This is a genomic window from Acinetobacter soli, assembly GCF_000760595.1.
GTDB classification, from domain to species: domain Bacteria; phylum Pseudomonadota; class Gammaproteobacteria; order Pseudomonadales; family Moraxellaceae; genus Acinetobacter; species Acinetobacter soli.
On sequence record NZ_BBNM01000001.1, the window covers coordinates 173015 to 230685 of the forward strand.

Below are 57671 nucleotides of genomic sequence, written 5' to 3' on the forward strand. Positions count from 1 at the left end.
TGTTGCGGCATTGCTTGTATTTTTGGCTTATGCGCTGTGGCAAATGCCTCATTCTTGGGCCATTGCGATTTATCGATTTGATGACTACAAAAATGCTGGGATTCCCATTCTTCCTGTTGCACGTAGCGTCTTTCGAACCAAAGTGGAATGTTTAATTTACATTGTACTTTTTGCGGCGGTTCTAAATGGGCTGTACTGTTTTGGCTATACCAATATTTTCTTCCTGATCACCTTTAATGCACTCAGTGCATACTGGTTATATTTGTCGATTATTGGTTTCAAGGCAGAAAATGATCAACTCTGGGCAAAGCGTTTGTTTCTCTTTTCTGTAATTTTGATTACGTTATTGAGCTTAAGCTTTAGTTTTAGTTATCAGTCCCCTGCTCCAAATCTTCCTCTCTTTTAATAAGAGAGGATTATTTTATATATCATCAGAAATAAATCACGTCGTTTTTGCTAATTCATTTGTTTTCAATACCGTTATTCTTTATAATCTAGCCTCGCTATTTTGCGACATGGCTTTTTAAGCTATGACTCCTTGCTTCTGACCACAATATGGTTAGGGGCTGTTTAAACCGTAAGGAGCTGACAATGCGTCACTACGAAATCGTACTCTTGGTACATCCAGACCAAAGCGATCAAGTTGTGGGTATGGTTGAACGCTATATCTCACAAATTAAAGAAGCTGAAGGTCAAATTCACCGTCTAGAAGATTGGGGCCGTCGTCAATTGGCTTACCCAATTAACAAGATTCATAAAGCACACTACATTCTAATGAATGTTGAATGTGGTCAAACGACTCTTGATGAGCTTGAAGAATTGTTCCGTTATAACGATGCAATTATTCGTAACATCATTATCCGTCGTGAAAACGCAATCACTGAAGAATCTTTACTTGCTAAAAGTGCTGAAGAAAAACGTGCGCGTAAAGCTCAACGTGAAGAAGCACAACAAGCTCAAGAATCTGCTGAAGCTTAAGGAGAACATCAATGGCACGTTTTTACCGTCGTCGCAAGTTCTGCCGCTTTACAGCTGAGAATGTTGCGTACATCGACTACAAAGATATCGACACTTTAAAACAGTACATCACTGAAAACGGCAAGATCGTTCCTAGCCGTATCACTGGTACTAAAGCTCGTTATCAACGTCAACTCGCGCTTGCGATCAAACAAGCTCGTTACTTGGCTTTGATTCCGTACACTGACAACCATAAGTGAGGTGAGCTGTGGACGTTATCTTATTACAACGCATTAAAAACCTAGGTAAACTTGGTGACAAAGTATCAGTTAAAGCTGGTTATGGCCGTAACTTCTTGATCCCTCAGGGTAAAGCTGTTGCTGCAACCGAAGCAAATACTGCTGCTTTTGAAGCTCGTCGTGCTGAACTTGAAAAACAAGAAGCTGAAGTTTTGTCTTCTGCTCAAGCACGTGCTGATCAATTGAACGAAGTTAACATCGTAATCACTGCGAAAGCTGGTGACGAAGGTAAACTATTCGGTTCAATCGGTACTCGTGATATTGCAGACGCATTAACAAATGCTGGTCTTGCAGTTGACCGTGCTGAAGTACGCCTACCAAACGGTGCGCTTCGTCACACTGGTGAATTCAACATCGCAATCCAATTGCACCATGATGTTGTTGCAGAAGTTCTCGTTACAATCGTATCTGAGTAATTTTTGCTTCACAAAAAAAGCATGCTTTTTAGCATGCTTTTTTTATTATTAAAATGATGAATTTATACACGATGATTTATAGACGGTAATAACGATGAAAAAGAAAAATCGAATTGTTGCTCTTATTCTTGCCATGTTCTTTGGAATTCTAGGCCTAGATCGCTTCTATCTTGGAAAAAAACTGAGTGGTTTTTTAAAATTAATTACGCTAGGTGGGCTGGGGTTTTGGTGGTTTATCGACTTCACTCTACTGCTGATCGATGCATTTCTTTATTCTCTTGGGAAAGATACTGGATTTGTCAAAGATGCAGCTCATAATAATCTTCGTTATGGGCTTTCGCTTTATCGATTAAAACATGGCAAGTTTGAAAAAGACTGGTTTGCCAAGCCTTAAATTTTATTTTACTCAAAATAAACATGAAGAGATTGAATATCTCATCTCTTCATGAATGATCGAATAGAAATCACCTTCAATCATCTTTTCCCCTTAATACCACTGCACAATCTACCTCAGTGTTTTGTGTGCTTATCATCAAAGTGTTGATTGAATAGACTATTGTACTGCTTACACAATTTTCAATGAATTTATTTGTCCTGTTCCGCTGCATTTGCATTAAGATAGGCACTTGGTTTTTGGTTCATCTTTTTATTAGGTCTTGCTATGTCACAGGCGAATGCCAATTTTACAAAAAATTCTCCAAACACAGAGAGTAAAGTGAGTGACTCAGGTCAGTTAAAAGAATTTCGTACCCCACCGCATAATTTAGCTATTGAACAAGCTGTTTTGGCAGCCTTAATGACCGTTGCCGAATCTTTTGAACAAGTGGGTGACTTACTCAAAGAAAATGATTTTTATGCGACACGCCATAAATATATCTATCGTGCTATTGAAAAATTAGCCCTTGAGAACTCTCCGTACGATGCTGTATTGGTCAATGACTGGTTACTCAAACAAAATCTACTCGATGCCATTGGCGGTGAAGAATATTTAATGCAACTAATGGCAGATTCGCCATCGAGTTTTTACAATCTTGAAACCTATGCCAATAAAATTAAAGAGTTTTCAACACTTCGAAGCATGATCAAGGTCAGCAGTGACATTTTACAAAATGCCTATGACACCAAAGGTCGCCCGGTCAGCGAAATTTTGGATTTAGCTGAAACCAATATTTTTTCGCTGGCCGAACAGCACAATAACAACAAAAAAGATGCAGGCCCAAAATCGATTAGCTCGGTAACCGCAGATGTCATCACCAAACTCGATGAACTATCGAAACTTGATGGCAATATTACCGGGCTATCTACTGGTTTTCTTGAGCTTGATAATAAAACTTACGGAATGCAGTCTGGCGATATGATTATCGTGGCCGCACGTCCATCAATGGGTAAAACTACCTTTGCCATGAATTTGGTCGAAAGTGTACTTTTCAACTGTAATTTACCTGCGTTGGTATTTTCGATGGAAATGCCCGCAGATTCGATTGCCATGCGTCTGATTTCATCTTATGGCAAAGTGCATCAAGGGCATTTACGTTCGGGCAAGCTCGACGGCGATGAATGGTCGAAGGTCACAGGTACAATTTTACAACTTCAAGAAAAGCATTTGTACATCGATGACTCCTCTGCACTTCCACCCACAGAAGTTCGTGCACGGGCTCGACGTATTGCCAAACAACATGGTGGCAAACTCGGCTGTATCATGATCGACTATTTGCAGCTCATGAAAGTTCCGGGCATGGGTGACAACCGTGTAGGTGAGATTGGTGAAATTTCGCGAAGTTTAAAAGCACTTGCCAAAGAGATGGAATGTCCTGTGATTGCACTATCTCAGCTCAACCGTAGTTTAGAAAATAGACCCAATAAACGTCCGGTCATGTCTGATTTGCGTGAATCGGGTGCGATTGAGCAGGATGCCGACTTAATCATGTTTATTTATCGTGATGAAGTCTATAACAAAGAATCTAAAGAAGCAGGCACAGCCGAAATTATCATTGGTAAGCAACGTAACGGCCCAATTGGTACTGTGCGATTGGCTTTTGAGGGACAGTACACACGTTTTAGTAATCTCTCGCCAGAGTATTACAGCCAATACGATGACGAAGAGTAAGTTAGATTTGCAAGGGAGTAATCAGGGTGCGTCAAGCGACAGTCTACATCGACCAAACAGCACTTCAGCATAATTTTAATCGTGTTAAAGCGCTGGCACCAAATGCCAAGGTGGTGAGTATGGTCAAGGCCAATGCTTATGGGCATGGTGTCAAAGACTGTTTAGATGCCTTAAATGCTACAGATTCATTTGGGGTGGCGTGCTTGAGTGAAGCCTTAGAAATCCGACAAGCTGGCTATCAACACCCTGTGACACTGATAGAAGGCGTGTTTTCAGAACAAGAAATGCCTGTTGTACTTCAGCACCGATTCGAATGCGTGGTTCATCATGCTGAGCAGTTAAACTGGCTGCTTGCTCACAAAACACAATATAACGCGCAAGGACTTAAGGTCTGGGTCAAACTCAATAGCGGCATGAACCGCTTGGGTTTTAAACCAGAAGTGATTGTAGATGTAATTAAATTACTACAATCTGAAGGTTTTCACTGTGTTTTAACTATGCATTTTGCCAATGCAGATGAGCCTGATCATCCTATGAATCGGCAGCAGATCGACACCCTGCTGAGCATTCAATCTCAATGTGCACCTATTGAGCTCTCGTGCTGTAATTCAGCCGCGATCTATAACTGGCCAGAGTTGCATTTTGATTATGTCCGCCCAGGTATTATGCTTTATGGTGCAAGCCCATTTGCAGATCGAAGTATAGAAGAATTAGGCCTGAAACCGGTGATGCGTTTAACTGCCAGTGTGATGGCAATTAATCATCTTAATACGGGTGATCGTGTTGGTTACGGTTCACTATTTACTGCGCCCCATGCAATGGACATTGCCATCGTTTCGATTGGCTATGGTGATGGCTACCCGCGTGCCTTTATTGAACAAAATTATGTTTCAATAAATGGCCAATTAAAGCCACTGATTGGTCGCGTGAGTATGGATATGCTGGCTATTGATATCACAGATGAACAGATTGAACTTGGAGCAGAAGTCGAATTGTGGGGCGAAAAACGCTTGGTCGATGATGTAGCTAAAGCCAATGGAACGATCGGCTATGAACTGCTGTGTCGTCTTACGCAACGTCCACAGCGTCAAAAAATTTAAATTGAGCTGACTGCATTTATCTGGAATAAATTTAAGTCTTTATTCCAGATAGTCTTCTTCAGGTTTAGGAATTTCATGTAGACCACGGCGCAAAGTCTCAGACCATTGTCGGCTGATCTTTTGAAAATACTCATCTTGTTGAGTGATTCGTTTCCCTCGTGGCATTTTCAATGTATCCGCACGATAAACCAGCAAGTCGAGTGGCATACCCACAGATACATTTGATCTGAGCGTCGAGTCAAACGAAATTAAGCTACAGCGTACAGCTTCATCGAGTGGCATATCGTAGGTAAGCGCACGGTCTAGAATCGGCTTACCATATTTACTTTCCCCAATTTGAAAAAATGGCGTATCTTTAGTGGCACAGATAAAATTCCCTTGAGGATAAATATGATATAACTGCATTTCAGTATTACCAATTTGTCCGCCTACCAACAAGTTACAATAATAATTACTTTGTTCTTGGGTATCATCGGTCACATCTGCAATGATTTTACGTAAAGTACGCCCAACATGCTGCGCCACCTCAAACATGGTATTGAGCGTATAAATATTTGGCTCTTCTTGCAACGTTAACTGATTACGCAAATGTCCAATCACCGCCTGAGTCGTTGCTAAATTTCCGGCAGTTTGAATCGCAATAATACGATCCCCTTCTTTACCAAAAGTATAAAGTTTGCGAAAAACCGAGATTTGATCCACACCTGCATTTGTTCGTGTATCACTGATAAACACCAAACCATCTTTTAAACGTAATGCACAACAATAGGTCATATATTCCACTTCCATCTAACACGCCAACACTTGCACCGTTGATATCATCTTTTCAATACCCCCCTTTTCACGAATCCCCCGTACAGGAGCGGCATCAAAATAATCACGTCCTATTGCAACATAAATTAACGTGTTTGGCTCAAAAATCTGATTACTGACATCGAAACAATGCCATTTTTCGTCAAGATACACTTCCGCCCATGCATGGCTGGCCAAGTGCGGCGAATTATTATCATACAAATAACCAGAAATATAGCGCGCAGGTAATCCAAGCGCCCTGCACATTGCCACCATAATGTGGGCATGATCCTGACACACACCATTTTTTAACTCAAACGCATGCTCAGCAGTGGTTTGCACTGTTGTCGATTCAGGCAAATACGAGACGTGACTTAAGATACGTTCACTCAAAACACGCAAACTATTGAGCGTTTTATTACTCATAATAGACATCGCAAAGTCCAGCATCTCAACCGAGCATTGTGTCGCAGGTGTATGTTGCAAAAACAATTCCACAGGTAGGTGCAGTGCATGGTTTACACTACTTTGAGGAGACAACTCAATTATACCCTGCGCCATAATGGTGAGATTCAGATAATTAAAACGTTGCGACGAAGTCATCCAAATATTATCAAAGATATCGCGCTGAACATCATGTACACCTGGGACACTAATGTCCCAGTTATGTACAGTTTGATGCGCTGAACTTTGGGGAACCATCTTGATATACTGGATACTGTTACACGCCATTTCACTGTAATGGTAATGCGTTTGATGGTTCACCATTAACTTCATGCAGTTCCCTCAAACATTAACTGCAATTGATCGCCAAAGTGATAAAGTGACATGGTGTCTGGAGACTGCTTCAATGAAATCCAAGCATCATCAAGTGCAGTCCATCCCAATTCATTTAATAGCCCTACAATCACATCGATTTCATTTAATACCGATGATGGGTCTTGTTTAAACCGTATCAGACTGTCTAGCAGTTCAAGCTTTTGACCCAAACTAAAAAACAAAAAGACATCCTCAGATTCAGACTCCAGCAGCTCATTACATTCCGAAACAACATCGCATATATAACCCGGCTGACTACTGGCATTTTTCACTAGTTGAATCATTTCAGCGTATGTATTAGCACTCAATACTGCGCGCAGTTCATGAATATTATCGCGTGCCACTGCAAACTGGCTCATTAATGAAAATTGCTGTTCAGGGTCAAGTGCCAAGGTGTTGAGTGATGCAGCATCATAAGCTGGCAAACAAAACGCATGACTAAAATCAATTGCCTTTTGATCGTCCGTAAAAGGGAGTTTATTGCAAAAGTACTGGATGCGCGTTAAATAGCGCCCTAACCAAAAAATATTATTCGCGTTTGAACTAAGTAAAATCATAAAGTTCCTTCCTGATTTAGTTAGGAATGCAGTGCATCAACAACCCACGTATCTTTAATTCCGCCACCCTGTGAAGAATTAACCACAAGAGAGCCTTCTTTCATGGCAACTCGGGTTAAACCACCAGGAACAATTTCAGTGCGATCAGGTGAAGTCAGTACAAATGGTCGTAAATCTATATGACGTTCAGCAATACCATCCTGAGTTAATGTCGGAGCAACCGATAGATCGAGTGTAGGTTGAGCAATATATAAATGCGGATGCGCAAGGATTTTTTTTCTAAATTCGGAAATTTCAGCAGATTCAGCTTTTGGCCCAATCAACATTCCGTATCCTCCCGAGCCCTGAGCCTCTTTAACCACCAGACGCTCAAGATTACCAAGTACATAGTCTAGATGTTCATCCAGGCGGCACTGGTAAGTCGGGACATTCTTTAAGATTGGAGTTTCATTCAGATAGAATTTAATCATGTCATCGACATACGGATAAACCGATTTGTCATCGGCCACACCCGTTCCCGGTGCATTGGCAATCACCACACGATTTTTTAAATATGCAGACATCAAACCTGGTACACCTAAGCTACTGTCAGGTCTAAATGTAAGCGGATCTAAAAATGCATCATCGATACGACGATAAATCACATCGACACGTTGACGACCACGTATCGTCTTGACATAAACCGTATCGTTTTCAACATACAAATCGCGACTAGTGACTAAAGGAACGTCCATTTCTCGGGCGAGAAAGGCATGTTCATAGTAAGCACTATTGAATCGACCCGGTGTCAATATCACAATTAAAGGATTATCCACATGTGCATTTTCGGCCAGAATCGCCTTGAGCACTGTTGGATATTGTTCGATTTCATGTAGCTTGTTTGCAACACAAAGTTCTGGCATCAGTTTTTTACTGATTTTTCTGCTTTCCAGCATATATGAAACACCAGAAGGTGTACGTAGATTATCTTCTAAAACAAAAAACTCACCTTTTCCATCTCGAATAATATCGATACCGCTAATTTGTGAATAAACCTGCCCTTTTAAACTATGGTTCAGCATATGTGGCTGAAAAGCTTCGTGGGTCATAATTTGTGTATGCGGTACAATACCTTCTTTGAGTATATTTTGATGGTGATAAATATCGTCTAAAAATAAATTAAGTGCCTTAACTCGCTGTTCACAACCTGTAGAAATTTTTTCCCATTGTTTTGTTTCAATAATTCGTGGAATAAGATCAAATGGGATAGTTCGCTCTGTTCCTTCCTGATCGCCATAAACCGTAAACGTAATTCCTTCATACAAAAAGTGCTGCTTCGCATGATTATTTAACTGTTTTAACTCCTCCAATGAATGAGTCGATAGCCATTGTTCAATTTTTTTTGATGCTTCTCCGTTAGACGTTACATCATCCAGCATCTCGTTAAAAAACTTAGATTTAAGTTGATCAAAAAGATTTGTGCTTACGCTAAGCTGGTTCAGAAACGAAGGCTGGGTTGATAAAACGTTGGTCAATTTTTCTTTCATATAATGCTCACTTATCGTATGCAAGTCTTTCTCTTCTTCTAACATACAGACCTCGCCTTTCTCGTTTACTTATTTTATGACTAGCAAATATGATGCCATTTCGCTGTCTCTTTGTGTTTCTTGTCTTACATAATGAACCGAGTTGTGATGTATTTCATCTATAAACCTGTATCAAAATATAGGCAATATTGTTCTTACATTCTTGCCAAACCAAAATAGTTTTTTTAAGGTGTAGGTAATTAAAGTATTTTGTTTGATTTAGTCGCTTATGTCTTCACAAGAAAAAGAAACATCGAATAGCCTCTTTCGCCAGTGGCACATCTTATCACGACTCTCGACCGGAAAATGGATGGGCACACGTGAATTGCAAGAAATTTTAGAGCGTGAAGGCATTGAAATCAGTTTGCGTACCATACAGCGAGATTTAAACCAGATTGCACAACGATTTCCAATCGAAAGCAATAAAACCGTTCCTCAGGGATGGCGCTGGCGAGCAGATGCACCGCTACAAAGTTTACCGCACATGACCAGCTCTCAGGCAGTTACGTTTATGATGGTGGAACAGCATCTCAAACATTTACTTCCACCCAGTTTGATCGACGAAATGAACCCATGGTTTGATCTGGCACGTCGAAGCCTGTCTACTCAAAATAACGTCAGACAATGGATCAATCGCGTTCGGATTGTACCTGCTAGCCAACCTCTGATTCCACCCACTGTCGACAAGCAGGCTCAGCAGGCAATTTACGAAGGTTTATTGCAAGACAAGCAAATCGAATGTATTTACACACCACGCAATATTCAGGCAGATGAAAAAACCTATATTTTAAATCCACTTGCATTGGTTCAAAAAGGTGCAATTATTTATTTGATCTGTACTCGTCATGGTAAAAGTGAAGTGCAAACCTTTGCCTTGCACCGTTTTAAATCAGCAACTGTACTGAATTCGCGCGCTTTGCACCCCGTCGATTTCGATATCGATGACTACATTGAGTCGGGTGCCCTTGGTTTCCGTTTTGATTACAGTAAACCGACCGAGATGATCCAGCTCAAACTCACCGTTAATGAAAGTACGGCGCAGAGCTTTTACGAAAGCCAGCTTACCAAAGAACAGCATATTCAGATGATCGATGAAAATCTGTATGAAGTGAGCGCTGAAGTGCCGTTTACATCACAATTGGTATGGTGGCTCAGAAGTTTTGGTAAAAAACTCATTCATATTGAACCAGCCGAACTTCATCAAGCCGTCAATGAAATAGAAGAATAAAAAAAAGAGAGCAACTATGCTCTCTTGAAAATCGTTTTTATTGCTGTTCTTAGTTTTGCGCTGTCAGTTTTTATTGTACAGAACTTGCCACATGAAGCCCCGTTCTTAAGTGTGACACCCGTAATACGTGTTAAGCCATACATGAAAAACAGCATGCAAGGTCATAACCGTTGTAACGAATGGATTTCATGGTCATAAACATTACCTCTCGCTTTAGAATGTAAAGCCACTATAGAAAAAATTTGATCAGATGAAAAATAAGAAAAAACGCACAGAATATGCATTTAAATGTTTAACAGTATTTCTGCTTTCGTCTTTACGTTCATAAAAAAAGCCCAATCAAAATTGGGCTTTTTGTTCAGCATAAGGCTTAAACTATGCTGTTTTCTTTAATTGCGCATTTTTACGGATAGTAATCATAATGAGCTGAACGGCTGCAGGAGTTACACCCGGAATGCGATGTGCTTGAGCTAGCGTATCAGGACGAACGGTTTTGAGCTTCTGCGTAATTTCTCTTGATAAACCAGATACAGCGTCATAATCAAAATCGGTTGGAATTTTTGTTTCTTCAAGACGCTTGAGCTGTGCGACATCTTCGTGCTGACGATTGATATAGCCTTCATACTTGACTGCAATCTCAATTTGCTCACCCACATGTACAGCAACATCTGAACCTGTAAGCTCAGCAATTTGGGTAAAGTTAATATTTGGGCGTTTAAGCAAATCGATTGCACTGCACTCTTTACTTAAGTCAGCACCAGTCATTTCGACAAACTTTTTACCCATTGGGTTGTTTGGTGCAGCCCAAAGGTGCGCCAAGCGTGCCGTTTCAGTTTCAACTGCTTCCATTTTTTCACAGTAAGCTGCCCAGCGGGTATCATCGACCAATCCAAGTTCACGTCCGATCGGGGTCAAACGCTGATCTGCATTATCTTCACGTAGCATTAAGCGATACTCGGCACGTGAGGTAAACATACGGTAGGGTTCTTTCGTACCCAAGGTAATTAAGTCATCGACCAACACACCCATATATGCTTCATCACGTTTAGGCGTCCATTGTTCCTGATCCCATGCACGACGTGCTGCATTTAGACCCGCCAATAGACCCTGCGCACCAGCTTCTTCATAACCGGTTGTGCCATTGATCTGACCTGCAAAGTACAAGTTCTGGATCGCTTTAGTTTCTAGAGTAAATTTTAATGCTTGCGGATTAAAATAATCGTATTCAATGGCATAGCCTGGACGCAAAATATGGGCATTTTCCATCCCGCGAATTGAACGGACCAATTCAAACTGAACATCAAACGGCAATGATGTTGAAATCCCGTTCGGATAAAGTTCGTGCGTATCTAACCCTTCAGGCTCCAAAAATACCTGATGTGAATCTTTATCGGCAAAACGATGAATCTTGTCTTCAATAGATGGGCAATAACGTGGGCCAACCCCTTCAATCACGCCCGTATACATTGGTGAACGATCCAGTCCACCACGGATAATGTCATGAGTTTTTTCGTTGGTGTGCGTGATATAGCAGCTTACCTGCTCTGGATGCATGGATACATCACCCATAAACGACATCACAGGAGATGGAAAATCACCTGGCTGAGCCGTCATGACAGAAAAATCAACCGAGCGTGCATCAATACGTGGTGGCGTACCTGTTTTAAGACGTCCCACCGGAAGTTTTAACTCACGTAAACGATCAGCCAAAGCAATAGAAGGCGGATCACCGGCACGACCACCGCTCGACTTTTCTAAGCCAATATGAATCACACCGCCCAAAAACGTACCTGTGGTCAAAACCACTGTTTTGGCGTCAAAACGAATGCCCATCTGGGTGACAACACCTTTGACGGTATCACCTTCTACAATCAGATCATCGGCTGCTTGCTGAAAAATATCTAGATTTGGCTGGTTTTCAAGTGAATCACGAATAGCCGCTTTATAGCGTACACGGTCTGCCTGTGCACGCGTTGCACGAACGGCTGCACCCTTTCTTGAGTTGAGAATTCGAAATTGAATCCCCCCTTTATCTGCTGCCAGCGCCATAGCACCACCCAAGGCATCAATTTCGCGAACCAAATGCGATTTACCAATACCACCAATGGCCGGATTACAGCTCATCTGCCCTAAAGTCTCAATGTTGTGAGTCAAGAGCAAAGTCTGTCGTCCCATACGTGCAGCAGCCAATGCCGCCTCGGTACCTGCGTGCCCGCCACCGATCACGATAACATCATAAACTTTAGGATAATGCATGGCAAAAAAATCACCAGAAAAAAAAGACGGAACATTATAGCAAAGTTCACCCTAGGATCATGCATGTTATTACAAAATTATTGATACAAAATTCATAGTCGCACACAGGTTTTGACAATTTGTTTCAGTATTAAAATAGAAAGCAATAGACTTTTTTAAAATCAATTTTAGAATAAAAAATGTACCACCACTTATGAATCACTTTCAAAATCAAATTTATATAATAGGTATGCAAAATGAAAAACATCATGTTAAAAACTTTTTCTGTGGCAATTGTCAGCTTAGCAGCAATGAGTATGGCAAATGCTGAAATGACCAAAGCAGAAACCAATGCTCAGATAAAAGCGTGTATGAAGAAAAAGCAAGGTGACTGGGCCTCTTATGGCTACAAAGGTGTCACATTCAATGGCACCTGTCAGCCAAACGCCGATGGCAAACTGCAATTCAAAGCACCTGCACCATAACCCAAACGATTCAAATTATTTCGCCCAGTAAAAACACAGGTTTTAATAACCTGTGTTTTTGTATGTATCAATGATCTATGAAATAACATAAAAGTCACGACAGAATTAAAACAACAGCTCATTCAGGATTTAAAAAATGGATTTAGGTATTATTACGGTATTCCTCCCCATTGCGCTTGCCATTATCATGGCTGGGCTGGGTCTGGAACTTCGCCCTCAGGATTTCACACGCGTTGCTAAGCACCCTAAGGCAGTTTTACTGGCATTAGTATGTCAATTGGTCATTCTGGTTGGAATTGCTTTTTTCATCTGCAAACTGTTAAGCCTTTCACCCCTCCTTGCCGTTGGCTTAATGTTGCTCGCCGCATCACCGGGTGGGCCCACTGCAAATTTATTCAGTTATTTATATCAAGGTGATATTGCACTCAATATTACGCTCACTGCAATCAACTCGGTCATCGCCGCGTTTACCTTACCCTTTATTGTCAATCTTGCAATTCAACACTTTATTAATGACGGTCAGCAACTCGGATTACAGTTTAGTAAAGTGATTCAAGTGTTTTTAATCATCTTGGTTCCAGTCTGCTTGGGCATGATTATACGGCATACTTTGCCTCGTCTGGCAGACCGCTTGCATAAGCCCGTACGCACCTTTGCTGTGGTCTTTTTGGTGTTTATTATTTTGGCAGCCCTTACCAGAGAGCGACACAATATTATGGAGTACATTACTCAAGTCGGACTGGCAACTGCACTTTTTTGTTTTGCAAGCCTGTTTATTGGTTACTTTGTACCACGCTACTTCGGTATTAATAGTACGCAAGCGCGCGCCTGTGCGTTTGAGATCGGGATTCATAACAGTACATTGGCCATGACCATTGCGCTCACGATTTTATCGAGTACCACCATCGCCATGCCAGCCGCTATTTACTCAATCTTTATGTACATTTTTGCTGCCCTCTTCGGCAGTATGTTGAAGCGTTATTCACCCATAACGACTGAAAATAAGATGGCTATAAAAACCGAGTAAAGCGCCATAAATACGGATAAATCGTATGGCTTAAGAAATTAATGTTCTGGCTTTGCATTTATCCGTTACAATACCGCTTTAGAAGAAAATTTAGGTCTCATTCCCGTGAAGTGGTTACAAATACACATTACTGTCGATCAAGAACACGTTGATTTCACTGAAACATTGCTTTTGTCACTCGGAGCAGTCAGTGTCACTTTAGATGATGCAGAAGATCAGGCATTACTTGAACCGCTTCCAGGCGAAACACCGCTTTGGAATAAAGTGATTGTGACTGGAATTTATCAAGAAGATGAGCAAGATCCAATCGATGTTGCCAAACTTGAAGCGTTTTTAAGTGCGCAATTGCCTAATGCACCAATGCGTCATGAACAACTTGAAGATCAAGTCTGGGAACGCGCATGGATGGATTACTATGATCCGATCCAAATTAGCGAGAAGTTCTGGATTGTACCTGAGTGGCTAGAAGCACCCGATGCAGATGCAGTCAATATTAAGCTTGATCCGGGCCTAGCTTTTGGAACCGGTAATCATGCCAGTACATTCTTATGCCTGCAATGGTTGGGGCAAACCGATCTAAAAGACAAGACGGTGATTGATTTTGGTTGTGGTTCAGGCATTTTAGCCGTTGCAGCGCTTCTATTGGGTGCTAAAAAGGTATATGCCACCGATATCGATCCGCAAGCGGTACTTGCAACCAAGCAAAATGCCGAACTCAATGGCGTACTTGATCGTCTGTATGTAGGTTTGCCTGAAGAGTTCGATGCAGAATTTAAATCAAAAGAATCTCAAGCTGATGTATTAGTGGCAAACATTTTGGCTAGTCCACTCATGATGCTGGCACCAGAATTTGCAACGCTACTAAAACCCGAAGGCGAATTTGCACTTGCAGGCGTGATTGAAGAACAGGTTGAAGATGTCTCTGCCGTTTACACGCAGTATTTTGATATCTTGCAAATCGAGAAACGCGAAGAAAACTGGTGTCGTATTTCTGGAAAACGCCACGCGTAAGCTTTAGACGAGGCTGGTCTATACATGAGCGCCAAACAAACCCGCTGCCCTCAGTGCAAAACGATTTACCACGTAACGCAAAAGCAGCTTACGCTGGCTCAGGGTATGGTTTGTTGCGCAAAGTGTAATTTCACTTTTAATGCCATCACACATTTGTATGCACCAGCAACGCTGGTTGATAAATTTGATGAGCTGCATCATGTTACATCCGCCATACAGCATGACAGTGAAAAACCCAATGTGCTTGAAATTTTTCAGCAGAAAATTGAAAACTCCAATATTGACTTATTAACCTATCTCAACAATTTAAAATATTTTCAAAGTATAGACAGCTTAAATTCTCCATTGTTGTATTTATCGAGTGACCGTGACAACTTGCGTCAGCAGCAAATAAAACAACGGAAAAGTAAACACTGGAAATACTATCTAATCTGGTGTGTGATTAACTTAATTTTATTTGGCTTATTATTGTTGCAGATTGTATGGTTTAATCCAGAGCTTGCGGCACATTATGAAATCTTGCGTCAACTACGCGCCTTATTTTAATTGCTGGTTTCTTTAAAGACTCAGTCCGCTTGCCGACAGCATGTCGGGTGATGACTCATTTACCTGCCTCTATGCATCATATTTCATCAATTCACCTGTTCAAACGTGATGCTTATACAATGACTTAATAAATTCGAAGACGATAATGACACTTTTTATATCGAGTTTATTCAATATAAAAAATCATATCAGCTTAAGTACGATTAAATAAATCTATCCAAACCCAATATTTTAATTAGAATTTACGATTGGCAAATTTTAAAATCGTTTTATTCGCTCTAAGTTAGGTTTTATAAGGCCTAGATATTCAAAAAAAATACAAAAAATTTAAAAAAAAATGCAGTTAATTTGCTCACTTTTGTTTAGACAATGGTATGATACGCGCCACGAAAGCTTAGCCCTACATCGTCCTCGCGATTTACTCACAATAATCATTATTGTCATGCGTGCTTTATCAGAAGATAGTGCGTAGCGTGGCTTTTTTGTTTTTTAAATCGCAGCGGTAACAAATATTAAATTATTGTTACGCTTATTTTTCATACAAATGTGAGGAGTTGTGGCAAGCTAATTGTTTCCAAGTTTTAGAACCACTGTTTTAGGATCTAAAACGGGGTTCAGTAATTTTTAGACCACTTTTATATACTGCTTTACCCAAGCGGTATTTGATTTTCGGATTAACTCGCATGAATAGCAAATCTCCTATTTTTACTGCACAATCTGATGTTGCTCTACGCATCCATGTGGATCGCGCAGTTCGCCATTACTTTGCACAACTGCAAGGTGAGCAACCATCACAAGTTTACGACATGGTGCTGGCAGAAATGGAGAAACCTCTTTTATCTGTTGTTCTAGAATATACGCGTGGTAACCAAACCCGCGCTGCTGAAATTTTAGGGCTCAATCGTGGGACTTTACGTAAAAAGTTAAAAGCTCACGGTTTGATGAGTGAATAATTGATAAAATGCTCACGTTCTCGTGGGCATTTTTTATGCCTATTTGTTTTAATCTGTTTGACTTAAACCGTTGACTTTATCATGACTATTAAACGCGCTTTGATTTCTGTTTCTGACAAAACAGGAATTGTTGAATTTGCTCAGAATCTTGCGAAACTTGGGGTAGAGCTTTTATCTACTGGTGGAACTTACAAGCTACTCAAAGACAATAACATTGCTGTAGTTGAAGTTTCAGAACACACTGGCTTTCCAGAAATGATGGATGGCCGTGTAAAAACACTTCACCCCAAAATTCATGGTGGTATTTTGGCTCGTCGTGGTCTGGACGAAGCCGTAATGCAAGAACACAACATCGATCCGATTGATCTTGTTGTGGTCAACCTCTACCCGTTTGCTGCAACCGTGGCGAAGCCAAACTGTTCTCTTGCAGATGCAATTGAGAATATTGATATTGGCGGCCCAACAATGGTTCGCGCTGCAGCAAAAAATCACGCGTCTGTTGGCATCGTGGTCAATGCCAGCGACTACGCGACAGTGATTGCAGAACTTGAGCAAAGCGGCACATTATCATACGAAACACGTTTTGATCTTGCAGTTAAAGCATTTGAACACACCGCTCAATACGACGGTATGATCGCGTCTTACCTTGGCGCACGTGTGGGTAAAGAAGAAGGTCAGGCAGATTCATTTGCACGTACCTTTAATACACAGCTTCAAAAAGCGCAAGACTTACGTTACGGTGAAAACCCGCATCAGTCAGCTGCATTTTATATCGACCCGCAAGCCACCGAAGCGTCTGTTTCTACGTCGAAGCAACTTCAGGGTAAAGAGCTTTCTTACAACAATATCGCCGATACAGACGCTGCACTTGAATGTGTTAAGTCATTTGCAAAGCCTGCCTGTGTGATTGTTAAACATGCTAACCCATGTGGCGTAGCCGTATCTTTAGATGGCATTAAAGCTGCTTACGATTTGGCATATGCAACCGATACAGAATCTGCATTTGGTGGCATCATTGCTTTTAACCGCGAGCTTGATGTTGAAACAGCAAAAGCGATTGTAGAGCGTCAATTTGTTGAAGTAATTATTGCACCTAGTATTGCTGATGGTGTACTTGAGGTTACCGGTGCGAAGAAAAATGTTCGCGTATTGGTATGTGGCGAACTTCCAGCAATTGATGAACGTGCAGCACAACTCGACTACAAGCGTGTAAATGGCGGCCTACTGGTACAAGATCAAGATCTTGGCATGATCAAGGCAGCCGACCTTAAAGTAGTAACTGAGCGCGCACCAACAGAACAGGAAATCGATGATCTGATTTTTGCTTGGAAAGTTGCCAAGTATGTGAAATCAAATGCGATCGTGTATGCAAAAGGCCGTCAAACCATTGGTATTGGTGCAGGTCAGATGAGCCGTGTCAACTCTGCACGTATTGCGGCAATTAAAGCAGAACATGCAGGCCTTGTGGTTGAAGGCGCTGTGATGGCATCGGATGCATTCTTCCCATTCCGTGACGGCATCGATAATGCAGCAAAAGCTGGAATTAAGTGTATTATTCAACCTGGCGGTTCAATGCGTGATGAAGAAGTTATTGCTGCTGCAAACGAACATGGTATTGCCATGGTCTTTACAGGTATGCGCCACTTCCGCCACTAATTAAAACTCATTTAAAGCATAAGAAACTTTCCGGTTCTTTATCTTGACTTACCCTCTCCATGTGAGAGGGTCTTGTACTCAAGCAGCAAGGTAAAGTGAAGGATTTGGTTCTCGACTCATGGAGTATGAACCCAATGAATATTCTCGTTCTCGGTAGCGGTGGTCGTGAGCATGCGTTGGCATGGAAGATCGCTCAAGATCCGCAAGTCACTCAAGTGTTTGTTGCACCCGGTAATGCAGGCACTGCAACCGAAGACAAATGCAAAAATGTTGAACTGGATATTTTAAATAACCCAGCCATCATTGCGTTTGCAAAGGACAATCAGGTTGAGTTGATTATTGTTGGTCCAGAAGCACCATTGGTCAATGGCGTGGTCAATGCATGCCGTGAAGCTGGTTTAAAAATTTGGGGCCCAACACAATATGCCGCACAGCTTGAAGGCTCTAAGGCGTTTGCCAAAGACTTCCTGAAAAAGCATCAGATTCCAACAGCATTTTATGATGTGTTTACTGAAGTAGATGCTGCAAAAGCATATGTAACGCAGCACGGCGCGCCGATTGTGATTAAAGCTGACGGTCTTGCAGCCGGCAAAGGCGTGATCGTCGCGATGACCAATGAGGAAGCCTTTGCAGCCATTGATGACATGCTGGCAGGCAATAAATTTGGTGATGCGGGTTCACGTGTCGTGATTGAAGAGTTTCTCGCAGGCGAAGAAGCTAGTTTCATTTGTATGATCGACGGTCAAAATATTTTACCAATGGCCACTTCTCAAGATCATAAGCGCATTTTTGAAGGTGATCATGGACCTAATACCGGTGGTATGGGTGCGTATTCCCCTGCGCCTGTGGTTACTCCAGACGTGTTTGATCGTGTCATGAAAGACATTATGCGACCAACGGTTGATGGTATGGCCAAAGACGGTCATGTTTATACTGGTTTCTTATATGCTGGCCTCATGATTGATGAGCAAGGTCAACCACGTGTGATTGAGTTCAACTGCCGCTTTGGCGACCCTGAAACTCAGCCAATCATGATGCGCCTTAAATCATCATTGGTGGATCTTGTGCAAGCAGGTCTTGAGGGTCAGTTGCCAAGTGAAGCCGAGTGGGACGAGCGTAAATCGATTGGTATCGTGCTTGCAGCAGAAGGTTACCCTGAAACTGTACGTAAAGGCGATGTGATTTCAGGTCTTGGCCAGTCGCCAGAAGATACTAAAATCTTTCATGCTGGTACAGACACGACAGCCGATGGTCATATCATCACTGCGGGTGGACGCGTATTGTGCGTAACTGCGCTTGGCGATACCGTACTTGAAGCACAAATCAATGCGCTTGAGGTATGCGGTCAGGTGACTTTTGCAGGCATGCAATATCGTAGCGATATTGGATACCGCGCGATTGCACGCGAACAAGCCTGATTTTAATACTCAAAAAACGCGCATTTTTGCGCGTTTTTTTATTGTTATGATGCCTCTCAGGCTAATAACTCTTTTCAGAAAAACTCATATATATTTTTGTTTATATTGTTTTGCGTTCTGATCAAAAAACACTATACTCGCCTACTTTTAAGATTAACTGACTTTATTGCGTTTAACGTTGGATTGGGATGACTGTCATCTACACATCATCATGTACACACAGTATGATATCCGGACGATATTAAAACGCTGTAACTGGGAAAAACCTGATGAAAAAAGTATTGAGTGTTGTTCTTACCTCAAGCATATTGCTTGCGGCTGGTTGTAGCAAAAAAGAGCCTGAGCAAGGCAATGCAGCTGCTGCAGATCAGACTAAAAAAATCGTGCTGGCGTCTACAGGTTCTGATACCGACGTTTGGAAATTTATTGCGACACTACCTGAAACCAAACAAGCAGGTATTAATCTTGAAGTGAAAAACTTCACTGACTACGTGGCAATGAACAAAGCGACGGCAAACAAAGAAATCGATGTCAATGCATTCCAGTCTTATAACTACATGGTCGCTTACAACACCGAAAGCAAAGATAAAGTTGCACCTGTTTCGACAACTTATATCGAACCAATGGGACTTTATTCTGACAAATACAAAAAAATTGATCAGTTCCCAGCAAAAGCAACCATTGCAATTCCAAACGATGCTGCAAATGAAGCACGTGCACTTTCATTGTTGCAAACTGCTGGTTTAATCAAATTAAAAGCAGACTTTAACCCAATTCAGGGCACAACCAACGACGTCATTGAAAATCCGAAACAGATTCAGCTTAAAACCATTCCAATGGCAACAGCTGTTCGTGTAAAAAGCGATGTTGACGGAATTGTGCTAGGCAACACTTTAGCTATGGAAGGCGGCTTGAACGTTCTTAAAGATGCCGTATTTTATGAGCCAGCAGATCAGTCGACTAAACTGTATGTCAACCTTTTGGTGACTGCTGAAGGACGTCAAAACGATCCTGTATTGCAAAAATTAGGTACGCTTTACCATACAGAAGCAGTGAAAAAATTCATTGATGAGAAGTTTGGTGGTACGAAGGTGGATGTTAATAAGCCGATTAGCTACCTTACTGAATCAAAATAGTAATATAATGGTGTAATTGAAACAGGCAAGGTCGACTTGCCTGTTTTTTCTTTTATGTATAGTTTCTGACGACATGATCCAATTTAAAAACATTTCTAAACACTACGAGCTGAAAGGCCAAACGATTCGCGCACTGGATCAGATTAATCTGGATATTCCGGCAGGCAGTATCTTTGGCATTATTGGCTATAGTGGTGCAGGTAAAAGTACCTTAATTCGTTTGATTAATTTGCTCGAACGCCCAACACAGGGACAGGTCATTATCAATCAAAAAGATTTTACCGCCCTGAATGCAGCATCATTACGTCAGGAACGTGCAAATATAGGTATGATCTTTCAGCATTTTAATTTATTGCAAACCAAAACTGTGGCTGCAAATATTGAAATGCCAATGAAACTCTTGGGTTATAGCAAAGCCGAGCGCGAAAAACGTTTGATGGAGCTACTTGAGTTCATCGATCTGGCACATAAAAAAGATGCCTTTCCAGATGAGCTATCGGGTGGTCAAAAACAACGTGTCGGTATTGCACGTGCGCTAGCCAATCACCCTAAAATTTTACTTTGTGACGAAGCCACCTCCGCGCTCGATCCACAGACCACCAAATCCGTACTGGCATTGCTCAAAAAGATCAATCAGGAGCAAGGCATCACAATTGTGATGGTCACTCACGAAATGGACGTGATTGAATCTATTTGTGACCATGTGGCTGTAATGGAATCTGGTCATGTGATTGAAACCGGGCCGACCGTGGAAATTTTCAGCCGTCCACAGCACCCAACGACAAAAACCTTTATCCAGACCGTGTTGCAACAACATTTACCGGTCAATATTTTAAATAAGCTCGAACATCAGCATCATCACAGTATTTATCGACTACAGTTTTTAGGCAAATCAGCCCAAGAACCTGTGATTCAATCGATGATCAAGCAGTTTGATATCAGTCTGAATATCTTGTTTGCCAATATGACCGAAATTGATGGCACGGTGATTGGGCAGATGTTTGTTCAATTACTTGGTGACGACACCCTTATCCAGCAAGCGATCGAGTTTTTAGAGCGTCATGGTGTCAGTGTCAATCAAAGTGGAGAACAAGTATGAGAGACGTAATTGTGCAATGGCTGACCGAATTGACACAACCGTTCTGGAACAGTTCACTTTCGATTGATCAGTTTGTCACAGCGCTTCAAGAAACCTTTCACATGGTGTGCTTCTCGCTGCTGTTTGGTGGCATCTGGGGATTTATCCAAGGAATTGTGCTGTTGGTGACACGACCAAACGGTATTTTACCTAACCGATTTATTTATCACTTGCTCAATCCAATTGTAAACGCCCTGCGCTCACTGCCATTTATCATTTTGTTGATTGCCGTGATTCCTTTGACTAAATTCTTAGTGGGAAGTTCAATTGGAACATGGGCCGCAATTGTCCCGTTGACCATTTATATTGGTCCTTATATGGGCCGATTGATTGAAACCTCCTTGCTTGAAGTCAACGAAGGTATTATTGAGTCTGCGCAAGCCATGGGCGCCTCTCCGTTTCAAATCATTTTCAAGTTTATTTTGCCAGAAGCACGTAGCTCACTCATTTTAAACTTAACCACAGCCACCATTAGTCTAATTGGTGCAACGGCAATGGCCGGTGCAGTAGGTGCTGGCGGAATTGGTGACCTGGCGATTTCATACGGTTACCAACGCTTCGATACCAGTGTGGTAATTCTTACGGTCATCATCTTATTATTGCTGGTGCAGTTTATTCAAATGCTGGGCGACTGGCTCTCTAAACTTCGCTAGATTGCTGCCCTCTCCGGAGGGTTTTTTTATATCTGAAGCTGTATTTTTTCGTATCTACTGGTGCTGCACTACGCAGATCGTGATTAAATAAAAACAGTACATACCATTTGATCAGGTTATCCGTCATGCGTTATCAAATTGATTATATTGATGTAAAAAACAGCCTTAAAAATTATATCTGGATTATTCAAGACACCCATACTTCAGAAATTGTGGTGATCGATCCAACAGAAGCAAAGCCTGTTCAGGACTACTGCCAATTACATCAGCTCAAGCTTGCGCAAATCTGGCTAACACATTGGCATAAAGATCATATTGGCGGTGTGCCAGACTTGATCGAAGGTACCCAAATTCCTGTATTTGGCCCGCGTGAAGAGCTCAGTAAAATTCATTTGATTTCAAATGCACTACAACATGATGATCAATTCAAGTTTCATGACCTACATGTAGAAGTTGTTGCAACGCCTGGTCATACCTTAGGGCATATTGTCTATTTTGTTGAAGCATTACGTAGTGTATTTTGCGGTGATACCTTGTTTGCGATGGGCTGTGGACGTGTGTTTGAAGGCACCTTTGAACAGATGTATCATTCACTTAACAGACTTGCTGCACTGCCAACAGATACCCAAGTGTATTGTACCCATGAATACACCTTGTCTAATGCCGAATTTGCCCTGACCATCGAACCCGACAATCTTGCACTACAAGAGCGTTATGAACAGGTAAAGCAGTTGCGAGAACAAAATATCATCACCTTACCATCCAGTATTGAAATTGAACTGGCGACCAATCCATTTTTACGTACCGAAAGCGTTGAAGAGTTTGCTCGAATTCGTACGCTTAAAGATAATTTTTGACACACTACGACTAAAGTTACATATTTATTTACAACTCATCATAAACACAATATGTAACTTTTAAAAAACGGATTATTTTAAATATTATCTTTAAATTCAATAGATTAAGATAAAAACTAAGACTTAAAACCAATTTATTGAGTCAATTTAAATGATCTACTGCTGATTAAATAAACAATATTAATCAGTTGAAAAATATTTAAACAGTTTAGCCCTTTAAAAACTTAATCAAAACCCTTATTAATTTAGATATCAGCGTTACATGAGAAGGAATTTTGAAGTGAAGAAAGTTGTTAAAGCAAAAAATTTAATTGCATTTCGTATTTGGTTAGAAAAGTTAGGTTATTCGGTTAAAAACCTAGCCGATGGCAAAGGTTTTACATTTAGCTTTAAAAAGGAATATGGGCTAGTGACTTGTGATTTATCGGGTAACTCTTTGGCAGTTCAGCTCGGTGAAGAGTTCGAGGATCATCTAAAAGCGTAAATGACAGATGTGTTGATTCTATAAATTTTTTCTAATCATTTTATAGTTTTGAAGAATTCTAAGCTCCATATGCCGTAACGCGCACATGGGGCTTTCTTGTTTTATATGTGTTTTATCTATAATTGTGCTGAATATATGCTGAGAATATACTAAGGGATCTCTTGTATTATTTATTAGCATGGTGTATAAAAAATACTCAATACAATAAATTACAATATAAAGGTGGGGGCACATGAGAACATTAGAATTTGCTTTAGTTTCATCTACCGTATTTACGTTGATTATTATGGTTTATTTGTTTGGGCAACTGGCTTACAAATAATCCGCTATAAAGCTGAAAACGAACGATTAAAAAACCGATCATAAATGATCGGTTTTTTAATTTGATTCAATATGCTGTTAATGCATTGGCGGTCTATTTTTATTGAGTCATCAATCCCATAAAAATCGCGATAAAAATCATTAGCCCTACCCAGCGATTGTGTCGAAATGCCCAGAAGCACCATTGTGGATCTTTGGTTCTGGTTTTGGTCCATTGATAAATAAAATCGGCAGCGACAATCAGCAATCCAATGATGCCCCACGGAAAAAGTAGGTCTTTCATGAATAATGCCAGACCAATCAACACCAAACTACTGATCTGTAATAAAGAAATAATGACGATATCGTATCGACCAAATAAAATCGCGGTCGATTTCACACCAATTTTCAGATCATATTCGCGATCGGTAATTGCATATTGTGTATCGTAGGCAACCGTCCATGCCAAATTACCAAAATACAATAACCAACAAACCAGATCAGGTGTTTGGCCTGCAGCAGTGTAAGCCATCGGAATAGACCACGAAAAGGCTGCTCCTAAAAACACTTGCGGTAAGTGTGTATAGCGCTTCATAAAAGGATAAATGAACGCGAGAAACAATGCGCCAAACGACCAGTAAAACGTATTTAATGGCAAAAACAGCAATAGGCAGGCACTTGCAGCGACCAAAAATAAAAACACCCAAATGGCTTCTATCGGCTGAATCACACCCGTTGCCAGCGGACGCGTTTTGGTTCTGGCCACGTGTCCATCTACTTTACGGTCGGCAAAATCATTAATTGCACAGCCTGCTGCGCGCATAAACAATACACCTAAAGACATTAAAAGCAGGATTTTTAAATTGGGTACCCCTGCACTTGCAATCCATAGTGCCCACATGGTGGGCCAAAATACCAGCTCAGTCCCAATAGGCTTATCAAAACGGCACAGATAATAATATGCTGTAAGTCGTTCTCGCCAGGTGATCGATTGTACGGATGCCATATCTATCCTTAAATGCGATGATGTTGTAAGTACGCTTCAAATGAAGGCAGAAAAGTTTCTTGGACAATAAATTTGCAACCGTGCCACGTATAACAGCTTTGCCGAGTCCAGCCCTCATTTAAACGTATGATCCGCCGCTCACACTGAGGCGTGGTTCGCTGAAATAAAAATCGGCCGATCGGTTGTTTACCAATATGTTTAAAAATACGGGCTTTTTTTTGCAAGCTTAAAATGGGGAATATACTTTTGGCCTGAACCCATGGCTGTGCTTCACATCCATAGAGTAAGCTTTCACGCACCCAAGCAATATGTGCCGCTGGCATTTTCATCCATTGACTGTCTATACGAGACATCTGCCGATAACGCTCCGATATAGGTTTCACTGAAAAGGCACCATGTGCAAGATCGGTCAATTGCTGGGTCAGTGAGCCTGATGCACATAACCATTTTTTTAATTCTGGCGTTAAATCATCATTGTATCTCTGATTTAATTGGTTTTTCTGCATGTGCAATCCACTACATTCACAAACTATAGTGTAACCGAAATCGGGCAAAGTTAAATGCTTTGAGCAAGGGTGCGATTCGGCTTTGTTGTTCTATGTTTATTAATTCTTTTTCATTGTCGCTATTTTGAGTTATCATAGATGCCGTTTAGTGATTAGACCGATTATGGTTAGGCATGATGAACGATAAATTAAAATTTATTCTGCTCTACGGTGGTATTTTCTGGGGCAGTGGCTTTACTTTTCTGACGCTGATTCATCGTTATATTTTTATTGATCAAACTTTACCTGAAGCAAGCCTGATCGGCCTGTATATCAGCTTGTGCTTTGTGGCAGGTTTGATCTGGGGTATCTGCGTATATCGCGGTATTGAAAAAAGCATTTCTTAATACGTATAAACGAATTCATTTGGATTATTGATAACTCAACAAATCGCCAATAAAAAAGCCTGCAACTTGCAGGCTTTTTTATATGAGACGTATTACAAGCTGTAGTACATATCAAATTCAACTGGGTGAGTGGTCGTGTTAAGACGACGTACATCTTCAGTTTTAAGTTCGATATATGCATCAAGCATTTCTTTAGTAAACACGCCGCCTTTTAACAAGAACTCATGGTCAGCTTGAAGCGCTTCAAGTGCCATATCTAGGCTGTGTGCAACTGTAGGAATTTTTGCTTCTTCTTCAGGAGGAAGATCGTACAAGTTCTTATCAGCAGCTTCGCCCGGATGGATCTTGTTTTGAATACCGTCGATACCCGCCATCAACAATGCAGCGAAACCGAGGTACGGGTTCATCATTGGATCTGGGAAACGTGCTTCGATACGCTTGCCTTTCGGACTAGAAACGTAAGGAATACGGATAGAAGCAGAACGGTTACGCGCTGAGTAAGCAAGCATAATCGGTGCTTCATAGTGTGGAACCAAACGCTTATAAGAGTTTGTAGATGGGTTTGTGATTGCATTCAAAGCACGCGCATGCTTGATGATACCACCGATGAAGTACAACGCCATTTCTGAAAGGCCTGCATATTCATCACCAGCAAACAAGTTCTTGCCATCTTTAGAGATTGACATGTGAACGTGCATACCAGAACCGTTATCGCCAACCATTGGTTTAGGCATAAAGGTTGCAGTTTTAGCGTATTGGTGCGCAACGTTGTGAACAGCATATTTAAACTGTTGTACTTCGTCTGCTTTACGAACCATAGTGTTGAAGCTTACACCAATTTCTAACTGGCAAGATGCAACTTCGTGGTGGTGTACTTCTACACGACCAGGCCCCATGATTTCTTCGATTTTGTTACACATCTCAGCACGCATATCATGCGAAGAATCTACTGGAGGAACTGGGAAGTAACCGCCTTTTACACGTGGACGGTGGCCAGAGTTACCAGACTCGTAATCTTTACCAGTTGACCATGCAGCTTCTTCAGCAATCAATGTATGGCGCGCGCCAGACATATCGATTTCCCATTTTACTTCGTCAAAAACGAAGAATTCAGGTTCTGGGCCAAAGAATGCAGTATCACCGATACCAGTTGATTTTAAATATTCTTCTGCACGACGAGCAATCGAACGTGGATCACGCTCGTAACCTTGACCAGTAGATGGCTCAATAACGTCACAAGTTACAACAACAGTTGGTTCGGCAAAGAACGGATCGATAAAACCAGTTTCTGCATCTGGACGTAAGATCATGTCTGATGCTTCAATGCCTTTCCAACCTGCAATTGAAGAACCGTCGAACATTTTACCGTCTTCAAATGTATCTTCATCAATTGAATCAGCTGGGTAAGTAACGTGCTGCTCTTTCCCTTTTGTATCCGTAAAGCGAAAATCGACCCATTTTGCGCCACTTTCTTGTATGAGTTTAAGGACCTTGTTCGCCATGCTCATTTTGCTCCAATGAAGTATTATTGCACTTGTGAAGTGCGTGTTAGTCGTTGGCAGTTATTAAGCAAATCTCGTACCAACTTTAAAAAACACATCTAATTGTTTGAATTTTAATTCAAATTAGATACGCGTCCAGCTACCTGTTTGAACCATTATACTGTTTGTGTTTTGAATTGCACCATATTCAAACATTTTTGAGGCATGCTTTTCACAAAACCCACAAATAGCATCAAAATAGTGCAATTTTAAATAATTGGCTTAATCCAGTGCATAATTTGCGCGATGTAGTGGTGATGTCGATGCACTTTTTATACACTACGCCAGATTTATTCAATAATTTTGACATCATGACCCGCAGCAAAGCCAATTTTATCGGTATTACCTCTATCATGATCTGGGCATGTATGGTCAGTGGCGTGAAAATGATCACTGAACAGTTGGGTGCTATTTTGGGTGTTGCACTAATTTATAGCATCAGTGCGTTGTGCGTGGCGTTTATAGATAGGAAATACTTGTGGCAAACATTGCCTCGACGTTACCTGCTAATCTGTGGCAGTTGCTTCGTACTTTATGAAGTTTTATTTTTGTGCTCAATCGGTTTATCCAAAACACGTGAGGAAGCGCTTATTCTGGCCATGATCAATTATTTATGGCCATGTTTCACCTTGTTTTTGTCCTATCTACTCGGACAGCTCAACTTTAAAGCGCCAGCCTTTGCCGGTTTGATCCTTTCTATTTTAGGGCTGCTCTTGATTGTCAATCCGAGCATTGTTTCGGCTGAGGGCTTCATTCAAACACTTTCAAATAATCCACTGGCTTATACACTGGCCTTTTGTGGCGCAATTTTATGGTCCTTATATTGTGTTTTCACGCCACGTTATGCCCAAGGTAAAAATGGAATCGCCTTATTTTTTTGCCTGACCAGTGTGGCCTTATGGCTGTTATTTTGCCTGAGTGATCAAGCATGGCAAACGCCAAGTTTAAGCATGGGCCTCATGATTATTGTGGTTGGCGCTTTGGTTGGAATTGCTTATAAAAACTGGAATCAGAGCTTACAGTTTGGAAATATCCAATTGTTGTTATTGGCTTCTTATTTTACGCCTATTTTGTCGAGTTTAATGAGCAGTCTTATCTTGCATACCTTACCTAGCTGGAGCTTCTGGCTCGGAACGCTCGGTGTTAGCTTCGGTGCAATGTTAAGTTGGAAGTTTAGTACACCTTTGAGAAAAGTTTAATCAATTTCATAAGATAAAGATATATTATTGATTTACCTTAAATTATTTCAATTTATCCATAGGTATTCACTTGATTGAATAAATACATTGTGGAATGATAATCTTAAAATTTCTTAGCAATGGAATAAAAAAAATGAAAGTAGCATTGATCAGTGCATTTTTGATGTTGATTTACAGTACTGTCAGTTTTGCCAACCTGAGCGATAAAATGATCGCAGAATGTCAATTTGACTATGATGATTTTAATTTTTGTAGCAAAGAAAATATTGAGAAATATAAACATGCTCTTGCGACAAAACAACCTAATTTTGATACTGATAAACTATTATTAAATGTGGGAATAAAAGATTATGTGCGATTTGTTGCGATAGATACAAAAACAGGAGTGGTGTTTCCACTGAATGATGCAATTTCTGGATACACTGATTCAAGAAATACTAGAAAAGAACACCCTCCAATTATTGACTATTCTTTAAACAACAAAGAGTTATGCGTTGAGGGTGAATTGTATGCTTATCGAGATGCTTACAACCATGCAAAAGTGTGCTATGCAATTCAGGATCGACCAGAATCAACTTTTAAAAAAGAATTTCGTCGTATGTCTACACCTGTCGAAATTGATTAGATCACGACACAATGACTAATACTAATCAGTTAGATGAAGTAATCTAAAGACTTAGATTGGATACATAGTCAAACCAACAGAAATTAGTGATAATATAGCCACCGATTAAGGTGGCTTTTTAATACTTAAATTGGGGTCACTTTCATCACATTGAGTACAGAATTGAGTACGATTTAATACCAATTTCTAAAAGTTTTTTAATCACAAAGGCTTATATCTAAAATGCTTCTCATGATCGACAATTACGACTCCTTTACGTATAACATCGTCCAATATTTTGGCGAGTTAAATCAAGACGTTAAAGTGGTTCGCAATGACCAAGTCACTCTTGAGGACATTGAACGATGGCAGCCGAAGTATTTGGTGGTGGGTCCTGGACCTTGTTCTCCAACTGAAGCAGGAATTTCAATTCCTGCCATTCATCACTTTGCCGGCAAAATTCCATTACTCGGTGTGTGTTTGGGGCATCAAGCAATTGGACAAGCCTTTGGTGGACAGGTCATTCGCGCGAAAACCGTGATGCATGGTCGTTTGTCGGATATGTATCATTCTGATAAGGGAATCTTTAGCAACCTGCCTTCACCATTTTCTGCGACACGCTATCACTCTTTGGTGATCGAACAGGAGACCTTGCCTGAGTGTCTGGAAGTGACCTGCTGGACCAATCAGAACGATGGTTCAATCGAAGAAATCATGGGTGTAAAGCATAAGACACTGCCTGTAGAAGGTGTGCAGTTTCACCCAGAATCCATTTTGAGCCAGCACGGACACCAAATCTTCAAGAATTTTTTAGAGATTTATGCATAAATGAATATTCAACAAGCATTAAACCACATTACCAAAAACATTCATTTGACTCAGCCGCAAATGGAAGATGTGATGCGCAGCATCATGCAAGGTGAAGCCACAGACGCACAAATTGGTGCGCTGATGATGGGCCTTCGCATGAAAGGTGAAAGCATTGATGAAATTACTGCCGCTGCACGCGTCATGCGTGAACTGGCCATTAAAATTGATGTCAGTGATATCCCACATTTGGTAGATATCGTGGGAACAGGTGGAGATGGTCAAAATCTGTTTAATGTCTCGACCGCTTCAAGCTTCGTCATTGCAGCAGCAGGCGCAACCATTGCCAAACATGGTAACCGTGGTGTATCAAGCAAATCTGGCTCTTCAGATTTGCTTGAACAGGCTGGAATTAATCTTGATTTAGATATGCAGCAAACAGAGCGATGCATCCGTGAAATGGGTGTGGGTTTTCTATTTGCTCCCAATCATCATAAAGCTATGAAATACGCAGTTGCGCCTCGTCGTGAATTGGGCATACGAAGTATTTTCAACCTTCTTGGCCCGCTTACGAATCCGGCTGGGGTAAAGCGCTTTGTGCTTGGGGTATTTTCAGATGAATTGTGCCGTCCGATTGCCGAGGTGATGAGACAACTCGGTGCCGAGCATGTGATGGTGGTGCATTCTAAAGATGGCCTAGATGAAATCAGCCTGGCCTCGGCAACCCATGTGGCTGAACTTAAAAATAATGAAATCACCGAATGGGTTTTAAACCCCGAAGATGTGGGAATTCCCTCACAAACGTTATCGGGTTTGATTGTGGCCGATTCGAGTGAAAGCCTCAAGCTGATTAAAGACGCACTTGGGCGTAACAAATCTGACCTCGGCGAAAAAGCAGCCAATATGATTGCATTAAACGCAGGTGCTGGCATCTATGTTTCTGGCTTGAGTACCAGTTACAAGCAAGGTGTGGCCTTGGCACATGATATTATTTATGGGGGTCAGGCCCTCGAAAAAATGAGTATTTTGTCCGAGTTTACCAAAGCACTCAAACACTATTCGAACACGTGAGGTTATCCAAAATGATTCAAATTCAAAATACCATCTTGGGTAAAATTGTCGATCGCAAACATGAAGAACTTGCGGCGCGTTTACAGCAACGTAGCCTTCAAGATATCGAAGCGCTGGCACAAGCGGCCTCACCTGTGCGTGGCTTTGCACGTGCATTAAATGCTAAGCGCCCAGGCGTGATTGCTGAAATTAAAAAAGCATCACCCTCCAAAGGTGTGATTCGAGCCGACTTTAACCCTGCTGAAATTGCAGCACAATATGAGCAGGCGGGTGCAGCGTGCTTGTCGGTATTGACCGATGTCGATTTCTTTCAAGGTCATGATGACAATATCGCGATTGCGCGCAACAATTGTCAGCTACCTGCACTGCGTAAAGACTTTTTGGTCGATCCATATAATGTGATTGAAGCACGTGCCCTCCATGCCGACTGTATTTTGCTGATTGTGGCATGCTTGTCTGATCAGCAACTCGAAGAGATGTCAAAAACAGCATTTGAGTACAATCTGGATGTATTGGTTGAAGTACATGACGAAGAAGAACTTGAGCGTGCGCTCAGACTTTCCGAAAAATGTATTCTTGGCGTCAACAATCGTAATTTGAAAACCTTCGATGTAGACTTAAACACCAGTTTACGCTTGAAGCGTTTACTTGATCCGTCACGTTTATTGGTAACCGAAAGTGGTATCGCCACTCCGGCCGATATTGCAATGATGCAGGAACATGATATTCATGCGTTCTTGGTGGGTGAAAGTTTTATGAAACAACCTCGACCTGATCAGGCCTTTACTGCATTGTTTGGCCACCCTGCTACGATTTAAAACGAGTCCTATGAGTAATAAAGATTCTGCGCTGTCTAAAGAACAGCAAAAATTATTAAAGCAGTTTAAAAAGCAGATCAGTCAGCCGCATTCACACGCCACTGAAAATCGTAGTGAGCATGCAACAAACAGTGCCGATCAGCCAGTGGATCGTGAGGCTGAAGAGCTAGATTTGTTTAAAAAAGCGCTGCAAGGTGTCAAGCCGATTGATCATGGCAATGTTGCAGATATCAAACCCAAGCGCAGCAAAAAAGTAGATGCTCAGATTTTAGCAAAACGGGCGGCGGCTGAAGGTGCGATCGAAAGTGAACTCGCTGAGCTTTCGGATACGCAGGCGGCATTAAATCCTGTCGCAAGCCAAGCCAGTTTGAGTTATCGCATTGCGACGCTACAGCATAAAGTCTTTGAAGACCTAAAAGCTGGAAAAATGCGCTGGTTTGAAGCAGTCGATCTGCACGGCTGTACTGTTGAACAAGCGCGTGCTGCGGTCTTGCAAATTATTCAGATGGCCAAGACCGAAAACCAAAACGTGATTAAGATCGTGCATGGTAAAGGGCCAGAAGCCATTTTGAAGACTTACGTGAATGGTTGGCTGCGCCAGCACCGTGATGTTCTGGCTTTTGTGAGTGCCCCAGAAAATCAGGGGGGTACAGGCGCTGTTCTGGTCTTGCTCAAACGTGCTGAGAAAAATCCAATATATAAAACCAAGAAATGATGCGACAGCATCATTTCTTTTGATCGAAGATTTGAAGTAGCTCTGCCACTACCGAAACGGCGATGATGGCAGGTTGCTTCGAACTAATGCCTGTAATACCAATTGGACAGACCAAACGCTGTAATTGGGCCTGCTCATAGCCCCTCGCCTGCATACGTTTTTCAAAAATGGCACGTTTACTTTTAGAGCCAATCATTCCGACATAAGCAAAGCGTGATTGTGAAGATTTAAGCGCCTCCATGCACAACTGCAAATCTTGCTGATGATCATGAGTCAAAATCAGGATTGCACCTTGCGGATCAAACCGCGCAATTTCTGCCTCTGGCACATCAGTACAAACACAATTGACCTGTTTGAGTAAATCTGGCGGAAAAATATTGTCACGGCTATCGACCCATGTCACTTGCACCCCGATTGGTTGTAAACACCGTACGATCGCCTCCCCGACATGTCCTGCACCAAATAACAAAACCTTCAGGGCATAGGGTTGAACACACTGCTGCCAGCGCCAACCGGTTTCACCTCTTTCAAAAATAGCGATAGATGGCACCTGTGCTGGAGTCACTTGCCAGTTCGAATGCCCATTTTCATGTACTTGCCGCTCGATAGGTTGCCCTGATTGCCACGCAGCATAAGCAGATGCCAGCATTGAAGCATGCTCTCGTGGCTGGAGTTTTTCAAACAGCAACCACATCACACCGCCACAACACTGCCCCAGCCGTGCACTTAAATTAAAACGTTCGACAAAAAGCGTTCGCTTATCGGTACCTTTCAGCATGGCCTGCGCAATATCGAAGGCTTGAAACTCAAGATGCCCACCACCGATGGTATCGGACTGATAAACCTGATTGTCGCGCAAGCCGAGCAGCATCGTTGCACCCACTTCACGCGGAGTGGATCCGTCAGCACGAACCACGGTCACCAAAACTACGGACGATGATTCAGCACAACCATGTAGTGAAACGTGTGCCAAATCATGCCACCACTGTAAATGTTGTTGCATGGCTTATTTCAAACGCGGTTGAGGACGTTCTGCAAGCGCTTGACCGCGACCAATTGCAATCGCGCGTAAGATTTCTTCGGCTGTGGCCGGCGCATTAAGTACCAGCGGTGCATCCTTTGGAATGGTCGACTGTACAGCTTGCCGAATGGCAGAAAACACTGAAAGCCCGAGCATAAACGGCGGCTCACCAACCGCTTTTGAACGGTAAATGGTATCGGCCTCGTTGCTGTTATCAAACAGTTTCACATGAAATACCGGCGGTATATCCAGACTGGTCGGGATTTTATAGGTTGACGGTGCATGCGTGAACAAACGGCCTGCATGCGGCCCTTGAGGTTGCCAGCACAGCTCTTCTGTAGTCAGCCAGCCCATACCTTGTATAAAGCCACCTTCAATCTGACCAATATCGATTGCAGGATTAATCGAACGGCCGACATCATGCAAAATATCTGCACGAAGTACTTTCATTTCGCCAGTTAAAGTATCAATCGCAACTTCGCTCGCAGCTGCCCCGTAGGCATAATAAAAGAATGGCCGGCCTAAATGATTGACCTGATCATAGTGAATTTCAGGCGTTTTATAAAATCCACTGTCCCAGAGTTGTACGCGGGCCATATAAGCACGATGCACCAGTTCATCAAATGGCCAAGACAAACCGCTTTGCGTGCTCACGGTATTATTTTCAAAATGTACAGTCGATGCTTCTGTCTGGCTGATTTCGGCAGCTAACTGGCTTAAGCGCTCACGAATCTTGATACAGGCATTTTGCACAGCTTTACCGTTTAGGTCTGCACCACTCGATGCAGCAGTGGCTGAGGTATTTGGTACACGCGACGTATCGGTGGCAATTAAACGCACTTTTTCAATCGATAGTCCAAGCTCATGTGCAGCGACCTGACGTACTTTGGTATATAAGCCTTGCCCCATCTCAGTACCGCCATGGGTAATGGCCACTGTTCCATCCATGTACACATAAACCAAGGCACCCGCCTGATTATAATGCACCGCATTGAATGAAATACCAAACATGAGCGGAGTCAATGCCAGACCGCGTTTGATGATGCTGTTGTCACGATTGAACTGCTCAATTTCGGCTTTTCGCTCGAAATAACGACTTGAAACCAGTAGCTCTTCGACAATTTTTGGTGCGACATTGTCTCGCACTTCGGCACCGTAATGCATACGGTCACGGCCTTGCCCCGGTTTTTCCGCAAAAAAATTCTTTTGACGAATATGTACCGGATCGCAGTTTAAATAGCGGGCAATATCATCAAGGATATTTTCAATCACAAACATGCCCTGCGGGCCACCAAAGCCACGATACGCCGTATTTGAAACGGTATTGGTTTTGCAGCGTAGGTTACGAATTTGCACCGCATTTAAATAATAGGCATTTCCAAGATGACAAATGGCTCGCTCGTTGACTGGGCCAGATAAATCGGCAGAAAAGCCACAATTGGATGCCAATTGAACTTTAAGACCATGCAACAAACCGTCCTGATCGAAGGCCACCGACCACTCATAGGCAAAACCATGACGTTTGCCGGTTGACGTCATGTCGTCGTCACGGTCTAAACGTAGCTTACACGGACGGCCCGAGTGCTGCGCTGCCAAGGAGGCAATGCAGGCCCACTGCGCCGACTGCGATTCTTTACCACCAAAACCACCACCCATACGGCGTGCTTCAACACTGACCTGATGCATATGTAGGCCCAGTGCATGGCAAATCAATAGTTGCATTTCGGTCGGATGCTGTGTGGAGCAATAAACTTTTAAGCTCTGATCTTCCAAAGGCACTGCATAAGAGATCTGCCCTTCGAGATAAAAATGCTCTTGCCCACCCAAATCGATTGAACCACTTAGTCGATGAGGTGCATGCTCAAACGCGGCATCGACCTCACCATGCGAAAACTCGACGGGTGGCAACACCCAAGATTGCTGCTCGATTGCATCTTGAATACTTAAAATAGGGGTTTCTGCGGCGTACTCAATTTTGGCTAAACGTACTGCTTGGCGAGCATGCTGATAGGTATCGGCAGCCACCACAAACAAGGCTTGACCATAAAACTCCACTTCTCCATCGGCAAAAATAGGATCATCTTTGACAATTGGCCCCCAGTTGTTTTCGATCTGGATGTCTGCTGCGGTATACACTGCATGTACGCCCTGTGCAGCGCGTACAGCCTCTAGGTCAAATGCTGTGATCTTGCCTTTGGCACATTTTGAAAAGCCGACGGCCAAGTGCAAGGTATTTGCAAGTTCGGGCATATCATCGATATACACCGCCTCACCCGTCACGTGCAAATGAGCACTTTCATGCGCAATAGACTGTCCTGCTTTGGCAGAACGCTGACGAGGATTCAGGTCAATTGAATGATTCATCTTTTATGCCTCCACCATCGTAATCAGATTATCGATACGCGTGATCGATTGTGGATGAATATGTTCAACAAAAAAACGTTCTAAACAGTTCTTTGCCACTTGCAAACGATACGCAGCGCTGGCACGCCCGTCATTCAGTGGCTGGTAGTCTTGCTCCATGGCTACTTGTGCCTCACGCAGTAAAGCCATATCAAAAGGCTGACCAAGCAAAACCGCTTCGGTATGAACAGCACGTTTTGGAATCGCCGCCATTCCACCAAAAGCGATTTTGATGGATTGCACCACATGATACTCATCGAGCTCGCAACTGAGTGCAGCACATACAGCAGAAATATCCTGCTCAAAACGCTTGGAAATTTTATATGTGGCCACTTTAAGCGCTGAATCTTTAGCACGTACAGGCACTAAGATGGCTTCTACAAATTCGCCTTGTTGAAGGTCTGTTTTTTGATAATCCAGATAAAAGTCTTCTAATGCAATTTCACGTGTTTGCTGGCCACAGCGTAAGCGCAGACGCGTATTTAAAGTCATGAGCACAGGCATGGAATCGCCAATTGGTGAGCCATTGGCAATATTTCCACCTAGCGTACCTGCATTTTTAATGGGCATCGAAGCAAAGCGGCGCTGTAATTCGGCCAATTCTGGATAGATGACAGAAATATGAGTTAGAGCATCGGTTAAGGTGACATTTGCACCAATACAGAGCTGACCCTCTTGAAGATTGACATGTTTTAGTGCTTCAACCTGCCCAATATAGAGCATATCGCCCAAATGACGACCTTGTTTGGTCACCCACAGCCCCACATCGGTACTGCCTGCCACTAAACGAGCCTGCGGATATTGCACGCGCAAATCAGCAAATGCATCTAAGCTTTTCGGTGCAAAAAACTGCGCGGACGCATGACGAAACTCAAGTGCTGGTAACTGCTGTAACTGTTTGAGTACCTCAATAATGTTTTGGCGTGCTAAACGGATGGTTGGGTAATCATAGGCTTTTTGTGCAGCATCCAAAATTGGGCGATAGCCTGTGCAGCGGCACAAATTGCCAGATAAATAGTTATGAACAGTCTCTTTAGACGGCGCATTCGGCTCATTTTCATACATGGCCCAAAGCGACATAATAAAGCCCGGCGTACAAAAGCCACACTGTGAGCCATGTAATTCGACCATGGCCTGCTGAACCGGATGTAAGGACTGATCTTCAGACATCGACAACTGTTTTAAATCTTCTACGGTAAATAACGCTTTGCCGTCTAGTGTAGGTAAAAACTGAATACAGGCATTGACGCTACGTAACTGCAACTGCTGATTGACCAACTCACCAATGACCACCGTACATGCACCACAATCGCCCTCGGCACAGCCTTCTTTGGTGCCGGTTTGACGACCCTGTTGAGCCAATCCATGTTCACGTAAAAACTGCAAAACCGTCATGACAGGTGAAACACCTTGGACCTGCTGCGTTTGTCCGCGAAAAAAGAAAGTAATTGGACGTTCCGACATGTTTTATCCTTGAATTTTACATCATGACCTTAAGCATGCTGATAAACAGCAAGTTAAGTGCCATTAAAACGCTATCTTGTTGATCTGAATGGCTTTGAATAATCATTATTTGATTTAGAATATAAACTGAATATCCAAATAAATGACGCCTCACAACGGCCCGATCTCGATAGAAAAAAAGAAACTGTTGTGATCAGGTGTATCACAAAGCGGCCGATAAAACGAGTCGAAAGCGAGGCAAAGCGCTCTGAATTGCACATTTTTTTCATGAAAATGCAGCATCTTTTATGCATCGGCACCAGAAGCGTATAAATATAGCGCGACAAGATATGAACATCTGAGCATGTTCTGATACAATGCCGAGCTTGTTTAGTAAAGTTAAGTCAAAACGTCTTATGTCAATGCAGCAATCCTATGCCAATATCCTGACCGCAGTGGGCGAAGACTTAAATCGTCCTGGGCTTAAAGATACGCCAATCCGCGCTGCCAAGGCATTTTCGTTTTTAACCTCGGGCTATGGCAAAAGTTTGGAAGAAGTGACCAACAACGCCGTATTTCCTTCAGATAACCATGAAATGGTTTTGGTTAAAAATATTGAATTCTATTCTTTATGTGAACACCATTTACTGCCATTCTATGGACGTGTGCACATTGCATATCTTCCTGAAGGCCAAGTGCTCGGACTTTCTAAATTTGCGCGCATTACAGAAATGTTTGCTCGACGTCTACAAATTCAGGAGAATTTAACCCAGCAAATCGCACAGGCTGTTGAAGAAGTGACCAAAGCACGTGGTGTGGCGGTGATGATTGATTCAGCGCATATGTGCATGATGATGCGAGGTGTAGGCAAGCAAGAATCGACAACACGGACCGTTTCTTTTATTGGCGATTTTAAAACTGACAAGGAAGCAAGACGCGAATTTTTAAGCGCAGTACCTGAAAGCTATTAATGAGCTGACGTTTGATGTGCGTTGAGTGTCTATCTGAGTCAGTCGTATCTTGGGTTAATACATTAACGAAGAGGTAAAAACGTAGTGAAGGTAGATAATTAATGGAATTTTTTGATTTCTTGATTGGATTTGAAAATTATTTACCTATCCTGATCCAAGAATATGGATTGTGGATTTATGCCATCTTATTTTTGATTATTTTTGCAGAAACTGCTTTTATTTTTATGTTCTTTTTGCCCGGTGACAGTCTGTTGCTGGCGGTGGGTGCCTTGTGTGCCACCACAGCGATTATGAATCTGGGCTTTATTATTTTCTTGTTATTTCTTGCGGCAACCTTGGGCTATATCGTCAATTATCATATTGGACGCCGAATGGGCGTACGTGTTTTTGAAGTCAAATCCCGCTTTATCAAACATGAATATCTGTTAAAAACGCACGATTACTTTCGTCGTCATGGCGCCATTACCATTTTGATCGCGCGCTTTATTCCGTTTGCACGTTCATTTGCACCCTTTGCTGCGGGTTCTAGCGGTATGAACTATACCGTGTTTTCAATTTATAACGTGATTGGTGCATTTATCTGGATTGCGATTTTGGTGACGGCAGGTTATTTGCTGGGCCATACCGTCATGATGATTGGTGATATTGACTAATCAGTGGTTGCTGCACTTGTACTTTATAGTGCAGCAACATGCTTAACGATTTGCGTTTGTTTGATGCTGAGCATGCAACTGCCACGAACCGGTGGCACTGCGCTGACCCAGTATCTTGAGCACAAGCACCAGACTTAATAAGAGTAATAAATACCACGATCCGAGCTTGCCCCAGCCCACCATATGCCACGCATCGACCTGACTGGGGTAAAGCCAGATCTTATAAAATGTACTGATGTTCTCTGCTATCCAAATGAGAAAGGCCAGCAAAATCAAGACAGGTAACATCGGCAAATTAAACCGTTTTTGATCGAGCTGAAAGCTTAAACGCGTTTTCCAAAACATGACCACACTGACCGCAAAAAGAACGTAGCGGATATCAGGCACAAAAAATTTGGTCATGAAATTCAAATAAGACAACACCGCCAAACCGATCATCAGGCCAAATGTAGGCAACCTTGTGAAAGATACCGAGTACAAGCGTAGCGAACGTGCAAAAAAACTCCCTACCGCAGAGTACATAAAGCCCGCAAACAGCGGAACCGTCCAGAGCCGGAATGCTGCGGGCTGTGGATACTGCCATGAAGCAATTGCAGGATGCGTTAGAAATATCTCCATGACCATCGCCATGAGATGAAATAACGCAATCACACGTACTTCTGCCCACGACTCTAACTTGAGGTAAATCAGGCACACCTGAATAATGACCGCATAAAACAGCAAATAATCATAACGAAAAAAACCGTAGTACTCCCGACTGCCCATGGGCGCAGTGAGCGCAAATGCAATCAAGAGCAATAAACCAAACAAGGCAGCCGAAGCTGCCTTAAATCCAAATAAACACGTGAGTTTGAGTGGGTACACGAGTGGCTTATCCTAAATATTTCGCGCTGTACTCATGTACGGTATCGACAAAAATTTTGGGTTGATCTGGATTGACCCATTGCGTAATACCATGACCAAGATTGGCCACATAGCCAGTTTTTTCACCGTTGGCATAGGCATCATCGAGCATGGCTTTCACCGATTTTTGAATACTCTCGGCGTCACCATACAGTACAGCCGGATCGAGATTACCTTGTAAAGCCACCCGCCCTGCCACGGTTTGACGCGCCACATTTAATGGCGTGGTCCAGTCGAGACCTAAAGCATCTGCGCCAGATGCCACCATTGGCTCAAGCCATTGACCGCCGCCTTTAGTGAATATAATTACCGGAACACGACGACCATCATTTTCACGCTTTAGACCAGCCACGATTTTACGCATGTAATTGAGCGAAAACTCATGGTATTCACGATGTGCCAGAGCGCCGCCCCAACTGTCAAAAATCTGAACTGCCTGTGCACCTGCATCGATTTGAGCATTTAAGTAATCAATTACTGCCACGGCTAGTCGGTCGAGTAAGGCATGCAACACTTCTGGCTGCGCATACATCATGTGTTTGGTGTAACGAAAATCCTTACTTGATCCGCCTTCGACCATATAAGTGGCCAATGTCCAAGGGCTACCAGAAAAACCAATCAACGGCACTTGCCCGCCCAGTGCCGAACGGATGGTTGATACCGCATTCATGACATAGTCTAAATCGGATGCAGCATTGAAATTTGGCAATGCCAGCACATCTTGTTCACTGCGGATGGTTTTTTTAAATTTTGGCCCCTCACCCGCTTCGAAATAAAGCCCAAGCCCCAACGCATCGGGAATGGTAAGAATATCGGAGAATAAAATTGCGGCATCAAGATCGTAGCGACGTAAAGGTTGTAAAGTCACTTCACAAGCAAATTCGGTATTTTTGCAAAGCGATAAAAAGTCACCCGCTTGAGCGCGTGTTTGACGATATTCTGGTAAATAACGACCTGCCTGACGCATCATCCAGACTGGCGTGGTATCGACGGGCTCCTGCAATAAAGCACGTAGAAAACGATCATTTTTTAAAGCCGTCATTTACTTTCTCAATCTAAATACTTATCTTGATCGCATAATAACAAAAAGAATTGGCCATGAATAAGGGCAAAATCCGAGAAATTATACAAACACTCGGGAAAGCAGGATTTACACAAAACAAATACTGCATCGCCAATTAATTTCTGTAATACTTGCAATGTTTTATACCCTGAAATATGAATAATTCTTAAGGTTGAAGTGCATGTTTGTTCGCTCTTTACTCGCATTGAGTCTAAGCTGCATCATTAGCGGTACAGTTTTCGCGGCTTCAACGGTTGAGCAACCGTTGCATCCTAAAGTCGTTCGTAGTACAGATTTAGTTCAAGATCCGATTGATCCACTTGCTGTAGATGCATCGACCAAATCTAGCAACACAGTCAATTATAAGCCTGTGACTGCTGCGCGTAATGCATCTGCGGCATCGAGCCCGGCTGCTGCTTCTGCACCAGTTGCGGCATCTGCTCCAGATAGCGCATCCATTACAGCGCAAGAAGAAAAAGATCTGAACCAAGCGTCGGCAACGCTACAGCGTCTTGAAAGCACAGAAGATAAGCAAGCCGACACAGGTGCAGCTCCTTCAAGCGCACCAGCGGCAAAAACAGCAGCAAGCAGCAAGACTGCTCAGGCACCCGCAAAAGTGACCTGGACGCTAGACAGTCTCAATAATGCCGACTGGTATGAAAATATTGGCCGTGGTCAGTTCCCAGTCTATGCACGCGCGCAAGTCATGCTAAACAATACTCATGCTTCTCCGGGTGCTATTGATGGTACCAGCGGCATGAATACATTAAAGGCGTTGTCTTCGTTTCAACAAATGAACGGTTTAAAAGCCACAGGCGAACTCACCAAAGAAACGTGGGATGCATTACTGGCCAAACAAAACAAACCGGCTTATGTTGAATACACCCTGACTGAAGATGACTTGAAAGGTCCGTATGCGGCGTCTATTCCACACGATTACGCACAACAAGCCAAAATGAAAGGTTTGTACTATGTACGTGTGACCGAAATGCTGGGTGAAAAATTCCATATGGATGAAGACTTTTTGAAAAAGTTAAATCCGAAGGCAACCTTTAAAAAGGCCGGCGAAAAAATCATTGTGGCGAATGTGCGCAACGATTTACCAGAAGACATTCACTTGATTATTGCGCACAAAGGCGCACGTCAGTTGTATCTCTTTAATAGCCGCAACCAGATGATTGCCTCTTTCCCTGCAACGATTGGTAGTAGCGATACACCGTCACCAGCAGGTACTTACAAAGTGGTGGGTGTGGCACGTAATCCGTGGTATAGCTACTCGCCAAGTAACTTTGTTCAAGGCAATAACTTAAAGCCACTTTCTTTACCACCAGGCCCGAATGGCCCTGTAGGGAATATCTGGATTGGCTTGAGCAAGAAATCATTTGGTATTCATGGTACACCTAATCCATCTGCTATTTCTAAAACTGCATCTCACGGATGTATCCGTTTAACCAACTGGGATGCCAACGACTTGGGTAACAAGGTGCGTAGTGGTGTAACTGTTCGTTTCTTAGAATAATTTTGCTTCTTAAAAAAGCCTGCACGTGCAGGCTTTTTTTATTTTCAAGATAAAAACAAATTGTCCTATAATTAATGTATGTTTATACGTTGGCATAATACCGTACTAAATTTAGGACAATTTGTTCTGATTCTATGGTTTTTGGCGATATTCAATCTTGTTAATCTACTCACATGAAAGAACGACAATATTTGGGAGATACCGCATGAATGCTTATCTACATCGCAGTGAAAACCGTGGTCATGTCCAAGCTGGTTGGCTAAATACCTATCACAGCTTTTCATTTGGTAGCTGGTACAACCCGAAATATATGGGAGTTGGGCCACTTCGTGTGATTAATGACGATACCATTGCCGCAAATAACGGATTTGGTACTCACCCACATGACAATATGGAAATTCTGACCTATGTCACGCATGGCCGTTTAACGCATCGCGACAGTATGGGCAACGAAGAGTACATCCATGCGGGTGAATGGCAATTGATGAGTGCAGGTACGGGTGTTCAGCACAGTGAAATCAATAACACGGATGAACCGGTACATTTGTTTCAAATCTGGATTCAACCAAATGTCCGTAATGCCGAGCCGAGTTATCAGCAAATCAAGCTTGACCCGCATGCTGCACCGAATCAGTGGCATTTGATTGTAGGCCCAGATGATACCGCACCGATGTTTATTCGTCAGAATGCTGAGGTTAAAGCTGCGGTACTTGAGGCTGGACAATCACTTGAAATTGCGACCACCAAAAAACATAATTTTGTGCATGTGGTATCGGGTCAAATTATGATTGAAGACCAAATTGTAAAAGCGGGTGATGCGCTGCTGTTTAATGAAAAAACAGCGATTAATGCGCTTGAAGACAGTGAAATGATTTGGTTTGATTTACCCGCTTGATTGAAGTTGGAACTAAAAAACGCTGTTTCGTAAGAAGCAGCGTTTTTTTATAATTAGATTTATTTCTAAGTGGCGTATGTCGCTATGAATTCAAACTTAAGCGACATATTTTGTCGTCTAAGTTTAATTTTAAAGGTGAACTTTGGATTTAAAATATCTCAAAAAATGAATATAAAATCCAATGTGATGATTATTCCCTCCTCACATCGTATTTTCTTGCACCAAACTATTCATATAAGCCACCGCTGCTGTACGGTTTTCCACACAGAGTTTTTCAAAAATATGTTCAAGATGCTTATTTACAGTTCTTGGGCTGAGCTCTAATATCTCTGCAATATCTTTATTGGTTTTACCCAGTGCCAGCCAATGCGAAACTTCCGCCTCTCGCTGGGTCAGTTGCGGGCAATATTTTAAAATCTCCTCAACGCCCAAAGCCGGAGCAGACATTTTAATTTGTACCAGATAAGTGGCGTGACCCACAGGTTGATCGTGCCATGGCGTAAGTAAAATAAGTTGCAGTTGATGCGATGCACTAGAATAGGTGCAACTCATTTTCTTTTTATTGTCTTTATCGCGTTTAATTTCGGCAAACCACTGCGTTAAACCAGTTTCAAAGCGTTCACGATCTTGCAAATATTGGTTCAGCAAAATATTGGCTTTCTCTGTGGTCCATGCAATTTTCCCGAGCTGATCGAGTGCCAAAATCGCGACTTCAGTGGCATCAATTACCTGCTTTTGCTGACGTAAAAGCTGCGCATGCGCCAGATGTGTTTTTACCCGCGCCAGAACTTCTTCAATATTGAGTGGTTTGGTGACATAGTCGACGCCACCCACCTGAAAGCCACGGACAATATGTTCAGTTTCAGACAATCCGGTCATAAAAATGACCGGAATAAACTGCGTAATTGGGCTGGCTTTGAGCTGTAAGCAACTTTCAAAACCATCCATATGTGGCATATTGCCATCGAGCAAAATCATATCTGGCTGACAGCGGTGCGCAATTTCAATGGCACTTAAACCATCTGTGGTGACTAATACCTGATAACCCGCCTGATCCAAACTTTCGTGCAATAATCCGAGATTTTCAGGCACATCATCCACAATTAAAATCACCGCCTGATCGTGCGGGCGAAATGGAGAAATCGAAGCAATGTCCTGACTCATCGTGCGTCCTGAAGTAATTGGCGTGCGTGTTTTAAGTCAAATTTTTGCACAGATTGATTCAGTTGTCCCCATAGTTCGTTATATTCTGGAAAATCATGTTGATACTATTGCACGGCGCGCTGAATACCGCGTATATAGCCCTGCCCAATCAGTTGCTCTAGATGATTCAAAGCCTGATCAAACGTCATCGACTGTGTATGGGTAGGTTGAGGCTCATTTACGACCGCTGTGGTCGTAAATGGCTGAGCAGAAATCGGTTCTGATTTTTGCGCTGCCAGGGAGGCTTGTGTGGTTGAAGCTGTAGACTGATCAATCCACGTAAGCCCCAATTTATCGCCAATTTTATTTAAAAGTAAATTCAGATCGATCGGTTTTAGCATAAAGTCTTCACTTAATACGGCATCTTGCGGATTACCCTCACGCTCATTCACATTGGCCGATATAATCAAGATCGGGACGTTGGTAATATTATTTTGACGTAGTAAATGTGCCGTTTCCCAGCCGCCCATCATGGGCATATTTAAATCCATTAAAATAAGATCGGGCTGAAACACTGGCACCTGCCTTAAACAATCGATACCTGATTCTGCTTCCTGAATAATAAAACCAAGTGGGCGTAAAAAATTCGCCACCAAACCTCGGTCAACGGCTTCATTATCGACCACTAAAATCCGTTTTTGCTCACCGATATAGCCCGTGATCTGATTCGATTGTACATTTGAAATAGGATGTACCAGTGCCTTAGAAGGCAAGTACAATTTAACTTTAAAGCATGAGCCCTGATTTAGCTCGCTTGTTACCGAGAGCTGGCCACCAAGCAAATCGACCAGTAATTTCACAATCGGTAGTCCAAGCCCGGTTCCGGTAAACCCGCCCTGCACCACATTACTGCCACGCTCGAATGGATTAAAAATCCGCTCAAGATCTTGCGCTGCAATACCGCATCCGGTGTCTCGAATTTCAAAATAGGCCGTTTGAAAACGATATTCCAGTTTCAAATGGATTTCGCCTTTGGTGGTAAATTTAAGCGCATTCCCCAGTAAATTGATTAAAATTTGTTCCAGTCTTTTTTTGTCAGTTCGGACATATTCCGGTAAATGCTCACTCACCTCACAAATAAAATGTAGCCGTTTCTGCTCGATTTGCGGCTGAAACATCTGAATCATTTGTTCGATAAAATGAGGAAAATGTACATCGACCATATTCAGACTGATCTTACCGGTTTCGATGCGCGATAAATCCAGTAAACCATCGATGAGTGAGGTCAGATGCTGACCACTCCGACTAATCACACCCAGTGCCGTCTGGCCTTGTGGCGAAAGCTGCTCCTGTTTTTGTAATAACTGGCTATAACCTAAAATACTGTTGAGTGGCGTTCTGAGTTCGTGGCTAATGCCCACCACATAACGACTTTTGGCTTCATTGGCACGCTCGGCCTGAATACGGGCATCGTAAAGATGCTGTGAGGTTTGCTCATGCGCTGCGATTTCTTCTATGAGCAAACGGGTTTGCTGATGCGTTTCCTGCTCAGCTTTACGGCGGCTTTGATCATTAAGCACCAACCACCACGCCGCAACACTGATCAGTAGAAATAAAATGGTGTAGATTTTTAAAAATAAAGTAAATAATTGCTGGATAGCTTGCTCGTTGACTGCTTCCAAATAGGTTTTTTCTTGTAAATACACCAAGCTTAAACATACCGCTAAAATAAGCCCGAGCGAGAGCATTAACAGTAAATATTGGCTTAGGCGAGTATTTAACCGCTGTGACCATGCTTTAGGCAAATATCGCTCGATCCATGTTTTAAGCTGTACTGTCCAGCGGGCATGCGGCTTACATAAATCATGACAGCGTGCTTCGAGTGAGCAGCAGAGTGAGCAAATTGAGTGCTGATAAGCTGGACACACTGCCATATCGGCTACTTCATAATCACGCTCACACACCACGCAAGTGGCTACAGGAGTTGAGGCAATCTGTTCAGGTGGGCGAGCAAGGTAGTATTTGCCACGGGTAAGTAATGCAATGAGCGGCACACAGAGCATAGACGTACCGAGTGCAATAAAACTGGCCAAGCCTTTTGCCGTAAAGCCAAACACTCCCAAATAACATAGCATTGAGACACATGATGCAATCACCAGCGCACCTACGCCTACCGGGTTGATGTCGTACAAGTAAGCACGTCGAAACTCAATTCCTTTGGGACTTAGCCCAAGCGGTTTGCAAATCATTAGATCTGCCACCACGGCGCCAATCCATGCCAACGCCAGATTGCTATATAGCCCTAAAATTCGCTCGACCGCATGGATAATTCCCATCTCCATGAGTACCACTGCAATCAGCACATTAAAAATCAACCACACAATTCGGCCGGGATGGCTGTGTGTTAAACGCGCAAAAAAGTTTGACCACGCCAGCGAGCCCGCATAGGCATTGGTGACATTGATCTTGATTTGCGCCAGACAAACCAGTAACAGCGTGAGTAACAAGGCGATTTGCGGCGATGGAATAAACTGCTGATAAGCCATCCAGTAGAGGTAGGTCGGGTTATCTAATTCAGCAATCGGAACCAGTAATTGATAAGCCAACAGCATGAGCAACATCCCCATGCAAACTTTAAGAAAACCCGCCAAAATCCATGATGGGCCACCCAAAAATACTGCAAGATGCCACGAACGCTTTGCTTGTTGCTGTTGTGGCAAGAAGCGCAAGTAGTCGGCTTGTTCGCCAATCTGAATCACAAACACAAAAATCAGCGTGCAGGCAGCGCCAAAATAATACAGGTTAAAATCGCTTGAGGCCGACACAACACCCGCAAAATGAATGCTGTCACTGAGCAAATGTGGCTGTTTCCAAAGCACCACGATCCACGGTAGCACCAACAAAATCAGCCATAACGGCTGAGTATAGGCTTGTACTTTATTGATAAACCCTATGCCTTTCACCACCAAAGGTAAAATGACCAGTGCAGAAATTAAGTAGCCAATACTCAGCGGAATATTCAGTGCCAGTTCCAGCGCCATTGCCATAATGGCTGCTTCAAATGCCAGCAAAATAAAGGTAAAGCTGGCGTAAATCAGTGAAGTGATGGTCGAGCCGATATAACCAAAGCCTGCGCCTCGCGTGAGTAAATCGACATCGACATTATATTTCGCTGCATAGTAACTGATCGGCCAACTGGTCATAAAAATGATCAAACACACCACAATCGCCGCCCAAATGGCATTGCTAAAACCGTATTGCCACAGCATGGTGGCACCAATGGCTTCCATGGCCAGAAAACTGACCGTCGAGATGGCAGTATTGGTGACTGTCCACGGCGACCATTTGCGTACCGACGCTGGTGCATAGCGCAGCGCAAAATCTTCGATACTCTGGTCGGCCACCCAAAGATTATAGTCACGACGTGTTTTAATCACACGTTGTGGTGCGTGCGGAGTTTTTGAAGAATTTGACATGGCGAGCAATGGCTGGGCAGACTAAGGCTATATGGTCACTTTGCCAAATCTTGACGCAGATTGCTATGCTTATTGCATGCGCACGTATACGCAAAATAACGTATTTCCAATTTTGCCCTAACCCGACAGACTCCTCTACATCAAGCAATCCAATATTGCCGTTATTCGTTCTGTGGGGAGATCCAGCTTATGCGCGCATCCGAGCATTCAACTATTGGTACCGTCGACGACGCCGATTCACGTAAAGCCGTGAATGAAACCCTCGAAGATTACACACTGCGCTATGCACCGCACAGTTTTCGCCGCTGGAGCCCTAAAGTGGTGGCCATTACAGCATTGGGCGGCATTGCCTATCTGGCCGACTTTTCGATTGGTGCCAGTATTGGTATGGCCTATGGCACCACCAACGCCGTTTTTTCAATTTTATTTGCAGCGCTGATTATCTTTTTAACCGGTATCCCACTGGCTTATTACGCTGCACGCTATAACATTGATCTGGATCTGATCACCCGCGGTGCCGGTTTTGGCTATATTGGTTCAGTGCTGACCAGTATCATTTTTGCCAGTTTTACCTTTATTTTCTTTGCCCTTGAAGGCTCGATCATGGCACAAGGGCTGTTGCTCGGCTTAGGTATTCCGTTATGGCTGGGTTATCTCATCTCTACGGTGATGGTGATTCCACTGGTGATTTATGGCATGAAAGCCCTAAGTACCTTACAGGTCTGGACGACACCGATCTGGCTGATTCTGATGATTGGCCCTGTGGCATATCTGATTCACAAAGAGCCTAATCTGGTGGGTCAATTTGCCAGTTACACCGGTGCAGAAGGCTTCGCACCGATGGACATGGCCGCGATCATGCTGGGTGCCGGTGTATGTTTGTCGTTGATTATGCAAATCGGTGAGCAGATTGATTACTTACGCTTTATGCCTGCCAAAACCAAACAAAACAGCAAACAATGGTGGGCAGCCGTGATTTCGGCGGGTCCGGGCTGGGTGATCTTGGGTGCGATTAAACAAATTATCGGGGCATTTTTGGGTTTTTACTTACTGACCAAAGTACCCGGCATTAACTCGACAGAACCTGTACAACAGTTTAATGCCGCATTTCATGACATGCTGCCGGGCTGGTTGGCACTCTCTCTGGCCGTGATTTTAGTGGTGATCTCACAAATCAAGATTAATGTCACCAATGCTTACTCAGGCTCATTGGCATGGACCAGTGCCTATACGCGCGTGACCAAACATTATCCGGGTCGTATCGTGTTTGTGATGGTTAATCTGGTCATTGCTCTGGCACTGATGGAAGGCAACATGTTTGCAGTGCTGGGCAAAATTCTGGGCTTTTATTCTAACTTTGCCATCGCTTGGGTGGTGGTGGTTGCAACCGATATTTCTATCAATAAATATCTCTTAAAGCTTTCTCCAAAAGAGCCAGAATATCGCCGCGATATGCTGCACAATATTAATCCTGTGGGTTTGGTGGCATTTTTGGCTGCAGCAGGACTATCAATTGCTGCATTCTTTGGATTATTTGGTAGCTTTTTGGCTGCTTACTCACCTATCATCGCGCTGGTGGTTGCGTTTGTGATGACGCCATTGATGGGCATTTTGACCAAAGGCAAATACTACATCAAGCAAGCGCACGACGGCATTCAAGAGCCTCGTTTCGATGCCGAAGGTACGCCTGTGGCAACCATTTATGAGTGCGTCGTGTGTGATCAGCCATATGAACGCCCCGATGTACTGTTCTCTCACAAACATCACGGCACCATTTGTTCATTGTGTAAAACGCTAGATAAATAAATCTCGTGGTGTAAAAAAGTTTCGGGCGGTTAAAAAATTAAACCGCCCATTTACTATTTCAATTACTATAAATAAGATTTGGTTTGTATGGCGAATGTAAGTTATTAAGTAAAACTGCAGCAATTGATACGATGAGCGCACAAAATTTATGTGTTTTATGTCAAAAAATAGCTTTTGTTAAATAAAAATAATATATGCTTCTGCGTTCAAGATGATTTCTAAAATGGAGATTTTGCTATGTGGACCAAACCAGCTTTTGAAGACATTCGTCTAGGTTTTGAAATCACAATGTATGCTGCTGTCGAGTAATTTGATTGCGCGTCGAAACATCCACAACCTTGTGGATGTTTTTCATTTTAACTTATCAATTTTTAAACATTCATGCTGATAAAAATCTTAGGTTCTGCCGCGGGTGGCGGTTTTCCACAATGGAACTGTAACTGTGAAAACTGTCTTGGTCTTAAACAGGGAACGCTTCAGGCACGTGCGCGTACCCAGTCTTCTATTGCCATTAGCGATAACGGTACAGACTGGATCTTGTGCAATGCATCACCCGATATTGCACAGCAAATTGCCCACAATCCCGAATTGCAGGCGCCAGCATCGGTTCGCCGCGGTACCTCGATCGGTTCGATTATTTTGACCGACAGCCAAATTGATCACACCACAGGTTTGCTCAATTTAAGAGAGGGCTGTCCGCATCAGGTCTGGGCTACGCCTGAAGTACACGAAGATCTCAGCACCGGATTTCCAATTTTTAATATGCTCAAGCATTGGAATGGCGGATTGGTACATCATCCAATTGATATCCAGACTCCGTTTCAGGTGGCTGTATGCTCGTCAATTCGCTTTACGCCAGTGCCTATTTTAAGCAATGCACCGCCCTACTCGCCATATCGTCACCGACCGCTACCAGGTCATAATATTGCGCTTTGGATCGAAGATACCCGCACTGGACATTCATTGTTTTATGCGCCTGGTCTTGGACAAATGGATGAGCAGATTTTAAGCTACATGCAGCGCTCAAACTGTTTGCTGGTTGATGGTACGCTATGGAAAGATCAAGAGCTGGCCTTACTCGGTGTTGGTCACAACACTGGTCAGGATATGGGTCATCTGGCCTTGCAAGAAGAGCGCGGCTTGATTCATTTGCTGGCGCAATTTCCGCAACAGCGCAAAGTGCTGATCCACATCAACAACACCAATCCAATTTTAAATGAACAGTCTGTCGAACACGCAACACTCAAACAGCTTGAGATCGAAGTGAGTTATGACGGCATGCTGATTGAGGTTTAATATGGCTGCATCACTTTTAAGCCCAACCGAGTTTGAGCAGGCACTGCGTGATAAGGGCTGCTACTATCATATTCATCATCCGTATCACATCATGATGAATCAAGGTGAAGCCACCAAAGAACAGATTCAGGGCTGGGTGGCCAACCGTTTTTATTATCAGGTCAATATCCCACTAAAAGATGCCGCCATTATGGCCAACTGCTCCGACCCTGCAACGCGTCGAAAGTGGGTGCAGCGCATTTTGGATCATGATGGACAGCACGATGATCATGGCGGTATTGAAGCATGGTTAAGGTTAGGTGAAGCAGTCGGGCTTGACCGCGACACAATTTTGTCTGAAAAAATGGTGTTGCCAAGTGTACGCTTTGCAGTGGATGCCTATGTCAATTTTGCCCGCCGTGCGTGCTGGCAAGAAGCGGCCTGTAGCTCGCTCACCGAGATGTTTGCACCGGCGATTCATCAGTCACGGCTAGATACATGGCCAAATCATTATCCTTGGATTGATGCTGAAGGCTATGCTTATTTCAGAAGCCGTTTGGGTCAGGCCAATCGTGATGTTGAACATGGTCTGGCACTGGCACTTGAGTATTGCACGACGATTGAGCGTCAGCAGCGTATGCTCAATATTTTACAGTTTAAGCTCGATATCTTATGGACACTGCTCGATGGCATGACCATGGCCTATGTGCTGCATCGTGCGCCGTATCATACGGTCACTCAAGATATCGCATGGCACCAAAAAGGATTATTAACATGAAGGATATCGGCAACCATACCCCTGTGTTTAATCGAGGCTATCGTTTTCAGTGGGAAGAAGCACAGCAAAGTTATGTGATCTTGTATCCCGAAGGTCTGGTGCGTTTAAATGATACAGCCACCCTGATTTTAAAGCAGATTGATGGTTCACGTCGCGTTACGGAGATTATTCAGCTTTTGCAGGCACAGTTTCCAGATGCCGATGGTCTCGATCAGGATGTGATCGACTTTTTACAGCAGGCTGAATCGCGGCAGTGGATTGATCTGTCATGAATATTCCGGTAGTGCCGCAGATCAAGCCGCCATTGTGGTTGCTGGCCGAGCTGACGTATCGTTGTCCATTACAATGTGCCTATTGTTCTAATCCATTGGACTACGCCGCAGTAAAAAATGAACTGAGCACAGCACAATGGAAACAGGTTTTTGATCAGGCACGCGCCTTGGGCAGTGTACAACTTGGATTTTCTGGTGGAGAGCCTTTACTGCGGCCAGATTTACCCGAGCTGATTCAGCATGCCCATCGGTTGGGCTTTTATACCAACCTGATTACGTCAGGAATCGGGTTGACTGAAGACAAAATTGCAGCATTTAGCGAGGCAGGTCTGGATCATATCCAGATCAGTTTTCAGGCCAGTGATCCAGTGCTGAGTGAACTGCTGTCTGGGTCACGTAAAGCCTTCGAACAAAAGCAGCAAATCGCACGTGCGGTGAAAAAGCATCGTTATCCGATGGTGCTCAACTTTGTGATTCATCGCTTTAATATCGAGCAGATCGATCAGATGATTGAATTGAGCCTTGAACTGGGTGCCGATTATGTTGAACTGGCCACTTGCCAGTTTTATGGTTGGGCCAAACTGAATCAGGCCGCTCTTTTGCCGACTTCCACACAGATTGCTTATGTACAATCCAGAGTAAAAGCCTACCGAGCGCAGATCGATCAACAGGGCTTAAAAACCAAGTTGATGCTGGTTGCTCCCGACTTTCATCAAACGCGTCCTAAAAAGTGTATTGGCGGCTGGGGACAAATTTTTATTACCGTCAGCCCTGACGGAACGGTACTACCCTGTCAGAGCGCCAAAGATCTGCCTTTAGACTTTCCCAATGTTGCCGATCAGTCCCTCAAAACGATTTGGAACGAAGCCTTCGCCTTTAATGCCTTTCGGGGCACTGACTGGATGCAAGAACCATGTCGTTCATGCCCAGACAAAGAAAAGGATTTGGGTGGATGCCGCTGTCAAGCCTACATGATGACACAAAACATGTATGCCACCGATCCGGTGTGCAGTAAATCACCTGAGCATTATCAGATCGAGGCCGCTCGTGCAGATGCCGATGAGCAGCAACCAACCACCCAAGATTTGGTATTACGCAACAGCAGAAACTCTAAACTGTTTTTTAAAACAGTTAATGTATCGGATACACCATGATGAAGGTATTTGATGGGCATAACGATGTACTGGCCCGTATGTGGCTCAGTAATGCGCCAGATCCTGTTGCTGCATTTTTAGAGACTGGATTACCCGGACATCTCGATCTTAAACGCTGTCAGGCCAGCCCTTTTGCAGGTGGGCTGTTTGCACTGTTTGTACCACCTTTCGATTACGTACAAAAGCATCATCCTGATAAGCTCAAACATACGCAGCAAACGGCTTTTGATGCAACAGAGATCAGTGACATTATAGAGACTCAGCTGAGCTACATTGAACAGCTTGCCGCGCGCTCTTCAGGGCAAATTCAGATTTGTGGTGATGTGCCTGCTATTCGTAATGCCTTAGAGCAGAATCAATTGGCAGTCGTGATTCATATGGAAGGCGCTGATGTTTTAGATGCCAACTTTGAACGGCTGAATTACTTCTATGCGCGTGGCTTAAGAAGCATTGGGCCACTCTGGAACACGCCCAATCAGTTTGGGCATGGTTTGCAGGCCAACTTTCCACATTCGCCCGATACAGGCGCAGGCTTGACCGAACTGGGCCAAGCACTGATTCAGTACTGTTCAGAACGCCGAATCCTGATTGACGTATCGCACATGAACGAACAGGCCTTTTGGGATACCGCCAAGCTGAGTCAGTTACCCCTGATTGCCACGCATTCCAATGCACATCAGCTCTGTGCGCAAGCACGCAATCTGACCGACCGTCAGCTTAATGCAATCAAAACAAGCCGCGGCTGTGTGGGTGTAAATTTTGATACGGCTTTTTTACGATCTGACGGACAGCGTAACAAGGCAACATCGTTAGATATCATTCTGGATCATATCGAGTATTTGATGCAGCATCTGGGCGAAGACCATGTGGCTTTAGGTTCAGATTTCGATGGCGGATTTATTTCGGATCAGCTTCAAGATGTTAGGGGCTTGACTGCCTTACAACAGGCCTTCGAGACGCGTGGTTACTCAAAGGAACTGCAACATAAATTATGTTTAGATAACTGGCTTAATGCTCTCGATCGCGTCTGGCATGGTGGCAATTCACAGTTAAAGTCAACGCAATAAAAAAAGACGGTACAAGTACCGTCTTTTTTTATTGCAAGTGATTATTGTGCAGTGTAACCACCATCAATGAGCACCGCCTGACCCGTCACGCCTGCGGCTTTATCGCTACACAGGAAAATCGCGTAATTGGCAATTTCTTCAACAGACAGTAAGCGCTTTTGCGGCACCATTGCCAAAATAACATCTTCAAGTGCAGTGGATTCACTCACATTTCGGTTTTTGGCCAGATCGGCAATTTGCCCTCGCACCAGTGGCGTGTCGACATAGCCTGGGCATAAAGCATTTACCGTAATACCCTCTTTGGCAGCTTCCAGCGCAGCGACTTTCGTCAGCCCGATCACGCCGTGTTTGGCACTGTTGTAGCCCGCTTTACCTGCAAAACCAATCACACCATTAATAGACGCCATATTGATAATGCGCCCCGATTGCTGCGCTTTCATGATCGGGAAAACATGCTTGATTCCGATAAAAGCACCCGTCAGCATGACACCAACCAGCTTTTGAAACACATCGGTTGGGAAGTCTTCAATGGCTGCAACATGCTGAAAGCCAGCATTGTTAATCAAAATATCAATGGTTCCAAACTCGCTTTTGGTCTGTTGCAGCGCAGCTTGGAATGCGGCTTCGTCGGTAACGTCACAAGGTGCAGCCAGTGCTTCAAATCCTTCACTTTTAAGCTGCTGCACAGCCTCATCACACTTTTGTACATTGACATCTGATAAAACGACTTTTGCACCTTCTTGGGCAAATTTCTTTGCAATTTCCAGCCCTATACCACTGGCAGAACCTGTAATAAACGCAACTTTTGCTTCGAGTTGTTGAGTCACTTGCGCTCTCCTATTTTTCATGCGGTAAGTGGTGTACAACGCACAACGATTACGCGTGTACACCTTTAATATGAGTTAGACAATACCGAACCATGTAAATGCGGCAATCACCACAAATACGGCCATGGTTTTGATTATCGTGACTGCAAAAATATCTTTATACGATTGCTTATGTGTTAATCCCGTCACGGCCAACAAGGTAATGACAGCGCCATTGTGCGGTAACGTATCCATACCACCCGATGCCATGGCTACCACGCGGTGCATCACTTCAGGCGGTATGCCCGCAGCCAAGATCGCAGCGTTGTATTGTTCGGCCATTGCACTGAGCGCAATACTCATACCGCCCGATGCAGATCCGGTAATCCCGGCCAGCGTGGTGGTGGTAATCGCGCCATTGACCAATGGATTGGTAAAGGTATTACTCAAGGCATGGCTAATTAATGCAAAACCCGGCAAGGCTGCAATAATGGCACCGAATCCGTACTCCGATGCGGTATTCATGACCGCAAGCAAAGACCCGCCGATACTGGCATTGACGCCCTCTTTAAACTGACTTACCACACGCTGATAATCAAACAGAACGGCCGCGATAATCCCGACGATGAGTGCCAGACCAACAGCCCAGATGGCACCAGTTTTTGCAACATCGACCGTGTAATTTGCAAGGCCAATCGCGTTGAAATCGAATCCGTTGGGATACCATGTTTTGATGGCACCCGACAAATACTTGTTCATGACTGCAACCAAAATCAGGGGGACAAATGCCAATAATTGACGCCCAGCCGAGCCATTATTTTTAGCATCGACCACGGTGCTTGCCGCCACTAGATCTGCTTGATCAAAACCGGCATAGCCTTCACCTGCTTTTGCAGCCACACGGCGACGCCACTCCAGATAAGCCAAACCCATGCACAATACAAAAATTGCCCCGATAATGCCCAAGAATGGCGCGGCATAAATATTGGTTCCAAAAAATGTGGTTGGAATTACGTTTTGAATTTGGGGCGTTCCAGGCAATGCATCCATGGTAAACGTAAATGCACCGAGTGCAATGGTTCCCGGAATCAGACGCTTTGGAATATTGGCCTGCTGAAATAACTGATTGGCAAACGGATAAATCGCAAATACTGCCACAAACAAGCTCACACCGCTGTAGGTCAGAATTGCACCGAGTAATACCACCGTCAAAATGGCTTTTTTAGCCCCAATCAAGTTCACAATGGTTTTGGCAATCGACTCTGCAATACCAGACATTTCGACCACTTTTCCGAAAATTGCACCAAGCAAAAATACTAAAAAGTAATCTTTAATAAAATTAACCATTTTGGGCATAAATACGCCCGAATAAAATGGTAAAACATTGGCTGGATTGATCAGCATCACCGCTAATAAGGCACATAGCGGTGCCATTAAAATGACTGAGAAGCCGCGATAGGCTGTATACATCAACAGTCCTAACGACAGCAAAATGACAAATAATTCCCACATATTCTTTTACTCCATTACCAAGAATACATCTCAGGTACAGCCCCCATATCTTGCCTAAACGTGGGTTTTGGCCGACCTCATCCTTGTCTCGACACAATTGCTTAAAATAAAAAGCAATCATTAAAATATAAAACCGCTTTAATTTTTTAAAATATCAACAAAAAGAAAAAATACAAGAAGATTAATTTTAATTTATTAATTAATAAATTTATATCATTAAAAATCATAGTTTTAATATTATAAAAAACAATATTCCTATTTATTTATAAAACAAATTGTTTATTTTAAAAAACTCATTAATCATTTTAATAAATAAATGTCGCATTATTTTAATATGAATCTATTTCAAAAAAATCTTAACGTTTTAGATCCCTTAAAACGGATCAACACGATACACTGGTTTTACAAAAATAACCGTATAAAACTTGATAAATTCCATATAATTACATAACAAAAATCAAAAAATCGATCAGGATGACCTCGCATGACCCTCAAGCAACTGAAAGCATTTTTGGTACTCGCAAGAACGTTGAATTACGCCAGTGCCTCAACTGAGCTACATTTGAGTCAGTCAGCATTGAGCTTAAGCATTAAATCTCTCGAAGAAGAACTGGGCGGAAAGCTGTTTAAGCGCAATACCCGACGTGTCGAGCTGACCCAAGAAGGCCTCTCCTTGATTCCATTTGCACGTAAATTGCTGGCCAACTGGGAAGACATGGAAAAAGACGTCAAACAGCGTTTTAAATTACACCGTGGCACACTCAGCATCGCCTCTATGCCCTTTGTGACCCATGCTATTTTGCCTGAGGTGATCAAGATTTTTTCCAGTGAACATCCGAATCTCAGTTTTTCCATTCACGATATTCCCAACGAACGAATTATTGAAAATGTTCTGGATGGTATATTCGAACTGGGTATTTGTTTTGAGCCTGTGATGAACGAACAGCTTGAATTTAAACCACTCTTCGATGAAGACTTTTTGGCACTCGTGCCTAAGCATCATCCATTGGCTCAGCAAAATAGCGTACAGTGGTCTGAATTATATGCCTGCCCGTTTGTGACGCTACAACATCCATCGATTGTGCGGCATCTGCTCGAACAAAATGCACAACAACACGG

54 protein-coding genes and 3 pseudogenes (2 of these 57 running past the window's edge) are annotated in these 57671 nt (G+C 43.1%); 40 read left to right on the plus strand and 17 right to left on the minus strand.

Annotation, left to right across the window (positions count from 1 at the left end):
* The 7 genes from cyoE to alr all read left to right on the plus strand — a co-directional run.
* A protein-coding gene (cyoE, locus tag Aso01_RS00840; RefSeq protein WP_004938900.1) for a heme o synthase crosses the window boundary here: on the plus strand, nucleotides 1-406 show its final stretch. 473 nt of this gene lie to the left of the window's left edge; only the last 406 of its 879 coding nucleotides appear in the window; its start codon lies beyond the left edge, outside the window; it ends in the stop codon at nucleotides 404-406.
* A gap of 185 nt (nucleotides 407-591) precedes the next feature.
* Nucleotides 592-978 carry a 30S ribosomal protein S6 gene (gene rpsF / locus Aso01_RS00845; protein WP_004938902.1) on the plus strand — a complete coding sequence of 129 codons (387 nt, stop codon included), beginning with the start codon at nucleotides 592-594 and terminating at the stop codon, nucleotides 976-978.
* A gap of 11 nt (nucleotides 979-989) precedes the next feature.
* On the plus strand, nucleotides 990-1217 hold the full coding sequence (rpsR, locus tag Aso01_RS00850; RefSeq protein ID WP_004928375.1) for a 30S ribosomal protein S18: 228 nt from the start codon (nucleotides 990-992) through the stop codon (nucleotides 1215-1217).
* Nucleotides 1218-1225: 8 nt separating this feature from the next.
* Nucleotides 1226-1672, plus strand: a complete 447-nt coding sequence (rplI, locus tag Aso01_RS00855; RefSeq protein WP_004938905.1) for a 50S ribosomal protein L9 — start codon at nucleotides 1226-1228, stop codon at nucleotides 1670-1672.
* Between the two features lie 94 nt (nucleotides 1673-1766).
* A complete protein-coding gene (locus tag Aso01_RS00860) occupies nucleotides 1767-2066 on the plus strand; it encodes a TM2 domain-containing protein (RefSeq protein WP_004938907.1) in 300 nt (99 codons plus the stop codon).
* Nucleotides 2067-2333: 267 nt separating this feature from the next.
* Nucleotides 2334-3779: a replicative DNA helicase gene (gene dnaB, locus Aso01_RS00865; protein ID WP_004938909.1), complete on the plus strand. Its 1446-nt coding sequence runs from the start codon at nucleotides 2334-2336 to the stop codon at nucleotides 3777-3779.
* 26 nt (nucleotides 3780-3805) lie between these two features.
* On the plus strand, nucleotides 3806-4879 hold the full coding sequence (alr, locus tag Aso01_RS00870; RefSeq protein ID WP_004938911.1) for an alanine racemase: 1074 nt from the start codon (nucleotides 3806-3808) through the stop codon (nucleotides 4877-4879).
* A gap of 39 nt (nucleotides 4880-4918) precedes the next feature.
* Here the strand turns inward: alr and Aso01_RS00875 are convergent, their stop codons facing one another.
* From Aso01_RS00875 to Aso01_RS00890, 4 genes are read right to left on the minus strand one after another with little or no spacing between them, the layout of a single operon-like run.
* Nucleotides 4919-5653 carry a proteasome-type protease gene (locus tag Aso01_RS00875; protein ID WP_004938914.1) on the minus strand — a complete coding sequence of 245 codons (735 nt, stop codon included), beginning with the start codon at nucleotides 5651-5653 and terminating at the stop codon, nucleotides 4919-4921.
* A gap of 15 nt (nucleotides 5654-5668) precedes the next feature.
* Nucleotides 5669-6448, minus strand: coding sequence for a transglutaminase family protein (locus Aso01_RS00880; RefSeq protein WP_004938919.1), 780 nt, complete (start codon nucleotides 6446-6448; stop codon nucleotides 5669-5671).
* The gene (locus tag Aso01_RS00885; protein ID WP_004938921.1) at nucleotides 6445-7047 is read right to left on the minus strand and encodes an alpha-E domain-containing protein; all 603 of its coding nucleotides are present in this window, start codon (nucleotides 7045-7047) and stop codon (nucleotides 6445-6447) included. Before Aso01_RS00885 ends, Aso01_RS00880 begins: the two co-directional genes overlap by 4 nt.
* A 20-nt stretch (nucleotides 7048-7067) precedes the next feature.
* On the minus strand, nucleotides 7068-8618 hold the full coding sequence (locus Aso01_RS00890; RefSeq protein WP_004938924.1) for a circularly permuted type 2 ATP-grasp protein: 1551 nt from the start codon (nucleotides 8616-8618) through the stop codon (nucleotides 7068-7070).
* 223 nt (nucleotides 8619-8841) lie between these two features.
* Between Aso01_RS00890 and Aso01_RS00895 the strand changes: the two genes are divergently transcribed.
* Nucleotides 8842-9840: a helix-turn-helix transcriptional regulator gene (locus Aso01_RS00895; RefSeq protein WP_004938928.1), complete on the plus strand. Its 999-nt coding sequence runs from the start codon at nucleotides 8842-8844 to the stop codon at nucleotides 9838-9840.
* A 375-nt stretch (nucleotides 9841-10215) separates the two neighbouring features.
* Here Aso01_RS00895 and mnmG read toward each other — a convergent pair whose 3' ends face one another.
* Nucleotides 10216-12096 (minus strand): tRNA uridine-5-carboxymethylaminomethyl(34) synthesis enzyme MnmG, encoded by a 1881-nt coding sequence (gene mnmG, locus Aso01_RS00900; RefSeq protein WP_004938930.1) that lies wholly within the window; start codon nucleotides 12094-12096, stop codon nucleotides 10216-10218.
* A 236-nt stretch (nucleotides 12097-12332) separates the two neighbouring features.
* Between mnmG and Aso01_RS00905 the strand changes: the two genes are divergently transcribed.
* The 13 genes and pseudogenes from Aso01_RS00905 to Aso01_RS00960 all read left to right on the plus strand — a co-directional run bounded on the left by Aso01_RS00905 (nucleotide 12333) and on the right by Aso01_RS00960 (nucleotide 23439).
* Nucleotides 12333-12560 carry a hypothetical protein gene (locus Aso01_RS00905; RefSeq protein WP_004938933.1) on the plus strand — a complete coding sequence of 76 codons (228 nt, stop codon included), beginning with the start codon at nucleotides 12333-12335 and terminating at the stop codon, nucleotides 12558-12560.
* A gap of 136 nt (nucleotides 12561-12696) precedes the next feature.
* Nucleotides 12697-13587, plus strand: coding sequence for a bile acid:sodium symporter family protein (locus Aso01_RS00910; protein ID WP_004938937.1), 891 nt, complete (start codon nucleotides 12697-12699; stop codon nucleotides 13585-13587).
* Nucleotides 13588-13692: 105 nt separating this feature from the next.
* Nucleotides 13693-14598 carry a 50S ribosomal protein L11 methyltransferase gene (gene prmA, locus Aso01_RS00915; protein ID WP_004938938.1) on the plus strand — a complete coding sequence of 302 codons (906 nt, stop codon included), beginning with the start codon at nucleotides 13693-13695 and terminating at the stop codon, nucleotides 14596-14598.
* A gap of 24 nt (nucleotides 14599-14622) precedes the next feature.
* Nucleotides 14623-14694, plus strand: a pseudogene (locus Aso01_RS16100) (MJ0042-type zinc finger domain-containing protein); the annotation flags it as partial.
* Between the two features lie 144 nt (nucleotides 14695-14838).
* Nucleotides 14839-14917: pseudogene (locus tag Aso01_RS16105) on the plus strand (MJ0042-type zinc finger domain-containing protein); the annotation flags it as partial.
* 910 nt (nucleotides 14918-15827) lie between these two features.
* Entirely contained in the window at nucleotides 15828-16097 is a 270-nt protein-coding gene (gene fis, locus Aso01_RS00925; protein WP_001086304.1) for a DNA-binding transcriptional regulator Fis, read from the plus strand.
* Between the two features lie 81 nt (nucleotides 16098-16178).
* Complete coding sequence (gene purH, locus Aso01_RS00930; RefSeq protein WP_004938947.1) at nucleotides 16179-17753, plus strand: bifunctional phosphoribosylaminoimidazolecarboxamide formyltransferase/IMP cyclohydrolase; 1575 nt, start codon at nucleotides 16179-16181, stop codon at nucleotides 17751-17753.
* 134 nt (nucleotides 17754-17887) lie between these two features.
* Nucleotides 17888-19171, plus strand: a complete 1284-nt coding sequence (gene purD / locus Aso01_RS00935) for a phosphoribosylamine--glycine ligase (protein ID WP_004938950.1) — start codon at nucleotides 17888-17890, stop codon at nucleotides 19169-19171.
* 269 nt (nucleotides 19172-19440) lie between these two features.
* Entirely contained in the window at nucleotides 19441-20307 is an 867-nt protein-coding gene (locus Aso01_RS00940; RefSeq protein WP_004938954.1) for a MetQ/NlpA family ABC transporter substrate-binding protein, read from the plus strand.
* A gap of 73 nt (nucleotides 20308-20380) precedes the next feature.
* Nucleotides 20381-21406 (plus strand): methionine ABC transporter ATP-binding protein, encoded by a 1026-nt coding sequence (locus Aso01_RS00945; protein WP_004938956.1) that lies wholly within the window; start codon nucleotides 20381-20383, stop codon nucleotides 21404-21406.
* Nucleotides 21403-22098, plus strand: a complete 696-nt coding sequence (locus Aso01_RS00950; RefSeq protein WP_004938958.1) for a methionine ABC transporter permease — start codon at nucleotides 21403-21405, stop codon at nucleotides 22096-22098. The genes Aso01_RS00945 and Aso01_RS00950 overlap by 4 nt, the downstream gene beginning before the upstream one ends.
* 125 nt (nucleotides 22099-22223) lie before the next feature.
* Nucleotides 22224-22955, plus strand: coding sequence for a hydroxyacylglutathione hydrolase (gene gloB, locus Aso01_RS00955; protein ID WP_004938961.1), 732 nt, complete (start codon nucleotides 22224-22226; stop codon nucleotides 22953-22955).
* A gap of 280 nt (nucleotides 22956-23235) precedes the next feature.
* Nucleotides 23236-23439, plus strand: a complete 204-nt coding sequence (locus tag Aso01_RS00960) for a hypothetical protein (protein ID WP_004938963.1) — start codon at nucleotides 23236-23238, stop codon at nucleotides 23437-23439.
* A 421-nt stretch (nucleotides 23440-23860) separates the two neighbouring features.
* Here the strand turns inward: Aso01_RS00960 and ubiA are convergent, their stop codons facing one another.
* A complete protein-coding gene (ubiA, locus tag Aso01_RS00965; RefSeq protein ID WP_004938971.1) occupies nucleotides 23861-24745 on the minus strand; it encodes a 4-hydroxybenzoate octaprenyltransferase in 885 nt (294 codons plus the stop codon).
* Nucleotides 24746-24753: 8 nt separating this feature from the next.
* Nucleotides 24754-25251 carry a chorismate--pyruvate lyase family protein gene (locus tag Aso01_RS00970; RefSeq protein ID WP_004938973.1) on the minus strand — a complete coding sequence of 166 codons (498 nt, stop codon included), beginning with the start codon at nucleotides 25249-25251 and terminating at the stop codon, nucleotides 24754-24756.
* Between the two features lie 176 nt (nucleotides 25252-25427).
* Between Aso01_RS00970 and Aso01_RS00975 the strand changes: the two genes are divergently transcribed.
* Nucleotides 25428-25637 carry a hypothetical protein gene (locus Aso01_RS00975; RefSeq protein WP_228127984.1) on the plus strand — a complete coding sequence of 70 codons (210 nt, stop codon included), beginning with the start codon at nucleotides 25428-25430 and terminating at the stop codon, nucleotides 25635-25637.
* Between the two features lie 92 nt (nucleotides 25638-25729).
* Here the strand turns inward: Aso01_RS00975 and glnA are convergent, their stop codons facing one another.
* Nucleotides 25730-27145 carry a type I glutamate--ammonia ligase gene (glnA, locus tag Aso01_RS00980; RefSeq protein WP_171063732.1) on the minus strand — a complete coding sequence of 472 codons (1416 nt, stop codon included), beginning with the start codon at nucleotides 27143-27145 and terminating at the stop codon, nucleotides 25730-25732.
* A gap of 344 nt (nucleotides 27146-27489) precedes the next feature.
* Here glnA and yddG point away from each other — a divergent pair, with 344 nt between their 5' ends.
* The 6 genes from yddG to Aso01_RS01010 all read left to right on the plus strand — a co-directional run bounded on the left by yddG (nucleotide 27490) and on the right by Aso01_RS01010 (nucleotide 32392).
* On the plus strand, nucleotides 27490-28377 hold the full coding sequence (gene yddG / locus Aso01_RS00985) for an aromatic amino acid DMT transporter YddG (RefSeq protein ID WP_004938982.1): 888 nt from the start codon (nucleotides 27490-27492) through the stop codon (nucleotides 28375-28377).
* Between the two features lie 133 nt (nucleotides 28378-28510).
* Nucleotides 28511-29002 (plus strand): hypothetical protein, encoded by a 492-nt coding sequence (locus Aso01_RS00990; protein ID WP_004938985.1) that lies wholly within the window; start codon nucleotides 28511-28513, stop codon nucleotides 29000-29002.
* A 222-nt stretch (nucleotides 29003-29224) separates the two neighbouring features.
* A complete protein-coding gene (locus Aso01_RS00995; protein WP_004938990.1) occupies nucleotides 29225-29809 on the plus strand; it encodes an anthranilate synthase component II in 585 nt (194 codons plus the stop codon).
* Nucleotides 29810-30859, plus strand: a complete 1050-nt coding sequence (gene trpD, locus Aso01_RS01000) for an anthranilate phosphoribosyltransferase (RefSeq protein ID WP_004938992.1) — start codon at nucleotides 29810-29812, stop codon at nucleotides 30857-30859.
* An 11-nt stretch (nucleotides 30860-30870) separates the two neighbouring features.
* The gene (trpC, locus tag Aso01_RS01005) at nucleotides 30871-31677 is read left to right on the plus strand and encodes an indole-3-glycerol phosphate synthase TrpC (protein ID WP_004939003.1); all 807 of its coding nucleotides are present in this window, start codon (nucleotides 30871-30873) and stop codon (nucleotides 31675-31677) included.
* 10 nt (nucleotides 31678-31687) lie between these two features.
* Nucleotides 31688-32392, plus strand: a complete 705-nt coding sequence (locus Aso01_RS01010) for a Smr/MutS family protein (protein ID WP_004939006.1) — start codon at nucleotides 31688-31690, stop codon at nucleotides 32390-32392.
* 10 nt (nucleotides 32393-32402) lie between these two features.
* On the opposite strand, the gene xdhC is transcribed toward Aso01_RS01010, so the two are convergent.
* From xdhC to xdhA, 3 genes are read right to left on the minus strand one after another with little or no spacing between them, the layout of a single operon-like run.
* Nucleotides 32403-33395 carry a xanthine dehydrogenase accessory protein XdhC gene (gene xdhC / locus Aso01_RS01015; RefSeq protein ID WP_004939013.1) on the minus strand — a complete coding sequence of 331 codons (993 nt, stop codon included), beginning with the start codon at nucleotides 33393-33395 and terminating at the stop codon, nucleotides 32403-32405.
* 3 nt (nucleotides 33396-33398) lie between these two features.
* Nucleotides 33399-35777, minus strand: coding sequence for a xanthine dehydrogenase molybdopterin binding subunit (gene xdhB / locus Aso01_RS01020; RefSeq protein WP_004939018.1), 2379 nt, complete (start codon nucleotides 35775-35777; stop codon nucleotides 33399-33401).
* A gap of 3 nt (nucleotides 35778-35780) precedes the next feature.
* Nucleotides 35781-37280 carry a xanthine dehydrogenase small subunit gene (gene xdhA / locus Aso01_RS01025; RefSeq protein WP_004939021.1) on the minus strand — a complete coding sequence of 500 codons (1500 nt, stop codon included), beginning with the start codon at nucleotides 37278-37280 and terminating at the stop codon, nucleotides 35781-35783.
* Between the two features lie 401 nt (nucleotides 37281-37681).
* On the opposite strand from xdhA, the gene folE reads away from it, so the two are divergent.
* Together folE and Aso01_RS01035 are read left to right on the plus strand one after the other, a co-directional pair.
* Nucleotides 37682-38230 (plus strand): GTP cyclohydrolase I FolE, encoded by a 549-nt coding sequence (gene folE, locus Aso01_RS01030; protein ID WP_206541105.1) that lies wholly within the window; start codon nucleotides 37682-37684, stop codon nucleotides 38228-38230.
* Between the two features lie 101 nt (nucleotides 38231-38331).
* The gene (locus tag Aso01_RS01035) at nucleotides 38332-38883 is read left to right on the plus strand and encodes a VTT domain-containing protein (RefSeq protein WP_004939027.1); all 552 of its coding nucleotides are present in this window, start codon (nucleotides 38332-38334) and stop codon (nucleotides 38881-38883) included.
* A 42-nt stretch (nucleotides 38884-38925) separates the two neighbouring features.
* Here the strand turns inward: Aso01_RS01035 and Aso01_RS01040 are convergent, their stop codons facing one another.
* Together Aso01_RS01040 and hemE are read right to left on the minus strand one after the other, a co-directional pair.
* A complete protein-coding gene (locus Aso01_RS01040) occupies nucleotides 38926-39747 on the minus strand; it encodes a DUF817 domain-containing protein (protein WP_004939032.1) in 822 nt (273 codons plus the stop codon).
* Nucleotides 39748-39754: 7 nt separating this feature from the next.
* Nucleotides 39755-40828 (minus strand): uroporphyrinogen decarboxylase, encoded by a 1074-nt coding sequence (gene hemE, locus Aso01_RS01045; protein ID WP_004939038.1) that lies wholly within the window; start codon nucleotides 40826-40828, stop codon nucleotides 39755-39757.
* A 202-nt stretch (nucleotides 40829-41030) separates the two neighbouring features.
* Here hemE and Aso01_RS01050 point away from each other — a divergent pair, with 202 nt between their 5' ends.
* Together Aso01_RS01050 and Aso01_RS01055 are read left to right on the plus strand one after the other, a co-directional pair.
* A complete protein-coding gene (locus Aso01_RS01050; protein ID WP_004939040.1) occupies nucleotides 41031-42368 on the plus strand; it encodes a L,D-transpeptidase family protein in 1338 nt (445 codons plus the stop codon).
* Between the two features lie 205 nt (nucleotides 42369-42573).
* Nucleotides 42574-43263: a pirin family protein gene (locus tag Aso01_RS01055; RefSeq protein WP_004939041.1), complete on the plus strand. Its 690-nt coding sequence runs from the start codon at nucleotides 42574-42576 to the stop codon at nucleotides 43261-43263.
* Between the two features lie 201 nt (nucleotides 43264-43464).
* On the opposite strand, the gene Aso01_RS01060 is transcribed toward Aso01_RS01055, so the two are convergent.
* Nucleotides 43465-44427 carry a response regulator transcription factor gene (locus tag Aso01_RS01060; RefSeq protein ID WP_004939043.1) on the minus strand — a complete coding sequence of 321 codons (963 nt, stop codon included), beginning with the start codon at nucleotides 44425-44427 and terminating at the stop codon, nucleotides 43465-43467.
* Nucleotides 44424-47882: pseudogene (locus Aso01_RS01065) on the minus strand (hybrid sensor histidine kinase/response regulator). The gene Aso01_RS01060 and the pseudogene Aso01_RS01065 overlap by 4 nt, the downstream one beginning before the upstream one ends.
* 189 nt (nucleotides 47883-48071) lie before the next feature.
* On the opposite strand from Aso01_RS01065, the gene Aso01_RS01070 reads away from it, so the two are divergent.
* From Aso01_RS01070 to Aso01_RS01100, 7 genes are all read left to right on the plus strand, one after another.
* On the plus strand, nucleotides 48072-49688 hold the full coding sequence (locus tag Aso01_RS01070; protein ID WP_004939047.1) for a purine-cytosine permease family protein: 1617 nt from the start codon (nucleotides 48072-48074) through the stop codon (nucleotides 49686-49688).
* Nucleotides 49689-49925: 237 nt separating this feature from the next.
* Complete coding sequence (pqqA, locus tag Aso01_RS16110; protein WP_011182532.1) at nucleotides 49926-49997, plus strand: pyrroloquinoline quinone precursor peptide PqqA; 72 nt, start codon at nucleotides 49926-49928, stop codon at nucleotides 49995-49997.
* Between the two features lie 72 nt (nucleotides 49998-50069).
* Entirely contained in the window at nucleotides 50070-50984 is a 915-nt protein-coding gene (pqqB, locus tag Aso01_RS01080) for a pyrroloquinoline quinone biosynthesis protein PqqB (protein ID WP_004939050.1), read from the plus strand.
* Nucleotides 50974-51741, plus strand: a complete 768-nt coding sequence (gene pqqC, locus Aso01_RS01085) for a pyrroloquinoline-quinone synthase PqqC (RefSeq protein WP_171063733.1) — start codon at nucleotides 50974-50976, stop codon at nucleotides 51739-51741. The genes pqqB and pqqC overlap by 11 nt, the downstream gene beginning before the upstream one ends.
* Complete coding sequence (pqqD, locus tag Aso01_RS01090) at nucleotides 51738-52013, plus strand: pyrroloquinoline quinone biosynthesis peptide chaperone PqqD (protein ID WP_004939054.1); 276 nt, start codon at nucleotides 51738-51740, stop codon at nucleotides 52011-52013. Before pqqC ends, pqqD begins: the two co-directional genes overlap by 4 nt.
* Nucleotides 52010-53167: a pyrroloquinoline quinone biosynthesis protein PqqE gene (gene pqqE / locus Aso01_RS01095; protein WP_004939059.1), complete on the plus strand. Its 1158-nt coding sequence runs from the start codon at nucleotides 52010-52012 to the stop codon at nucleotides 53165-53167. Before pqqD ends, pqqE begins: the two co-directional genes overlap by 4 nt.
* Nucleotides 53164-54234: a dipeptidase gene (locus Aso01_RS01100; RefSeq protein WP_004939064.1), complete on the plus strand. Its 1071-nt coding sequence runs from the start codon at nucleotides 53164-53166 to the stop codon at nucleotides 54232-54234. Before pqqE ends, Aso01_RS01100 begins: the two co-directional genes overlap by 4 nt.
* Nucleotides 54235-54275: 41 nt before the next feature.
* Here Aso01_RS01100 and Aso01_RS01105 read toward each other — a convergent pair whose 3' ends face one another.
* Together Aso01_RS01105 and Aso01_RS01110 are read right to left on the minus strand one after the other, a co-directional pair.
* Entirely contained in the window at nucleotides 54276-55061 is a 786-nt protein-coding gene (locus tag Aso01_RS01105; RefSeq protein WP_004939067.1) for a 3-hydroxybutyrate dehydrogenase, read from the minus strand.
* 75 nt (nucleotides 55062-55136) lie between these two features.
* On the minus strand, nucleotides 55137-56552 hold the full coding sequence (locus tag Aso01_RS01110; RefSeq protein ID WP_004939072.1) for a GntP family permease: 1416 nt from the start codon (nucleotides 56550-56552) through the stop codon (nucleotides 55137-55139).
* Nucleotides 56553-57036: 484 nt separating this feature from the next.
* Between Aso01_RS01110 and Aso01_RS01115 the strand changes: the two genes are divergently transcribed.
* A protein-coding gene (locus Aso01_RS01115) for a LysR family transcriptional regulator (protein WP_004939074.1) crosses the window boundary here: on the plus strand, nucleotides 57037-57671 show its 5' portion. It continues 268 nt past the right edge of the window; 635 of the gene's 903 nt are visible here — the first part of the coding sequence; it begins with the start codon at nucleotides 57037-57039; its stop codon lies beyond the right edge, outside the window.

Excerpts from the sequence above, each read along its gene's own strand:
- rpsF (WP_004938902.1), top strand. The coding sequence starts at position 592 with ATGCGTCACTACGAAATCGTACTCTTGGTACATCCAGACCAAAGCGAT.
- rpsR (WP_004928375.1), top strand. The coding sequence starts at position 990 with ATGGCACGTTTTTACCGTCGTCGCAAGTTCTGCCGCTTTACAGCTGAG.
- Aso01_RS00860 (WP_004938907.1), top strand. The coding sequence starts at position 1,767 with ATGAAAAAGAAAAATCGAATTGTTGCTCTTATTCTTGCCATGTTCTTT.
- dnaB (WP_004938909.1), top strand. The coding sequence starts at position 2,334 with ATGTCACAGGCGAATGCCAATTTTACAAAAAATTCTCCAAACACAGAG.
- Aso01_RS00875 (WP_004938914.1), bottom strand. The coding sequence starts at position 5,653 with ATGACCTATTGTTGTGCATTACGTTTAAAAGATGGTTTGGTGTTTATC.
- Aso01_RS00880 (WP_004938919.1), bottom strand. The coding sequence starts at position 6,448 with ATGAAGTTAATGGTGAACCATCAAACGCATTACCATTACAGTGAAATG.
- Aso01_RS00885 (WP_004938921.1), bottom strand. The coding sequence starts at position 7,047 with ATGATTTTACTTAGTTCAAACGCGAATAATATTTTTTGGTTAGGGCGC.
- Aso01_RS00890 (WP_004938924.1), bottom strand. The coding sequence starts at position 8,618 with ATGTTAGAAGAAGAGAAAGACTTGCATACGATAAGTGAGCATTATATG.
- Aso01_RS00895 (WP_004938928.1), top strand. The coding sequence starts at position 8,842 with ATGTCTTCACAAGAAAAAGAAACATCGAATAGCCTCTTTCGCCAGTGG.
- mnmG (WP_004938930.1), bottom strand. The coding sequence starts at position 12,096 with ATGCATTATCCTAAAGTTTATGATGTTATCGTGATCGGTGGCGGGCAC.
- Aso01_RS00905 (WP_004938933.1), top strand. The coding sequence starts at position 12,333 with ATGAAAAACATCATGTTAAAAACTTTTTCTGTGGCAATTGTCAGCTTA.
- Aso01_RS00910 (WP_004938937.1), top strand. The coding sequence starts at position 12,697 with ATGGATTTAGGTATTATTACGGTATTCCTCCCCATTGCGCTTGCCATT.
- fis (WP_001086304.1), top strand. The coding sequence starts at position 15,828 with ATGAATAGCAAATCTCCTATTTTTACTGCACAATCTGATGTTGCTCTA.
- purH (WP_004938947.1), top strand. The coding sequence starts at position 16,179 with ATGACTATTAAACGCGCTTTGATTTCTGTTTCTGACAAAACAGGAATT.
- purD (WP_004938950.1), top strand. The coding sequence starts at position 17,888 with ATGAATATTCTCGTTCTCGGTAGCGGTGGTCGTGAGCATGCGTTGGCA.
- Aso01_RS00940 (WP_004938954.1), top strand. The coding sequence starts at position 19,441 with ATGAAAAAAGTATTGAGTGTTGTTCTTACCTCAAGCATATTGCTTGCG.
- Aso01_RS00945 (WP_004938956.1), top strand. The coding sequence starts at position 20,381 with ATGATCCAATTTAAAAACATTTCTAAACACTACGAGCTGAAAGGCCAA.
- Aso01_RS00950 (WP_004938958.1), top strand. The coding sequence starts at position 21,403 with ATGAGAGACGTAATTGTGCAATGGCTGACCGAATTGACACAACCGTTC.
- gloB (WP_004938961.1), top strand. The coding sequence starts at position 22,224 with ATGCGTTATCAAATTGATTATATTGATGTAAAAAACAGCCTTAAAAAT.
- ubiA (WP_004938971.1), bottom strand. The coding sequence starts at position 24,745 with ATGGCATCCGTACAATCGATCACCTGGCGAGAACGACTTACAGCATAT.
- Aso01_RS00970 (WP_004938973.1), bottom strand. The coding sequence starts at position 25,251 with ATGCAGAAAAACCAATTAAATCAGAGATACAATGATGATTTAACGCCA.
- Aso01_RS00975 (WP_228127984.1), top strand. The coding sequence starts at position 25,428 with ATGAACGATAAATTAAAATTTATTCTGCTCTACGGTGGTATTTTCTGG.
- glnA (WP_171063732.1), bottom strand. The coding sequence starts at position 27,145 with ATGAGCATGGCGAACAAGGTCCTTAAACTCATACAAGAAAGTGGCGCA.
- yddG (WP_004938982.1), top strand. The coding sequence starts at position 27,490 with ATGACCCGCAGCAAAGCCAATTTTATCGGTATTACCTCTATCATGATC.
- Aso01_RS00990 (WP_004938985.1), top strand. The coding sequence starts at position 28,511 with ATGAAAGTAGCATTGATCAGTGCATTTTTGATGTTGATTTACAGTACT.
- Aso01_RS00995 (WP_004938990.1), top strand. The coding sequence starts at position 29,225 with ATGCTTCTCATGATCGACAATTACGACTCCTTTACGTATAACATCGTC.
- trpD (WP_004938992.1), top strand. The coding sequence starts at position 29,810 with ATGAATATTCAACAAGCATTAAACCACATTACCAAAAACATTCATTTG.
- trpC (WP_004939003.1), top strand. The coding sequence starts at position 30,871 with ATGATTCAAATTCAAAATACCATCTTGGGTAAAATTGTCGATCGCAAA.
- Aso01_RS01010 (WP_004939006.1), top strand. The coding sequence starts at position 31,688 with ATGAGTAATAAAGATTCTGCGCTGTCTAAAGAACAGCAAAAATTATTA.
- xdhC (WP_004939013.1), bottom strand. The coding sequence starts at position 33,395 with ATGCAACAACATTTACAGTGGTGGCATGATTTGGCACACGTTTCACTA.
- xdhB (WP_004939018.1), bottom strand. The coding sequence starts at position 35,777 with ATGAATCATTCAATTGACCTGAATCCTCGTCAGCGTTCTGCCAAAGCA.
- xdhA (WP_004939021.1), bottom strand. The coding sequence starts at position 37,280 with ATGTCGGAACGTCCAATTACTTTCTTTTTTCGCGGACAAACGCAGCAG.
- folE (WP_206541105.1), top strand. The coding sequence starts at position 37,682 with ATGCAGCAATCCTATGCCAATATCCTGACCGCAGTGGGCGAAGACTTA.
- Aso01_RS01035 (WP_004939027.1), top strand. The coding sequence starts at position 38,332 with ATGGAATTTTTTGATTTCTTGATTGGATTTGAAAATTATTTACCTATC.
- hemE (WP_004939038.1), bottom strand. The coding sequence starts at position 40,828 with ATGACGGCTTTAAAAAATGATCGTTTTCTACGTGCTTTATTGCAGGAG.
- Aso01_RS01050 (WP_004939040.1), top strand. The coding sequence starts at position 41,031 with ATGTTTGTTCGCTCTTTACTCGCATTGAGTCTAAGCTGCATCATTAGC.
- Aso01_RS01055 (WP_004939041.1), top strand. The coding sequence starts at position 42,574 with ATGAATGCTTATCTACATCGCAGTGAAAACCGTGGTCATGTCCAAGCT.
- Aso01_RS01060 (WP_004939043.1), bottom strand. The coding sequence starts at position 44,427 with ATGAGTCAGGACATTGCTTCGATTTCTCCATTTCGCCCGCACGATCAG.
- Aso01_RS01070 (WP_004939047.1), top strand. The coding sequence starts at position 48,072 with ATGCGCGCATCCGAGCATTCAACTATTGGTACCGTCGACGACGCCGAT.
- pqqB (WP_004939050.1), top strand. The coding sequence starts at position 50,070 with ATGCTGATAAAAATCTTAGGTTCTGCCGCGGGTGGCGGTTTTCCACAA.
- pqqD (WP_004939054.1), top strand. The coding sequence starts at position 51,738 with ATGAAGGATATCGGCAACCATACCCCTGTGTTTAATCGAGGCTATCGT.
- pqqE (WP_004939059.1), top strand. The coding sequence starts at position 52,010 with ATGAATATTCCGGTAGTGCCGCAGATCAAGCCGCCATTGTGGTTGCTG.
- Aso01_RS01100 (WP_004939064.1), top strand. The coding sequence starts at position 53,164 with ATGATGAAGGTATTTGATGGGCATAACGATGTACTGGCCCGTATGTGG.
- Aso01_RS01110 (WP_004939072.1), bottom strand. The coding sequence starts at position 56,552 with ATGTGGGAATTATTTGTCATTTTGCTGTCGTTAGGACTGTTGATGTAT.